At 48.8% G+C, this 40,658-nt stretch carries 44 protein-coding genes, 4 tRNA genes, 1 other RNA gene and 3 pseudogenes; 35 read left to right on the forward strand and 17 right to left on the reverse strand.

Annotation, left to right across the window (positions count from 1 at the left end):
- Positions 1-108: 108 nt before the first annotated feature.
- The 4 genes from OGV94_RS24660 to OGV94_RS24675 all read right to left on the reverse strand — a co-directional run bounded on the left by OGV94_RS24660 (position 109) and on the right by OGV94_RS24675 (position 1,877).
- Positions 109-240: non-coding RNA, RtT sRNA (locus tag OGV94_RS24660), on the reverse strand.
- Between the two features lie 43 nt (positions 241-283).
- Positions 284-368 (reverse strand) — tRNA-Tyr (locus OGV94_RS24665).
- Between the two features lie 155 nt (positions 369-523).
- Entirely contained in the window at positions 524-1,366 is an 843-nt protein-coding gene (gene purU, locus OGV94_RS24670; protein WP_006684274.1) for a formyltetrahydrofolate deformylase, read from the reverse strand.
- 55 nt (positions 1,367-1,421) lie between these two features.
- On the reverse strand, positions 1,422-1,877 hold the full coding sequence (locus tag OGV94_RS24675) for a YchJ family protein (RefSeq protein WP_047410765.1): 456 nt from the start codon (positions 1,875-1,877) through the stop codon (positions 1,422-1,424).
- Positions 1,878-1,988: 111 nt separating this feature from the next.
- Here OGV94_RS24675 and rssA point away from each other — a divergent pair, with 111 nt between their 5' ends.
- The 3 genes from rssA (at position 1,989) to galU (ending at position 5,118) form a co-directional block, all read left to right on the forward strand.
- Positions 1,989-2,900, forward strand: a complete 912-nt coding sequence (gene rssA / locus OGV94_RS24680) for a patatin-like phospholipase RssA (protein ID WP_181230472.1) — start codon at positions 1,989-1,991, stop codon at positions 2,898-2,900.
- Positions 2,901-2,991: 91 nt separating this feature from the next.
- Positions 2,992-4,005 (forward strand): two-component system response regulator RssB, encoded by a 1,014-nt coding sequence (gene rssB, locus OGV94_RS24685; protein WP_043016129.1) that lies wholly within the window; start codon positions 2,992-2,994, stop codon positions 4,003-4,005.
- Between the two features lie 204 nt (positions 4,006-4,209).
- Positions 4,210-5,118, forward strand: coding sequence for a UTP--glucose-1-phosphate uridylyltransferase GalU (gene galU, locus OGV94_RS24690; protein ID WP_016153274.1), 909 nt, complete (start codon positions 4,210-4,212; stop codon positions 5,116-5,118).
- A 137-nt stretch (positions 5,119-5,255) separates the two neighbouring features.
- Here the strand turns inward: galU and hns are convergent, their stop codons facing one another.
- Positions 5,256-5,669, reverse strand: coding sequence for a histone-like nucleoid-structuring protein H-NS (gene hns / locus OGV94_RS24695; RefSeq protein ID WP_003020723.1), 414 nt, complete (start codon positions 5,667-5,669; stop codon positions 5,256-5,258).
- 622 nt (positions 5,670-6,291) lie between these two features.
- On the opposite strand from hns, the gene tdk reads away from it, so the two are divergent.
- A complete protein-coding gene (gene tdk, locus OGV94_RS24700; RefSeq protein ID WP_043016130.1) occupies positions 6,292-6,909 on the forward strand; it encodes a thymidine kinase in 618 nt (205 codons plus the stop codon).
- Between the two features lie 225 nt (positions 6,910-7,134).
- Here the strand turns inward: tdk and adhE are convergent, their stop codons facing one another.
- Positions 7,135-9,813 (reverse strand): bifunctional acetaldehyde-CoA/alcohol dehydrogenase, encoded by a 2,679-nt coding sequence (adhE, locus tag OGV94_RS24705; RefSeq protein ID WP_043016131.1) that lies wholly within the window; start codon positions 9,811-9,813, stop codon positions 7,135-7,137.
- A 487-nt stretch (positions 9,814-10,300) separates the two neighbouring features.
- Here adhE and ychE point away from each other — a divergent pair, with 487 nt between their 5' ends.
- The 7 genes from ychE to OGV94_RS24740 all read left to right on the forward strand — a co-directional run bounded on the left by ychE (position 10,301) and on the right by OGV94_RS24740 (position 18,339).
- Positions 10,301-10,948: an NAAT family transporter YchE gene (ychE, locus tag OGV94_RS24710; RefSeq protein WP_003020714.1), complete on the forward strand. Its 648-nt coding sequence runs from the start codon at positions 10,301-10,303 to the stop codon at positions 10,946-10,948.
- Between the two features lie 772 nt (positions 10,949-11,720).
- Positions 11,721-13,352: an oligopeptide ABC transporter substrate-binding protein OppA gene (oppA, locus tag OGV94_RS24715; protein ID WP_047410770.1), complete on the forward strand. Its 1,632-nt coding sequence runs from the start codon at positions 11,721-11,723 to the stop codon at positions 13,350-13,352.
- A 233-nt stretch (positions 13,353-13,585) separates the two neighbouring features.
- Entirely contained in the window at positions 13,586-14,506 is a 921-nt protein-coding gene (gene oppB, locus OGV94_RS24720) for an oligopeptide ABC transporter permease OppB (protein WP_003020708.1), read from the forward strand.
- A gap of 14 nt (positions 14,507-14,520) precedes the next feature.
- On the forward strand, positions 14,521-15,429 hold the full coding sequence (oppC, locus tag OGV94_RS24725) for an oligopeptide ABC transporter permease OppC (protein ID WP_003020701.1): 909 nt from the start codon (positions 14,521-14,523) through the stop codon (positions 15,427-15,429).
- A gap of 11 nt (positions 15,430-15,440) precedes the next feature.
- A complete protein-coding gene (oppD, locus tag OGV94_RS24730) occupies positions 15,441-16,454 on the forward strand; it encodes a murein tripeptide/oligopeptide ABC transporter ATP-binding protein OppD (RefSeq protein WP_047410775.1) in 1,014 nt (337 codons plus the stop codon).
- Entirely contained in the window at positions 16,451-17,455 is a 1,005-nt protein-coding gene (gene oppF, locus OGV94_RS24735) for a murein tripeptide/oligopeptide ABC transporter ATP-binding protein OppF (protein ID WP_003020696.1), read from the forward strand. Before oppD ends, oppF begins: the two co-directional genes overlap by 4 nt.
- 47 nt (positions 17,456-17,502) lie before the next feature.
- Entirely contained in the window at positions 17,503-18,339 is an 837-nt protein-coding gene (locus tag OGV94_RS24740; protein WP_043016134.1) for an ion transporter, read from the forward strand.
- Positions 18,340-18,376: 37 nt separating this feature from the next.
- On the opposite strand, the gene OGV94_RS24745 is transcribed toward OGV94_RS24740, so the two are convergent.
- Complete coding sequence (locus tag OGV94_RS24745; protein ID WP_286524670.1) at positions 18,377-18,706, reverse strand: HI1450 family dsDNA-mimic protein; 330 nt, start codon at positions 18,704-18,706, stop codon at positions 18,377-18,379.
- A gap of 34 nt (positions 18,707-18,740) precedes the next feature.
- Positions 18,741-20,201: a cardiolipin synthase gene (gene cls, locus OGV94_RS24750; protein ID WP_003020687.1), complete on the reverse strand. Its 1,461-nt coding sequence runs from the start codon at positions 20,199-20,201 to the stop codon at positions 18,741-18,743.
- A gap of 142 nt (positions 20,202-20,343) precedes the next feature.
- On the opposite strand from cls, the gene OGV94_RS24755 reads away from it, so the two are divergent.
- A complete protein-coding gene (locus OGV94_RS24755; protein WP_003020684.1) occupies positions 20,344-20,517 on the forward strand; it encodes a YciY family protein in 174 nt (57 codons plus the stop codon).
- 255 nt (positions 20,518-20,772) lie between these two features.
- The gene (locus OGV94_RS24760) at positions 20,773-21,966 is read left to right on the forward strand and encodes a tyrosine-type recombinase/integrase (protein WP_159137332.1); all 1,194 of its coding nucleotides are present in this window, start codon (positions 20,773-20,775) and stop codon (positions 21,964-21,966) included.
- A gap of 238 nt (positions 21,967-22,204) precedes the next feature.
- On the opposite strand, the gene OGV94_RS24765 is transcribed toward OGV94_RS24760, so the two are convergent.
- From OGV94_RS24765 to OGV94_RS24790, 6 genes and pseudogenes are all read right to left on the reverse strand, one after another.
- A complete protein-coding gene (locus OGV94_RS24765) occupies positions 22,205-22,447 on the reverse strand; it encodes a DUF4060 family protein (RefSeq protein WP_200013015.1) in 243 nt (80 codons plus the stop codon).
- A 39-nt stretch (positions 22,448-22,486) separates the two neighbouring features.
- Entirely contained in the window at positions 22,487-23,533 is a 1,047-nt protein-coding gene (locus OGV94_RS24770; RefSeq protein ID WP_200013021.1) for a RecT family recombinase, read from the reverse strand.
- 11 nt (positions 23,534-23,544) lie between these two features.
- Positions 23,545-26,529, reverse strand: a complete 2,985-nt coding sequence (locus tag OGV94_RS24775; protein WP_200013017.1) for a RecE family exodeoxyribonuclease — start codon at positions 26,527-26,529, stop codon at positions 23,545-23,547.
- 126 nt (positions 26,530-26,655) lie between these two features.
- Positions 26,656-27,008 (reverse strand): annotated as a pseudogene (locus OGV94_RS24780) (DNA breaking-rejoining protein).
- Positions 27,009-27,029: 21 nt separating this feature from the next.
- Positions 27,030-27,191 carry a YdaE family protein gene (locus OGV94_RS24785; protein WP_200000538.1) on the reverse strand — a complete coding sequence of 54 codons (162 nt, stop codon included), beginning with the start codon at positions 27,189-27,191 and terminating at the stop codon, positions 27,030-27,032.
- A gap of 11 nt (positions 27,192-27,202) precedes the next feature.
- Positions 27,203-27,409: a hypothetical protein gene (locus OGV94_RS24790; protein ID WP_001568763.1), complete on the reverse strand. Its 207-nt coding sequence runs from the start codon at positions 27,407-27,409 to the stop codon at positions 27,203-27,205.
- Positions 27,410-27,799: 390 nt separating this feature from the next.
- On the opposite strand from OGV94_RS24790, the gene OGV94_RS24795 reads away from it, so the two are divergent.
- The gene (locus OGV94_RS24795; RefSeq protein WP_200000540.1) at positions 27,800-28,006 is read left to right on the forward strand and encodes a hypothetical protein; all 207 of its coding nucleotides are present in this window, start codon (positions 27,800-27,802) and stop codon (positions 28,004-28,006) included.
- 27 nt (positions 28,007-28,033) lie between these two features.
- On the opposite strand, the gene OGV94_RS24800 is transcribed toward OGV94_RS24795, so the two are convergent.
- From OGV94_RS24800 to OGV94_RS24810, 3 genes are all read right to left on the reverse strand, one after another.
- A complete protein-coding gene (locus tag OGV94_RS24800; RefSeq protein ID WP_200000542.1) occupies positions 28,034-28,852 on the reverse strand; it encodes a DUF3037 domain-containing protein in 819 nt (272 codons plus the stop codon).
- Positions 28,849-29,589 carry a HipA family kinase gene (locus OGV94_RS24805; RefSeq protein WP_200000544.1) on the reverse strand — a complete coding sequence of 247 codons (741 nt, stop codon included), beginning with the start codon at positions 29,587-29,589 and terminating at the stop codon, positions 28,849-28,851. Before OGV94_RS24805 ends, OGV94_RS24800 begins: the two co-directional genes overlap by 4 nt.
- Before the next feature lie 88 nt (positions 29,590-29,677).
- Positions 29,678-30,145, reverse strand: coding sequence for a helix-turn-helix domain-containing protein (locus tag OGV94_RS24810; RefSeq protein ID WP_286518679.1), 468 nt, complete (start codon positions 30,143-30,145; stop codon positions 29,678-29,680).
- A gap of 13 nt (positions 30,146-30,158) precedes the next feature.
- On the opposite strand from OGV94_RS24810, the gene OGV94_RS24815 reads away from it, so the two are divergent.
- From OGV94_RS24815 to OGV94_RS24915, 21 genes and pseudogenes are all read left to right on the forward strand, one after another.
- Positions 30,159-30,383, forward strand: a complete 225-nt coding sequence (locus OGV94_RS24815; protein ID WP_171859123.1) for a transcriptional regulator — start codon at positions 30,159-30,161, stop codon at positions 30,381-30,383.
- 2 nt (positions 30,384-30,385) lie between these two features.
- Positions 30,386-30,925 (forward strand): toxin YdaT domain-containing protein, encoded by a 540-nt coding sequence (locus tag OGV94_RS24820; RefSeq protein WP_097724860.1) that lies wholly within the window; start codon positions 30,386-30,388, stop codon positions 30,923-30,925.
- Between the two features lie 149 nt (positions 30,926-31,074).
- Positions 31,075-31,953, forward strand: coding sequence for an LvrA C-terminal domain-related protein (locus tag OGV94_RS24825; RefSeq protein ID WP_286524677.1), 879 nt, complete (start codon positions 31,075-31,077; stop codon positions 31,951-31,953).
- A 2-nt stretch (positions 31,954-31,955) separates the two neighbouring features.
- The gene (locus OGV94_RS24830; protein WP_227093158.1) at positions 31,956-32,705 is read left to right on the forward strand and encodes an ATP-binding protein; all 750 of its coding nucleotides are present in this window, start codon (positions 31,956-31,958) and stop codon (positions 32,703-32,705) included.
- An 18-nt stretch (positions 32,706-32,723) separates the two neighbouring features.
- A complete protein-coding gene (locus OGV94_RS24835; protein WP_071684485.1) occupies positions 32,724-33,035 on the forward strand; it encodes a hypothetical protein in 312 nt (103 codons plus the stop codon).
- Between the two features lie 80 nt (positions 33,036-33,115).
- Positions 33,116-33,430, forward strand: a pseudogene (locus OGV94_RS24840) (ead/Ea22-like family protein); the annotation flags it as partial.
- A gap of 1 nt (position 33,431) precedes the next feature.
- A complete protein-coding gene (locus OGV94_RS24845; protein WP_087051077.1) occupies positions 33,432-34,166 on the forward strand; it encodes a DNA-methyltransferase in 735 nt (244 codons plus the stop codon).
- Positions 34,163-34,630, forward strand: coding sequence for a DUF550 domain-containing protein (locus OGV94_RS24850; protein ID WP_200000553.1), 468 nt, complete (start codon positions 34,163-34,165; stop codon positions 34,628-34,630). Before OGV94_RS24845 ends, OGV94_RS24850 begins: the two co-directional genes overlap by 4 nt.
- A 167-nt stretch (positions 34,631-34,797) precedes the next feature.
- On the forward strand, positions 34,798-36,327 hold the full coding sequence (locus tag OGV94_RS24855; RefSeq protein ID WP_200000555.1) for a recombinase family protein: 1,530 nt from the start codon (positions 34,798-34,800) through the stop codon (positions 36,325-36,327).
- Positions 36,328-36,671: 344 nt separating this feature from the next.
- Positions 36,672-36,905, forward strand: a complete 234-nt coding sequence (locus OGV94_RS24860; protein WP_200000768.1) for a DinI family protein — start codon at positions 36,672-36,674, stop codon at positions 36,903-36,905.
- 112 nt (positions 36,906-37,017) lie between these two features.
- Positions 37,018-37,266, forward strand: a complete 249-nt coding sequence (locus OGV94_RS24865; RefSeq protein ID WP_001568777.1) for a hypothetical protein — start codon at positions 37,018-37,020, stop codon at positions 37,264-37,266.
- A 34-nt stretch (positions 37,267-37,300) separates the two neighbouring features.
- Entirely contained in the window at positions 37,301-37,900 is a 600-nt protein-coding gene (locus OGV94_RS24870) for a DUF1367 family protein (RefSeq protein WP_200012841.1), read from the forward strand.
- The gene (locus OGV94_RS24875) at positions 37,900-38,106 is read left to right on the forward strand and encodes a hypothetical protein (RefSeq protein ID WP_200012843.1); all 207 of its coding nucleotides are present in this window, start codon (positions 37,900-37,902) and stop codon (positions 38,104-38,106) included. The genes OGV94_RS24870 and OGV94_RS24875 overlap by 1 nt, the downstream gene beginning before the upstream one ends.
- A 2-nt stretch (positions 38,107-38,108) precedes the next feature.
- On the forward strand, positions 38,109-38,720 hold the full coding sequence (locus OGV94_RS24880) for a recombination protein NinG (protein ID WP_065554618.1): 612 nt from the start codon (positions 38,109-38,111) through the stop codon (positions 38,718-38,720).
- A complete protein-coding gene (locus tag OGV94_RS24885; RefSeq protein WP_016156248.1) occupies positions 38,717-38,854 on the forward strand; it encodes a YlcG family protein in 138 nt (45 codons plus the stop codon). Before OGV94_RS24880 ends, OGV94_RS24885 begins: the two co-directional genes overlap by 4 nt.
- Positions 38,851-39,540: a bacteriophage antitermination protein Q gene (locus OGV94_RS24890; protein ID WP_065554619.1), complete on the forward strand. Its 690-nt coding sequence runs from the start codon at positions 38,851-38,853 to the stop codon at positions 39,538-39,540. Before OGV94_RS24885 ends, OGV94_RS24890 begins: the two co-directional genes overlap by 4 nt.
- Before the next feature lie 157 nt (positions 39,541-39,697).
- Positions 39,698-39,774 (forward strand) — tRNA-Arg (locus OGV94_RS24895).
- 2 nt (positions 39,775-39,776) lie between these two features.
- A tRNA-Thr gene (locus tag OGV94_RS24900) sits at positions 39,777-39,852 on the forward strand.
- 77 nt (positions 39,853-39,929) lie between these two features.
- Positions 39,930-40,004, forward strand: a tRNA-Gly gene (locus OGV94_RS24905).
- Between the two features lie 288 nt (positions 40,005-40,292).
- Positions 40,293-40,571 (forward strand): phage holin, encoded by a 279-nt coding sequence (locus OGV94_RS24910; protein ID WP_016150496.1) that lies wholly within the window; start codon positions 40,293-40,295, stop codon positions 40,569-40,571.
- Positions 40,543-40,658: pseudogene (locus OGV94_RS24915) on the forward strand (lysozyme); the annotation flags it as partial. The gene OGV94_RS24910 and the pseudogene OGV94_RS24915, both read left to right, overlap by 29 nt.

Genomic DNA, 40,658 nt, shown 5'->3' on the forward strand with positions numbered 1-40,658 from the left:
AAGGATTCGAACCTTCGAAGTCGATGACGGCAGATTTACAGTCTGCTCCCTTTGGCCGCTCGGGAACCCCACCAGGGGTATACTAATTTGTGAATCTAACGTAATGAATGGTGGTGGGGGAAGGATTATTCGTCGCTTCGCTCCTCACCCTTCGGGCCGTTGCCGTTGGCAACGTTCTCTCGCTTTCGCTCGAGTCGAACCTTAATCGAAGGCTCTCACCCTTCCCAGTAAGTGCAAACTTCAGCATAGCTTATTGGGGTTACTACATCGCTGTAGTGAATAATGGTGGTGGGGGAAGGATTCGAACCTTCGAAGTCGATGACGGCAGATTTACAGTCTGCTCCCTTTGGCCGCTCGGGAACCCCACCAGGGGTAATGCTAGTTACTGGCCTGCTTCCGTTGGAAGCGGGGCGCATCATATCAAATGATGCGCCCCTGTAAAGTATTCCGTTGATAAAAAAGAACTGGTTGCCTGATTTTTACGCGTAAAGATGTAAAGGTAACCAATTAAATTATCAATCGATTACAGAATAATCGTTCGGTTGCCGTAAACAAACACGCGTTGAGCCAGCACTTGATACAGTGCGCGGCTTAATACATTTTTCTCAACGTCACGACCCGCACGCATCATGTCTTCTGCGGTGTAGGTGTGATCAACGTGAATCACGTCCTGCATAATGATTGGACCTTCATCGAGGTTATCATTCACGTAGTGAGCCGTTGCGCCGATGATCTTCACACCGCGCTCATAAGCCTGATGGTAAGGACGAGCACCAATAAACGCCGGCAGGAATGAATGGTGGATATTGATAATCTTATTCGGGAAGCGTGAAACAAACGTTGGCGTCAAAACGCGCATGTATTTTGCCAGCACGACATAGTCTGGTTGGTGCGCGTCGATAGCGTCGGCCATTTTCTGGTCGTGTTCGTCACGCGTTAAACCTTCGTGGCTGACCAGCTCAAACGGAATATCAAACCGTTCAACCAAAGGGCGCAGCGTTTCGTGGTTGCCGATAACTGCCGCGATTTCAACATCCAGACCGCCATAATTGGCCTTCATTAACAGGTCGCCCAGACAATGTGCTTCCTTGGTGACCAAAATGACGATACGGCGGCGTCCTGCTGGCGTTAATTCACGAATGGAGCCATCGGGTAAGGCGCTATCCAGATCGGCAAGCAGCGTGACGTCGTTAAAAATACCCTCCAGTTCGGTACGCATAAAAAAGCGCCCGGTACGGTGGTCCACGAACTCATTGTTTTGCACGATGTTCAGTTCATGCTTGTAACAGATATTCGTAATGCGTGCGATCAGACCTTTTTGGTCAGGGCAAATAGTACGCAGCACTTTTCGTTGTAATGAATGCATTTGCAGCGGTGATCCTGTTGAGAATGTTTGCAAAATTGATACTGTCGGGCGTTGATTAGCCGCAGCACTTTTTAAATTTTTTACCGGAGCCACAAGGGCAGGTATCGTTTCGTCCAATTTGAGGGCGTGTACCGTCTATATAGTACCACTGACCGTTTTCTTTTAAAAAACGAGAGCGCTCGATAATTGCGCCTGTTTTACCTTGTTCAGAAAACCGTGCAACAAAGCTGACATAGCCGACATTATCTGTGTCTGCCGTGTCTTGTTCAAAAACGGTCAGCCCGAGCCATTCGGTGTGGGCAAATCCTGCGATAATGTCGTCGCGAAACGCGGCGGCATGACAGTCCGGATGCCAGGTTCTGATAAGGTAATCTGCGTCTTTCATCACAAAAGCGCAGTAACGAGAACGCATGAGATGTGACGGCGTAGGTGCTACTTGCGCGCCGGACACATAACGGTAGCAACATAGGCTATACTCGACAGCGCTACCACAGGGACAAAGCTGAGACACAAAGTACTCCCTGGAATAAAAAAACGGCGTAAAAACGCCAGAGTGGCACTATGTTAACTGAGCGGTAGCGATGTTGCTACGTCTGCAAGCCAGGGGAAGTTTGTACGTACAATGAGAAAAATAAAAATTGGGCTGGCGCTAGGTTCCGGCGCGGCGCGAGGTTGGTCGCATATTGGCGTTATTAAAGCCCTAAAGCATATGGGCATTGATGTTGATATCGTGGCAGGGTGCTCCATTGGTTCGCTGGTTGGTGCAGCCTACGCATGCAATAAGTTACCTGCTCTAGAACAGTGGGTTTGTTCTTTCAGCTATTGGGACGTTTTACGTCTGATGGACCTCTCGTGGCGCAGGGGCGGTTTACTGCGTGGTGAACGGGTTTTTAATCAGTACCGTAATGTCATGCCGGTAGAAGCGATTGAGCAATGCACCCGACGTTTCGCCACAGTGGCAACTAATCTGAGTACGGGGCGGGAGCTATGGTTCACCGAAGGTGATTTGCACCTGGCTGTCCGGGCCTCCTGCAGTATTCCTGGATTGATGTCTCCCGTGGCGCATAATGGTTACTGGCTGGTCGATGGCGCGGTGGTGAATCCCGTTCCTGTGTCTCTAACCCGTGCGCTGGGCGCCGACATCGTTATTGCCGTTGATCTGCAACACGATGCGCATCTCATGCAGCAAGATTTACTCTCCTTCAACGTCAGCAGTGATACCGAAACGAGTGAGGATGCTGACGAACTCTCATGGCGTGCCCGCCTGAAAGAGCGCTTGAGCAATATAACGGCCAGGCGTACGGTGACCGCGCCGACGGCGATGGAGATCATGACGACGTCTATTCAGGTTCTGGAAAACCGTCTGAAACGTAACCGTATGGCCGGTGACCCGCCAGATATCCTGATTCAGCCGTTCTGTCCGCAAATATCCACGCTGGATTTTCACCGTGCCAGCGCAGCAATTGCTGCCGGACAACTGGCGGTCGAGAAGAAAATGGATGAGCTTCTACCCCTGGTGAAAACCAACGTCTAACGCATTTTTTTATCAACACTTAAGCAAATTCTGACAGGCGTGAGTAGCAATAGCATGCCACTATTTAGTAAAGCCAGTCAGGGGGGAGAATATGACGCAGCCATTGGTCGGAAAACAGATTCTTATCGTTGAGGATGAGCCGGTATTTCGCTCACTCATGGACTCATGGTTTTCCTCTTTGGGAGCGACAACGGCGGTAGCTGGCGACGGACTTGAAGCACTGGATTTACTCGGGCATTTTAAACCCGACCTGATGATCTGCGACCTGGCTATGCCGCGCATGAATGGTCTCAAGCTGGTGGAGTATCTGCGTAATCGTGGCGATCAGACCCCAATCCTGGTGATATCAGCGACGGAAAATATGTCCGACATAGCCAAAGCGCTACGATTGGGTGTCGATGATGTTCTGTTAAAGCCGGTGAAAGATCTTAATCGCCTGCGAGAAACGGTCTTTGCCTGCCTGTATCCCAATATGTTTAATTCACGCGTGGAAGAAGAAGAGCGGCTATTTCGCGACTGGGATGCGATGGTTGGTGATCCTGCTGCTGCAGCGAAGCTGTTGCAAGAATTACAGCCTCCGGTGTCGCAAGTGATTTCGCAATGTCGGATCAACTATCGCCAGCTGGTGGCCGCCGATCAGCCGGGGCTGGTACTGGATATTGCGCCGCTATCGGACCATGACCTTGCGTTTTATTGTCTGGATGTGACGCGGGCAGGGGATAATGGCGTTCTGGCGGCATTATTACTGCGAGCGCTATTTAACGGTTTGCTGCAGGAACAACTGGCGCATCAAAATCAACGATTGCCAGAGCTGGGTGCGTTATTGAAACAGGTAAACCATTTATTGCGTCAGGCTAATTTGCCCGGACAATTTCCTCTGCTGGTTGGCTATTACCACAGCGGATTAAAAAACCTGATTTTGGTATCAGCGGGGCTGAATGCGACATTAAATACAGGTTCCCACAATGTACAAATCAGCAATGGTGTTCCATTAGGAACCTTAGGGAATGCATATCTTAATCAACTGAGCCAACGTTGCGAGTCCTGGCAGTGCCAAATTTGGGGGGCTGGGGGTCGCCTGCGCCTGATGTTGTCTGCGGAATGAACAACCGATAGGAGTGGGAATGAAATTGGCTCACCCCCCTCATGTTGTGAGTGCTACTATCAGCGCCAGGTTTATTCGTATTTATCTTAATTATACCGATGCGCGTCCTTTTCAGACCAGAAGCTTGTCGCGGTACTGATATACTTGGATGCGATACAGATTGATGAACACGTTCAATACATGAACAGTCCAGGAGAGTTTTAAATGGCTGCCCTTAATTCAAAAGTCAAAAAGGCCGTTATCCCGGTTGCGGGATTAGGAACCAGGATGTTACCGGCTACGAAAGCAATCCCGAAAGAGATGCTACCGTTGGTTGATAAGCCATTAATTCAGTACGTCGTAAACGAATGTATTGCTGCGGGCATCACTGAAATTGTACTTGTAACTCACTCGTCTAAAAATTCTATTGAAAACCACTTCGATACCAGCTTTGAACTTGAAGCTATGCTGGAAAAACGTGTAAAACGCCAGCTTCTGGAAGAAGTGCAATCTATTTGTCCGCCGCATGTCACTATTATGCAGGTGCGTCAGGGGCTGGCCAAAGGTCTGGGCCACGCGGTATTGTGCGCGCACCCGGTTGTTGGCGATGAGCCGGTTGCCGTTATCCTGCCGGACGTGATTCTCGACGAATACGAATCTGATTTATCACGCGACAACCTTGCCGAAATGATTCATCGTTTTGATGAAACAGGCAGCAGCCAGATTATGGTTGAGCCGGTAGAAGATGTTACCGCTTATGGTGTTGTTGATTGTAAAGGCGTGGAATTAGCGCCAGGCGAAAGCGTACCGATGGTTGGCGTTGTTGAAAAACCGAAAGCGAATGTTGCGCCATCTAATCTGGCCGTGGTGGGACGCTACGTCCTTAGTGCGGATATCTGGCCTCTGCTGGCAAAAACGCCTCCAGGAGCGGGTGACGAAATTCAGCTGACCGATGCTATCGATATGCTGATTGAAAAAGAAACGGTTGAAGCTTATCACATGAAGGGCAAAAGCCATGACTGTGGTAATAAGCTGGGCTATATGCAGGCGTTCGTTGAATATGGTATTCGCCATAATACTCTCGGCGCTGAATTTAAAGCCTGGCTGGAAGATGAGATGGGTATTAAGAAGTAACCTCCTGGTATTATCAGGTCTGAACGGTGCTGCTAATCCAGCACCGTTTTTTTATACCTAATCCGGGTAGGGACTGTGTGAAGTACAGGTAAAAAAAATCCCGCCAGTGGCGGGATTTTAAGCAAACTATTTCTGAATTATTCCTTGATCAGGAAATCGTCCAGTTGTTTACCTTGTTCTTCCATCGCTTTTTTGATCACAGCCGGTGTACGACCCTGGCCAGTCCAGGTTTTAGTTTCACCGTTTTCGTCAACGTAGCTATATTTAGCCGGACGCGCAGCGCGTTTAGCTTTGGTGCCAGATTTAACAGCAGCCATGCTATTCAGCAGTTCGTTCGGATCAATGCCGTCAGCGATCAGCATTTCACGATATTGTTGCAGTTTACGAGTACGTTCTTCAACTTCAGCAGCTGCAGCGCTTTCTTCTTCACGGCGCTCGCTAACAACAACTTCTAATTTTTCCAGCATTTCTTCAAGCGTTTCCAGAGTACATTCTCTTGCCTGCGCACGAAGAGTACGGATGTTGTTCAGAATTTTAAGTGCTTCGCTCATTGTAGTAATCTCAAACTTATATTGGGGGTGGTTTGTTGAGCTAATAATAGAGCGATAAATTCAGTTGTGCAATAGCCAGGAATGTAAGGAATTCAAAATTGCGCTTTATTTAGTATCAGAATTAATTCATCTGTCTTAAATTCACCACGATGTTGGGCATAAAAAAGGCTTATTGGTGAGGGGGCTTCTCCGCGGCTGAGAGTAAAAATTCAAGATTCAGGTCACATTTTATGGTGTACAAATAGTATCTCTTTGCAGTGATTTCAACCTTTTGTATTAGTTTTGCTTACATGAATTCACTAATACATGGTGACAGTGGGTAGATTCAATAACAATAAGGAAAGGGTTTCTTTATTGCCGCAAGAAGATAAGTGGCATGGATAAATTTCATGAGCACTATTTGTGAAAGAGTGTGTATATACCCGTCCAGTTTCAGGCTGCCTGAGCTATGTCTGAGTGTACTCACGCTCCCTTGTAGCTTAAAGGGTCGGTTATTTAGGCGTCACTGAGCGAGTATGCACGTGCATTTATACGCCTTTGCGGACAACGCTACACCGACACTTTCGTGAAATATGCTACAATCCCGCCCATATTTATTTCCCCGGGTGAGGGCCTACGCTCAATGGCACAGCTATATTTTTACTATTCTGCAATGAATGCCGGTAAGTCGACTGCATTGCTGCAATCTTCGTACAATTATCAGGAACGTGGGATGCGTGCCGTTGTATATACAGCGGAAATTGATGACCGCTTTGGCGCTGGAAAAGTAAGTTCACGTATAGGTCTGTCGTCACCTGCAAAATTGTTTAACCAAAATTCATCATTGTTCGAAGAGATTCGCGCTGAGAATGAACAGCAAAGAATTCACTGCGTACTGGTGGATGAGTCGCAGTTTCTGACTCGACAGCAGGTTTATGAATTATCTGAAGTGGTCGATCGGCTGGATATTCCCGTGCTGTGCTATGGGTTGCGCACAGATTTCCGCGGTGAGTTATTTGGCGGTAGCGAATACCTGCTGGCATGGTCAGATAAACTGGTTGAATTAAAAACCATTTGTTTCTGTGGGCGTAAGGCCAGCATGGTGTTACGACTTGATCAGTCTGGAAGACCTTATAATGAGGGCGAGCAGGTGGTGATCGGTGGGAATGAACGCTATGTATCTGTATGTCGTAAGCATTATAAACAGGCACAGTCTGAGGGTTCTCTGACGGCGATACAAGAACGGCATTGCCACGACTAACTCTACGCGCTTCTGGGCGCTTATTAGCACAGGGTAGGCTTACGACCATTCGCTAATGTTCGCTACCCTGTCAGGCTCTCTCCTGACGATATTCTCATATCCTCCTGGTCACACTTCTCTACATGTCGCTGAATGGGTCATACGCCGATTCTAAAAAAGCAAGACGTAAAAAAAACGGTCCCATCAGGGACCGTTTATGGTGAAACTAAAACTTATCTGGACGAATTAAGCGGATTTCTTCGCTTTCTTCTCAGCTTTCGGTGCTGCTACTGCTTCAGTCTTAGCGGCGGCCTGGCCTTCGCTGTATTCGCGACCGTAGTAGGTATCCAGCAGGATCTGTTTCAGTTCAGCAATCAGCGGATAACGTGGGTTAGCACCAGTACACTGGTCATCAAACGCATCTTCAGACAGTTTGTCCACGTGTGCCAGGAAGTCAGCTTCCTGAACGCCAGCTTCACGGATAGACTTAGGAATACCCAGTTCAGCTTTGATTTCTTCCAGCCAGGCCAGCAGTTTCTGGATTTTTGCAGCAGTACGGTCACCCGGTGCGCTCAGACCCAGATGGTCTGCGATTTCAGCGTAGCGACGACGAGCCTGCGGACGGTCGTACTGGCTGAATGCAGTCTGTTTAGTCGGGTTGTCGTTGGCGTTATAACGAATAACGTTGCTGATCAGCAGGGCGTTCGCCAGACCGTGAGGAATGTGGAACTGAGAACCCAGCTTGTGCGCCATTGAGTGACATACACCCAGGAAGGCGTTAGCAAACGCGATACCGGCGATGGTTGCTGCACTGTGTACACGCTCACGCGCTACCGGGTTTTTAGAACCTTCATGGTAAGACGCTGGCAGGTTTTCTTTCAGCAGTTTCAGCGCTTGCAGAGCCTGACCGTCAGAGAACTCAGAAGCCAGTACGGAAACGTAAGCTTCCAGAGCGTGAGTTACTGCATCCAGACCACCGAACGCACACAGTGACTTCGGCATATCCATAACCAGGTTGGCGTCAACAATCGCCATATCCGGAGTCAGCGCATAGTCAGCCAGCGGATATTTCTGACCCGTTGCATCGTCAGTAACGACCGCAAACGGAGTTACTTCAGAGCCGGTACCGGAAGTGGTGGTGACGGCAACCATCTTCGCTTTCACGCCCATTTTCGGGAACTTGTAGATACGTTTACGGATGTCCATAAAGCGCAGCGCCAGTTCTTCGAAGTGGGTTTCTGGATGTTCGTACATAACCCACATGATTTTCGCGGCGTCCATCGGGGAACCACCACCCAGCGCGATGATCACGTCTGGTTTGAAGGAGTTAGCCAGCTCAGCACCTTTACGTACAACGCTCAGAGTTGGGTCAGCTTCAACTTCAAAGAACACTTCGGTTTCAACGCCAGCAGCTTTCAGAACAGAAGTGATCTGGTCAGCGTAGCCATTGTTAAACAGGAAGCGGTCGGTCACGATCAGCGCACGTTTGTGACCATCGGTAATCACTTCATCCAGTGCGATTGGCAGAGAGCCACGACGGAAGTAGATAGATTTCGGAAGTTTGTGCCACAACATGTTTTCAGCTCGCTTAGCAACGGTTTTCTTGTTGATCAGGTGCTTAGGACCAACGTTTTCAGAGATGGAGTTACCACCCCAGGAACCACAACCCAGAGTCAGGGAAGGCGCGAGTTTGAAGTTGTACAGGTCACCGATACCACCCTGAGATGCTGGGGTGTTAATCAGGATACGTGCGGTTTTCATCATCTGACCGAAGTAAGCAACACGTTCTGGCTGATTGTCCTGGTCGGTGTACAGGCAAGAGGTATGACCGATACCGCCCATCGCAACCAGTTTTTCAGCTTTAATAACGGCGTCTTCGAAATCTTTCGCACGGTACATTGCCAGCGTTGGAGACAGTTTCTCGTGAGCAAACGGTTCGCTTTCGTCAACAACTTTAACTTCACCAATCAGAATCTTAGTGGTTTCTGGTACGGAGAAGCCTGCCAGTTCAGCAATTTTGTATGCCGGCTGACCAACGATAGCCGCGTTCAGCGCGCCATTCTTCAGGATAACGTCCTGGACTGCTTTCAGCTCTTTGCCTTGCAGCATGTAGCCGCCGTGAGTTGCGAAACGCTCACGCACTGCGTCGTAGACGGAGTCAACAACGACAACAGACTGTTCAGAAGCACAAATTACGCCGTTATCGAAGGTTTTAGACATCAGAACAGATGCAACAGCACGTTTGATATCAGCGGTCTCATCGATAACAACCGGGGTGTTACCTGCGCCTACGCCGATTGCCGGTTTACCAGAGCTGTATGCTGCTTTAACCATGCCTGGGCCACCTGTTGCAAGGATCAGGTTGATGTCCGGGTGGTGCATCAGCGCGTTAGACAGTTCTACGGAAGGTTGATCGATCCAGCCGATCAGATCTTTCGGGGCGCCAGCAGCGATGGCTGCCTGCAGAACGATGTCAGCTGCTTTGTTGGTTGCATCTTTAGCACGTGGGTGCGGAGAGAAGATGATGGCGTTACGCGTCTTCAGGCTGATCAGAGATTTGAAGATTGCAGTAGAAGTCGGGTTGGTGGTTGGAACGATACCGCAGATGATACCGATCGGTTCAGCAATGGTAATGGTACCGAAAGTGTCGTCTTCAGACAGCACGCCACAGGTTTTTTCGTCTTTATATGCGTTATAAATGTATTCGGAAGCGAAGTGGTTTTTAATCACTTTATCTTCGACGATGCCCATGCCAGATTCGGCAACGGCCATTTTCGCGAGAGGGATTCGAGCGTCTGCGGCGGCCAGAGCGGCGGCACGGAAGATTTTGTCAACCTGTTCTTGAGTGAAACTGGCATATTCACGCTGGGCTTTTTTTACGCGCTCTACAAGTGCGTTAAGTTCAGCGACATTAGTAACAGCCATAATGCTCTCCTGATAATGTTAAACTTTTTTAGTAAATCATCTGCTCGATACGAGAGTATAGACAGACCGACGAAAATTTGTGTAACGTTTTGAAAATCAAACGGTTAATTAACGTCCACTTTACCTTGATTTACTAAAATAGCTTATGCACTAGCGCCAGTTAACTCTAACGCGTTATCTCCAGGTGGCGTAAGCAAGATTACTCACTTCTGAGTAGTAATTGCGTGATCTGGATCAAGATTTAGCAAAGCTGACACCTTTCAGCAGGCCCTTTTAGCGTTTATCGGTAAGTGTTAACAAATTGGTGGGATGAATGCTAATAACATTAGCATATTCAATACATATTAATAACACTAACTATTGGTAGCGTATTTACGTAGATATACGCAGATAGGAGGTGAAGTATGCTGACAAAAGGCGTATCTTCAGCGCGGATTTTATCAATTTTTATGACTCATTTTATCCGGCTAACGCTTCGGAGCTAACCGTGATCCAAACGCTATTTGATTTTCCTGTCTATTTTAAATTTTTCATTGGGTTATTTGCATTGGTCAACCCGGTAGGGATCATCCCTGTCTTTATCAGTATGACCAGCTATCAAACGGCTGCTGCGCGAAACAAAACCAACCTCACTGCAAACCTGTCAGTTGCTATCATCCTGTGGACTTCACTGTTCCTTGGCGACGGTATTTTGCAACTCTTCGGTATCTCGATCGATTCGTTCAGGATTGCCGGCGGCATTCTGGTAGTGACTATCGCGATGTCGATGATTAGCGGAAAACTTGGCGAAGATAAGCAAAATAAACAGGAAAAATCAGAAACAGCAATTCGTGAAAGTATTGGTGTAGTGCCACTGGCGTTGCCGCTGATGGCGGGGCCTGGGGCGATAAGCTCAACTATCGTTTGGGGTACGCGCTATCACAGTGCAATTAACCTGTTTGGCTTTTTCGTCGCGATTGCGTTGTTTGCCCTGTGCTGTTGGGGACTGTTTCGCATGGCGCCATGGCTGGTACGACTGTTAGGCCAGACCGGCATCAACGTCATTACGCGTATTATGGGGTTGTTGTTGATGGCTCTGGGGATCGAATTCATCGTGACTGGAATCAAGTCCATTTTCCCCGGTTTGCTTGCCTGATATCCCTCTGCGGGATAAACGGAGCCGCTTGCGGCTCCGTTTCTTTTCATTATTAGTAAAACTTCTCACTAAAGTTGAAAATCAGCATAGTAATAATAAAAAATGCTGATGGTTATTCATTTGTTTATTTACTGATTTTATGAATGTAACACTCATCCGTCCGCCAGAGTGAGTCTGATATCGCTGTTATTTAATTAACATCATACTCTGGGGCTTGCTGAAGGATTATCGAAATGTTATTAGTTATTTCAGCGTTTTATTCAGTTGAATGTGCTAATTAATAACCAATTGTTAAATTTATGTGCATTTTGGCATGATGTTGACTCCGGACAGGGTAGTTAACACCGTGCTTGATGTAGTGCATTGATTTTTATAGATTTATTATAACAGGCCTTCATTCGTAAGACTTTCTTAGTGAGATTTATTTCCAATAAAAGAGAATTGGTTAACAAATTTGTAAAATGTATTGGCGGTTAAGAAACGCATTTGATACTTTCCGGCCAGGTATTATGCAGAAGAATTCACGTTGATGAGAATCATTTGCAGTTAGTTTCTCTCAACAGGGTAATAGCGTGTTTCCGGCAGGGGAGGCACGTAGATAATCGACGTAAGGCGGTCATACGAATCGCCAGAATAAATAAAGTCGGTGATAGCAAGCAGTAAAACAAAAAACGACCTGACGGCAGAAAATCTCCGATGCCGTACAGTGATCCTGACAGGATTAACAGTCTGGTTAAAAAACCAGCCATAATAATGAGGGAGTACAAACACAATGACTAACATCACCAAAAAAAGTTTAGTAGCTGCGGGGATCTTAACTGCGCTAGTCGCTGGAAATGTTGCCACGGCGGCAGTTGTGCCAGCGGGAGTACAGCTTGCTGAAAAGCAGACTCTGGTGCGTAATAATGGTTCGGAAGTTCAGTCGCTCGATCCGCATAAAATCGAAGGTGTACCTGAATCCAACATTAGCCGCGATCTGTTTGAAGGTTTATTAATCAGTGATGTCGATGGCAAACCATCGCCTGGCGTGGCTGAAAAATGGGAAAATAAAGATTTTAAAGTCTGGACATTCCATCTGCGTAAAGATGCTAAGTGGTCTGACGGCACGCCTGTCACCGCGCAAGATTTCGTGTATAGCTGGCAACGACTGGCTAACCCAAATACCGCGTCACCGTACGCCAGTTATTTGCAGTACGGTCACATCGTCAATATTGATGATATTATCGCCGGCAAAAAGCCGGTCACCGATCTCGGTGTTAAAGCTCTTGATGACCATACCTTTGAAGTCACACTGAGCGAGCCTGTTCCTTATTTCTACAAACTGCTTGTGCACTCATCTGTTTCACCGGTTCCTAAAGCCGCGGTTGAAAAATACGGTGAGAAATGGACCCAGCCCGCTAATATCGTCACCAATGGCGCATACAAACTGAAAGATTGGGTGGTCAACGAGCGCATTGTACTTGAACGTAATGCCAATTACTGGGACAACGCTAAAACGGTGATTAACCAGGTGACCTACCTGCCAATTGCTTCTGAAGTGACTGACGTTAACCGCTATCGCAGCGGCGAAATCGACATGACCTATAACAACATGCCGATCGAGTTATTCCAGAAACTGAAAAAAGAAATCCCGAACGAAGTTCACGTTGACCCGTATCTGTGCACCTATTATTACGAAATCAACAACCAGAAAGCGCCGTTCAACGATGTTCGTGTCCGTACTGCCCTGAAACTGGCGATGGATCGTGACATTATCGTCAACAAAGTGAAAAATCAGGGCGACCTGCCTGCGTATAGCTTTACCCCTCCTTACACAGATGGCGCGAAACTGGTTGAGCCAGAGTGGTTCAAATGGTCTCAGGAAAAACGTAACGAAGAAGCGAAAAAACTGTTGGCTGAAGCCGGTTATACCGCTGAAAAACCGTTAACCTTTAACCTGCTGTATAACACCTCAGACCTGCATAAGAAGCTGGCTATCGCCGCGGCATCTATCTGGAAGAAAAATCTGGGCGCCAACGTGAAGCTGGAAAACCAGGAGTGGAAAACATTCCTCGATACGCGCCATCAGGGTAACTATGATGTTTCGCGTGCTGGCTGGTGTGCGGATTACAACGAACCAACCTCCTTCCTGAACATGGTGCTTTCCGACAGCTCTAACAACACCGTCCATTATAAGAGCCCGGCGTTTGATAAGCTGATTGCGGATACGCTGAAAGTGACCGACGAAGCACAGCGTAGCGAACTGTATTCAAAAGCAGAGCAGCAGTTGGATAAAGATTCTGCGATTGTACCGGTTTATTACTATGTGAACGCCCGCCTGGTGAAACCATGGGTTGGCGGATACTCCGGTAAAGACCCGATGGATAATATCCACGTTAAAGACTTGTATATTATCAAGCATTAATGGCAAGACGTGGGGCGATCAAGGTTGCCCCACAGTGTCTTTTTCTTCGAACTATAAATACCTCTTTGGACAAAGAGAGGTATACCCTAAACAATTCACGTTGCAGGAAGGCGGCAACGCAGCGAATCGCCAGGAGCTTACTTAAGTAAGTGACTGGCGTGAGCGAGTAAAGCCAACGCATCTGCAGCTTGAAGTGTGACGGGTATAAAGGCACACGCCAGAAGGTACGGGCAATGTTAAAATTCATATTACGTCGCTGTCTGGAAGCGATTCCGACGCTATTTATTCTTATTACAATTTCATTCTTTATGATGCGCCTTGCGCCGGGAAGCCCATTTACCGGAGAACGCGCGTTACCGCCAGAGGTACTGGCAAATATTGAAGCGAAATATCATCTTAACGATCCTATCTCGACGCAGTACTTCAGCTATCTGAAGCAGCTGGCACATGGCGATTTTGGGCCATCCTTTAAATATAAAGACTATACGGTAAACGACCTCGTTGCCTCGAGCTTTCCGGTTTCTGCGAAGCTTGGCGCTGCCGCCTTTATTCTGGCCGTCCTCGTGGGCGTTAGCGCCGGGGTGATAGCCGCGCTGAAGCAAAATACGCGCTGGGATTACACGGTGATGGGGGTGGCAATGACCGGGGTCGTTATCCCCAGTTTCGTGGTCGCTCCCTTATTGGTCATGATATTTGCCATAACCTTGAAATGGCTACCCGGCGGGGGCTGGAACGGCGGGGCGCTGAAATTTATGATCCTGCCGATGGTGGCCTTGTCACTGGCCTATATCGCCAGTATCGCCCGTATTACTCGCGGCTCGATGATTGAAGTACTGCACTCTAACTTTATTCGTACCGCACGCGCTAAAGGGCTGCCGATGCGGCGGATTATTTTCCGCCATGCGTTAAAACCTGCGCTGTTGCCCGTGCTGTCCTATATGGGGCCAGCATTTGTCGGCATTATCACCGGTTCGATGGTTATTGAAACCATCTATGGTTTGCCGGGCATTGGCCAACTGTTCGTCAATGGCGCGTTAAACCGCGACTATTCGCTGGTTCTGAGCCTGACCATTCTGGTGGGTACGCTGACCATCGTGTTTAACGCGATTGTCGATGTGCTGTATGCCGTTATCGACCCGAAAATTCGTTACTGATACTGGAGCTCGCTATGATGTTAAGTAAGAAAAACAGCGAAGCGCTGGAGAATTTCAGTGAAAAGCTGGAGGTCGAAGGCCGCAGCCTGTGGCAAGACGCGCGTCGACGCTTTATGCATAACCGCGCGGCGGTAGCAAGCCTGGTGGTGCTGGTGATCATTGCGTTGTTTGTGACGCTGGCGCCGATGCTGTCGCAGTTTACCTACTTCGATACCGACTGGGGCATGATGTCCAGCGCGCCGGATACGGAGTCCGGACACTATTTCGGCACCGACTCGTCGGGTCGTGACCTGCTGGTCCGTGTGGCGATTGGCGGGCGTATCTCGCTGATGGTCGGCATTGCCGCGGCGCTGGTGGCGGTAGTCGTTGGTACGCTGTACGGCTCTCTGTCGGGCTATCTCGGCGGTAAAATCGACTCGGTGATGATGCGTCTGCTGGAAATCCTCAACTCCTTCCCTTTCATGTTCTTTGTGATCCTGCTGGTTACCTTCTTTGGACAAAATATCCTGCTGATTTTTGTCGCTATCGGAATGGTCTCCTGGCTCGATATGGCGCGTATCGTGCGTGGACAAACGCTGAGTCTCAAGCGCAAAGAGTTCATTGAAGCAGCACAAGTGGGTGGAGTGTCTACCGTACGCATCGTTATCCGTCATATTGTGCCGAACGTGCTGGGCGTAGTGGTGGTATACGCTTCATTGCTGGTGCCGAGCATGATTCTGTTTGAATCCTTCCTCAGCTTTTTGGGATTAGGTACGCAAGAACCGTTAAGTAGTTGGGGCGCGCTGCTCAGTGATGGTGCCAACTCGATGGAAGTCTCACCATGGCTGCTGCTGTTCCCGGCAGGTTTCCTGGTGGTCACTTTGTTCTGTTTTAACTTTATTGGCGATGGCCTGCGTGATGCCCTCGACCCGAAAGACCGTTAAGGAGTGCAGCCATGAGCGTAATTGAAACCTCAACCGCGCCGCTCGCGCAACAACAGGCTAACGCACTGCTGAACGTAAAAGAACTGCGCGTGACGTTTGCCACCCCCGATGGCGATGTGACTGCGGTCAACGATTTAAACTTTTCTCTGCGAGCCGGAGAAACGCTGGGGATTGTCGGGGAATCCGGCTCGGGTAAATCGCAAACGGCCTTTGCTCTGATGGGCCTGCTGGCCGCAAATGGCCGTATCGGGGGTTCTGCAACCTTCAATGGGCGTGAAATTCTGAACTTACCGGAACGTGAGCTGAACAAACTGCGCGCTGAGCAAATCTCGATGATTTTCCAGGACCCGATGACCTCCCTTAATCCGTACATGCGGGTTGGCGAGCAGTTGATGGAAGTTCTGATGCTGCATAAAGGCATGAGCAAAGCGGAAGCTTTTGAAGAGTCTGTCAGAATGCTGGATGCGGTGAAAATGCCGGAAGCGCGTAAGCGCATGAAAATGTATCCGCATGAATTCTCCGGCGGCATGCGTCAGCGCGTAATGATCGCCATGGCGCTATTGTGCAGGCCTAAATTACTGATAGCCGATGAGCCGACCACCGCACTCGATGTGACGGTACAGGCGCAAATCATGACGCTGCTGAATGAACTGAAAAGTGAATTCAACACCGCGATTATCATGATCACCCACGACCTGGGGGTTGTTGCCGGTATTTGCGATAAAGTTCTGGTGATGTACGCCGGACGCACTATGGAATACGGTAGCGCGCGGGATGTCTTTTATAAACCCGTTCATCCGTATTCAATTGGTTTGCTGAATGCCGTACCTCGTCTGGATGCCGAAGGGGAAGAGATGCTGACTATCCCTGGCAACCCTCCGAACCTGCTGCGCCTGCCAAAAGGCTGTCCATTCCAACCGCGTTGCCCGCATGCGATGGACATCTGTAGCAGCGCTCCGCCACTGGAGGAATTTAGTCCGGGCCGTCTGCGCGCCTGCTTTAAACCGGTGGAGGAACTGGTATGAATGCGGTCACCGAACAACGAAAAGTGCTCCTGGAGATTGCCGATCTTAAAGTCCATTTCGACATTAAAGATGGCAAACAGTGGTTCTGGCAACCGTCTAAAACCCTGAAGGCGGTTGATGGCGTAACCCTACGGCTGTATGAAGGTGAAACCCTGGGCGTGGTAGGCGAATCAGGCTGCGGAAAATCGACCTTTGCCCGTGCGATCATTGGCCTGGTGAAAGCCACTGATGGAAAGGTCGCCTGGCTGGGTAAAGATTTACTGGGCATGAAACCCGATGAGTGGCGGGAGGTGCGCAGCGATATCCAGATGATTTTCCAGGATCCGCTGGCATCGTTAAACCCGCGTATGACCATTGGTGAAATCATTGCCGAACCGCTGCGGACTTATCATCCAAACCTGCCGGGTCAGGAAGTCCGCGACCGTGTGAAGGCGATGATGATGAAGGTTGGATTACTGCCCAACCTGATTAACCGCTACCCGCATGAGTTTTCTGGTGGTCAGTGTCAGCGTATTGGTATTGCCCGTGCGTTGATCCTCGAACCGAAGCTGATTATTTGCGATGAACCCGTTTCGGCGCTGGACGTATCCATTCAGGCCCAGGTGGTGAACCTGCTGCAACAGCTTCAACGTGAAATGGGATTATCGTTAATCTTTATTGCCCACGACCTGGCGGTGGTTAAACACATCTCCGACCGCGTGCTGGTTATGTATCTCGGCCATGCCGTGGAATTGGGGACCTATGACGAGGTGTACCATAACCCGCTGCATCCATATACCAAAGCGCTGATGTCTGCGGTGCCGATCCCCGATCCGGATCAGGAAAGGAACAAGGTTATCCAGTTGCTGGAAGGCGAATTACCGTCGCCGATAAACCCTCCTTCCGGTTGCGTGTTCCGTACGCGCTGCCCGATTGCCGGACCGGAATGCGCAAAAACGCGTCCGGTTCTCGAAGGAAGTTTCCGCCACGCCGTTTCCTGCCTGAAAGTAGACCCGCTATAATCGTGAGGGCTGACAAAGGTCAGCCCTTTTTTTTTGGTGAGGTATCTGTGCCAGGTTTAGTCTCTTCCGTCCGCCGCGCGCTCTATCGCAAGTTATTCGATTTAAACACCCGTTCCGGGCGTCGCTTTGAAGGTCTGTGCGCGCTGTTCGCCTTGCTCAGCGTTATTGTTATCTTCATTGAGTCCGGAGTAGGGACGCAATACCATTTAACTTACGATGAGTGGCATATTTTTGTCTGGCTGGAGATCTTTATCACTCTGGTCTTTACTCTCGAATATCTTCTGCGCTTATGCTGCTGGGCCAACCCTGCTAAATATGTGTTTAGCTTCTGGGGGATAATCGACCTGGCCACTATTCTGCCACTGTATGTGATGTGGCTATGGCCTGAAATAAGTCTGAGTTATGTCTTCGCCTGGCGGGCGATGCGCGTCCTGCGCGTCCTGCGCATTCTCAAGTTGCTGCGCTTTATGCCTTCCCTGCGTGTGTTCTGGAATGCGTTAAAAAGCGCCCGGCATCAGTTGATGCTGTTCTATTCTTTTATTGCCATTCTGATGGTGGTTTTTGGCGCGATGATGTATCTGATAGAAGGGCCAAAATATGGCTTTACTACGCTGAATGCGTCGGTGTATTGGGCCATTGTAACGGTCACTACCGTCGGCTATGGCGATATCACTCCTCACACGCCGTTGGGACGTATGGTCGCGTCTGTGCTTATCCTGATTGGTTACTCGGTGATTGCGATACCGACGGGATTGATTACCACACACATGAGCAGTGCTTTCCAGCATCGACAGAATGAACGTAAATGTCCCCAGTGCCAGCAGGCGCAGCACGAACATAGCGCGCAGTTTTGTAACCGCTGCGGAAGTAAACTACCGGGCTAAAAATGAAAAAAGCTGCGAGAGCAGCTTTTTTGTTTGATTATTCACGCCAGAGAATATGGCAGAATTTGTGATCTTTTTCGCGACATAATAAAACGCGCGCAAAAATATCGTTAATCTCGCCATCTTCTGTATCTGCCAGACCAATCACCACTTCGGCAAAGAAATCAGGGTTCAGGTCAAAATCAACATGCTCCTGCCAGTCTTCTGCCGGATCGAATAATTCGGCACCGCCGCGCTCTTCAAACTGCAAATTGAACAGAATGATATCTGCCGGATCGAGGTTGTCCACAGCCAGTTCGAGAAAAATATCGTAAGCCTGCTCAAGCGTTTCGTCTTCAGTCAGACGATTGTTCAAATCCATATCCATAATGACTACCTGTTTACTGTCTGATGGGCACGTTTTACAGCAACGGGCTAAAGAAGTAAAACAGTCGCTCGGCGATCCGCTGCCAGAGAGGTCGTTTTACCCACAAACGGGCATCAAGCAGGCGGGAACGCGAAATATAATCATCCTGCACGGCGGCGAGATCGCCGCCGAATCCGGCATCGTCAATGACCAGCGTGATTTCAAAATTGAGCCACAGACTGCGCATATCCAGGTTAACGGTACCGACCAGGCTCAGCTCGCCATCGACAAGTACGCTCTTGGTGTGCAGCAGACCGCCTTCGAACTGATAGATTTTGACGCCTGCCGCCAGCAGTTCAGTGAAAAAGGCCCGGCTTGCCCAGCCAACCAACAGGGAATCATTCTTACGCGGAAGAATGATACTGACGTCGACCCCACGCTGCGCCGCCGTACAAATGGCGTGCAGCAAATCGTCGCTGGGAACAAAGTAGGGCGTGGTCATAATTAAATATTCGCGAGCCGAATAAGCTGCGGTTAACAGCGCCTGATGAATCAAGTCTTCTGGGAAACCAGGACCCGAGGCGATAGTGTGAATGGTGTGGCCGCTGGCCTGCTCAAACGGCATGATATTGACGTCCGGTGGCGGGGGCAAAATGCGCTTTCCGGTCTCAATTTCCCAGTCGCAGGAATAGACGATGCCCATAGCGGTGGCTACCGGGCCTTCCATTCTTGCCATCAAATCAACCCATTGCCCAACGCCTGCATCTTGTTTGAAGAAGCGCGGATCGACCATGTTCATGCTGCCGGTATACGCAATGTAGTTGTCGATCATGATCATTTTGCGGTGCTGGCGCAGGTCCATCCGGCGTAAAAACACACGCATCAGGTTCACTTTCAGCGCTTCAACAACCTCGATCCCTGCGTTACGCATCATCGCCGCCCATGGGCTACGGAAGAACGCCACGCTGCCCGCCGAGTCCAGCATCAGGCGGCAGTGAATCCCGCGTCTGGCGGCGGCCATTAATGATTCGGCGACCTGATCGGCCATACCGCCCGGCTGCCAGATGTAGAACACCATCTCTATGTTGTGGCGCGCGAGTTGAATATCACGGATTAATGCCTGCATCACGTCATCTGAACTGGTGAGCAACTGCAGCTGATTTCCCTTAACGCCGGCAATTCCTTGACGCCGCTCGCACAGTTTAAATAAGGATGAGGCGACGCTGCTGTTTTCCTGCGCAAAAATATGCTTACAGGCTTTAAGATCGTTCAGCCACTTGGCCGTTGACGGCCACATTGCCCGGGCACGCTCCGCGCGACGTTTACCCAGGTGGAGCTCACCGAAGGACAGATAAGCAATGATCCCTACCAATGGCAGAATATAGATGATCAAAAGCCAGGCCATTGCGGAGGGCACTGCGCGTCGTTTCATTAGAATGCGTAATGTTACGCCAGCAATGAGTACCCAGTAACCCAGAATGACCAGCCAACTCACCACGGTGTAGAAGGTTGTCATAAATTTAAAAATCCTTTTGAAAGCGTATTGTTAAGAGTTTACGCATCAGGATTAATCTGGCAAATAAAAACACGGGAAAACCGCTGGTCTGCATTTGGTGTGGCGTTATAATGGCCACTCAGTGACTGAAAGAGTAGTAAACATGAAGCGTAGTAGAACGGAAGTGGGACGCTGGCGGATGCTGCGTCAGGCTAGCCGCCGTAAAGCACGTTGGCTTGAAGGACAATCGCGTCGTAATATGCGTATCCACACTATCAGAAAGTGCATTCTCAACCATCAACGCAACTCGTTGCTGTTTGCGATCCACAGTATCTGATCTAAAAGGGCACCGCTGGCGGTGCCCAATGTCTGCTTTTTGTTCTGTTTTTTAAAAAACTTTTTTGTATTGTCATTCGGCCTATTTCGAAGAATTCCGCGTAAAAACGTTCTGTTACGCTAAAGCCTTCTATTACCTGCCTTTCGGCCTTCCAATCATCACACTTTGAGTACAAGTGTTACATTGCGGGTAGCTTAGAGCAACGAGTTTTGTGTACACTTTTGCGTACTCAAAAGCCAAATGTGTACCCATTCAATGATCACTGACACAAAGCTCAGGAAGGCCCTTGGCAAGAAGCGCGATGATATCGAAACCATTTCAGATTCTCACGGACTCAACGCAAGGATCAGCCAGGCTGGAAAAGTTTCTTTCTTCTATCGATACAGATGGGCTGGTAAAGCTGTAAAACTCAATGTCGGTGATTATCCAGCAATGAGCATTGTTCAGGCAAGGGAAAGGCGTCAACAGTTCAGAACGTGGCTAACTGAAGGTTTAGATCCTCGCGAGCAAGTGAAGCTGGAAAAATTATCTCGCGAAGGTTCTATGACAGTGGCTGAAGCCTTCGATTATTGGATCGAGAAACACTGCATCGCGAATCAACTCACAAAGACGGATTATTATCAGCTGGTATTCGCCAAACATATCGCCGAACCGATGCGGAACGTCAAAGTCGATAACTCGACAAAAATGCACTGGATAGATGTATTTGATCAGATTGAAAGCAGGGTAATGGCCCACTATATGCTTTCACTGTGCAAGCGCTCATTCAGGTTCTGTATCAACAGGGGCGTTATATCGACTAACCCGCTTGAGGGGTTGCTACCCACTGATGTCGGGCAAAAGCCGAAAAAGAGAACGCGGCGTCTGGATGATAGTGAACTGGTGGCAATTTATCGCTGGCTGCAAAATCGCATGTCGATAGAGTCCGTATTTCTTGTGAAGTTTATTATGCTGACCGGCTGTAGAACGGCAGAAATTCGATTAAGCGAAAGGTCGTGGTTTAGACTGAATGAAAATGAATGGATAGTTCCGGCCGGTAGTTACAAAACGCGAGTGCATATGAGAAGGGCACTCTCTGAAGCGGCGGTAGGGTTGGTCAAAAATCATATTGAGAAGATCAACACAAAACACTTAGTCACCTCACAGCGTTTACTGGATGGCGAAATCAAAGATGTCCCAGTACATCCGCCAGTCGCTTCAAATTACGCAAGGTATATCTGGTCCGCTGCGGGAATGGAACCCTGGTCTCTTCATGATATGAGAAGAACGATCGCGACAAACCTTTCAGAACTTGGCTGTCCGCCGCATGTGATTGAAAAACTACTTGGTCATCAGATGGTCGGTGTAATGGCTCACTACAATCTGCACGACTACATCGATGACCAAAAACACTGGCTCCACGTTTGGCAGAGCCATCTTGAAAGTATCATTGGTGAGCCATTCAGTTAATTGGCTGTTTCACACCTTCCCACTCTTTGACTGACTCCGACTTCCAGCGGTTTGGGTTACCAGGAAAATCAGGAGCAGGGAACGGCTTCGCAAAACCCCGCGGCATAGTTTCTGTGCTTTGCCATGACCAAAGGGTTTTACGTGAGATTTTGTATCGACTGGTCAGGTCTGACGTCAGCAAAATATCATCCATCGTTTTTCTCCAATAGCCCGTACTGAGCCATTTATAAAAGTAATATCAACTCACCTGACCCGGCAGCGCTCGCAATCTGCGCATGCCTGTCATCGCCGTGGCCACGTAGCTCGCTTTGCGGTTCACTACCTCCACCCAGACCTTCACACCTTCAACTCTCACCGTGTACTTTTCCTTCATCTTGCTGCGTCCGTAGTCGCCGTAGCGTTCGTGATGAGTGGCCAGCGCGATGTCGCATGCCTGACGCGCTAACGGAGACTGCTGATTGGCTCGGTTAATTAGTCGCATTACATCTCCTCAGTGGGAGGGCGGACCCTCCCAACTCAGTTAGCCAACGTATTCCGGTTTCATATCCGCTAGGGTGATGCTGAACTGATCGTGCAGCTCGTCGCCCAGATGACGTTTCGCCGTTGCAAGAACTCGCTCAACTTCCCCGAAACGCATTGCGGCACCCGGTTCGTCCGGAGACGGTAGGGAGTTGATCGCTGCCTCAACCTTGTTACGTGAATCAACCAGGTAATAACGTTTCACCGCCTTGTTCTTCAGCTCAGTGAACAGGGCTGAACCCAGCGTAACCTTCGCGCTTTCGATATCAGCGCGCAGCGCTTTGGCGCTATCAACATCCTGTGCGGCATCTATACGCTCGCGGAAATCATCAGCCAGTGAGTCGATATTTACCGACGACTCCTGCGCGCTCTGCGTGGTTGTGACGGTGTCACCTGCTATTTCAGCAGCGCTCATTCGTTGTATTGGTGCAGGGTTAATTTCGCGCTCTGTTCGTTGTTCCAGATCTTCTCTGTCATAAACACCCATTGTGACTTCAGGGCAGTAAGTCCTCGCCCAATACTTGACGGCCAAATAACCTATTTGCTGTTTAGGTGCGGTTTTCCACAAAGGGGAATTTCGCGTAGTAATATCAGCAAGGTAAATTGGCTCTCCCCAGGTCACCTCTGTCTCGCCTCGAAGGACTGCTCCGACACGAACAAACAAACCTGATTCATCACGCCCGTCTTTTTTGCCAACAATTTTTTCCCACTCGCCGCCGTACTCGTATTTAAATCGCCCGTGTACAACTTTGGAGCTGGTGATTAAAGCGTTGTAAAGCTGTGCTTCATAACCCAGAGCCCCGTTAACTAGGTGTGTTTTCTGTCCTACAACAAATGGGTCCATACCCCAACGAGCGGCCTGCATTATTATTGCCAGGCAATCAGAAGGTCTTCCCTGTAGATGTTTCGGTACTGTCGCTACGCCCTGAGACATCACCTCTGCTAGCTTCATCATGCGATCCATGACGTCGATATTCAGAAGCAGGGATGTGTTATTCATCGTGTTCGGTTCGTTATGTTCAACAACTGCAACGTTGGTCTTTTCCATCATCATTCCCCTTATGCCTGAGTGCGCAGCGCTTCAAGGCGGCGCAGGTCGAAGTCGTTCAGTTCGTCGGTGTAATCAGCGGTGATCGGCGCTGGCCATTCGCCAGTGTCAAAGCCGGTAGCGATAGCGCGCATTGATTTACGGTACTCGAGCATGCCCAGCTCCAGCAGTTCGGCGGATGCCTCGATGATGGCGATCCAGTGGTAGTTCTCGTCTTTGTTGACGAAAATCCAGAAGAACTGGTCCAGTGCCGCGGTCTCGCAATACATGGCGGCGCTCAGGTGATAGTCACGGTCGATGATTTCCCGGTGCAGTTTGGCGCGAAGGCCTTCCTGCTTAACGTTCCACATGCTGATGGTTTTCAGGTCGGCACCAATGCGCACGCCGTCCAGGTCGATCTCAAGGTCTGGACGAACGCGGACTTCCAGACCGGTTTCATCGTCAAAGCCAAAATAGCTGACCTCAACGGCGCGACTCGGGTGCTGAAGCAGCATCCCGGCGGTTGGGTGCTGGAGCAGGGCTTTCTGAATGGCCAGTGCGGTGCACAGTTGCTGGCGGGTGACCAGCACTTTTCCTTGCGGATTCTCACGCCAGGCATCCAGCAGTTCGTCGGCGAAGACGGCGTCCGGATTAACAGACTTCACGGCCTGTATCAGGTCTGATTTGGTACCGGACACTTTCAGCGGTTGAGGCTTTTGCGCCTCCTGTGCAACCAGGTCAGGATTGATGATTGCCAGTTGCTCGAGTAACGCATCACGGCTACCGCTGGTTTTCACCTGAGCAGGCAGGGTGGCGTTGTATTCCTTGATGCAGGCTTTCATCGCCGCGGCGGTCTGCTTCTGGTCCGCTTCGATCCGCTGGTACTCTTCGGGCAGAGACATGTAGCTCTGGCCAGTTTCCTCGACTGAACCACCCAGTGGCACCTGAGCAGGCAGAGTGGCGTTGTATTCTTCCAGCAATGCTTTGATGTCGTCAGCGCTCAGCTGTGCTGGCAGACCTGCGTTGTACTCATCGATAAACGCGCGGATTGTTGCCGTTGTGGTGAACGCGCCTTCCGGGATCATCGGTTCAACGCTGAACTCTTCATCGAGCTGCTCTGGCTGCAACGCCAGCGCATGCACCAGGTTACCCATATCCAGAACAGGAGAACGTTCTTTGATAATGGTTTTCTCTACGTGACGCGCATTGAAGTACATCAGTGAAACACGAGCGTCTTTAACCTGTGTTGAGCTGATGCCGTTGGCAGCGTGATAAGCCTCATTCGGCAGACCTTCATAGCGGCCTGGCTCGAAGTAAGCGGGGTACGCAACAGCTGGTTCGTCAGATTGTGCTTCTGGCTCGGTTTGTGCCAAAACTGGTTCAGTTTGGTTTACAGAATCGCTATTTTGGGCGACAGAATCCGTATTTGGGTTTACATCGGCCTGCTGGCCGGTATGTGACTCTTCACCAGTTTCCAGACTGCTTTCGCCTGACTGCACTTCATCACAAGTTTGGTCTTCATCACTGACAATTTCTTCCATCTGCACATCGCTGGTGGTCTCCTTAGGCTTTTTCGTGCCATGAGTTGCAGAGTTTTGCAGCAAAGCCGTAACGTCGAATATTCCGTTGCCGACATTTTTAACCAGTTCTGTTTCTGTAGAGTGCTGGCTTGTTTCAGTTTTTACCCATTTCGGATCGTCAGGGTCGCTGATACCTTCGACGAACTCTCCACGCTGAGCAGCAAGTTGCTTACCAATTTCTTCCTTAGATTGGGTTTCGGAGTGGCGAGCCGCGCGTGGATCTTCCTCCCATTCGCTATAGCCGTTCGACTTCTTACCGTTGGAATAGATGCCGTTCTCTGCCAGCCACTTACGCGCCTGATCTCGAAGTATTACAGGACCGATATTCAGGCAGTCAGTCCAGTCAATAGCGCGAGTGACGCCGAAAATGGAGAGGGCATCGTATTCAAGGATGTCGTTAATATGAGAAATGACTTTGATGACTTTTGCCTGCACATCATCCCGAGAATCGATGAGATTTTTCGCCGCTTTTAACTGTTCGATCGTGACTGAACCAGGTTCCGCGTCGAGATACATACGGGCAATACAGGATTCAACATTCAGGTTATAAACTGTTTGAGCAACGGCGCGTTTGTAGCGTTCTGCCGTCACTGTCGGTAACTTTTCTTTTTTCTCTGGCGCTTTCTCCGGCGTGTTTGGTGGCAACACCTTGCTGATGCGGTTCCCGGCAATCCACTCTTTTACTAAGGTGCCGCGATCAATATGCGTGGTTTCAATCCAGGCTTTAGAAAAATGCAACATAAGAGAAAGCTCGTGGCGTTTTTCTGGATCAAATACGTCCTTCATTGCTTTCGTATATTTCCAGAGGAACGGCATGTCGAGTTTCTTGATACCTTCGACACTTTCGGCTGCAAGTATCAGGTTCTGGACGTATCCGTTATCGGTATCCATTTCCAGACCGACTATCTCTTTATGCTCTGTCTGAGTGAGATGATGACGAAGCGCATTGGATGTGAACTGGGACAATAGTTGCTTACGGAAGGGCATCTGAACGATCGGGTACCGGGTGTATTCATCGTCGTATTCATCGACGTCCAGGCCATTGTTGTCAGACTGGTCTAACTGAGATTGATCGACAATTTCTCCGGTGGAGGTATCAACACCGTTAACGATATGCTGTCGTGCTTCGGCGGCCGCATCAGAAGAGGGCAACGTAACACCTGGGATTTGTTCCCATGTCATATTGTCGTCGCGGAGGCGGTAGAAATCGCAAAACGTTAAGCTGAGTTCGCCTTCTGGAGGCAACTCATTAACGACAGGGAAATTAGTGGCTACAGCTTTGAAATAATTTTTCAGCTTCGCGCCAGTTTTAATCAACAAATAATCCAGCGTTGCATTTACAGCCTCAAAATCATCGCTGCACCAGAGCACCGCATCTTTATTACCGGATTGCTTTTTTGCTCTGCGGACTAAAAATACAGGATTAGTTCCACTCATTACTTTATCCTCGATTCGTGTAGAATGGAGGTGCCTTAACAGCACCCCGATATATCAGGTTGTTATGTCCGGTACGCTTTGGTCGGTTGGACCGGACAGGGCACGCCCGCTTCGGTGGGCGTTTTCTTAATGAACAGTGATGAAAACTCTTTCTGAGTAATCGAGTTTGTAGCTGCGGTAGTTACCAAACCCGGCCTTATCGCCATCGTTTACCTGAACCGCAAGCAGTGAAATAGCTGTTACTGCACAGTGAGGGCAATCGAACTGACCGAGCACATAGCCGCCATCGAGAACGACGGTTGTTGCACCGTTTTTGGTTGAGTGAATAACACCAGACACTTTCTTTTCGCAGTTGAATAAAGCGATTTCTTTATTTACTGCTTTCAGATTTAATTCGACTTTTACGATTTGCATAAATTATTCCTGTTGGTTTATTCAGGGTGTAAGAACCCACGCCAAACTAATGGCGAATTTTTTATTTCATATTTCGGGACTGCTATTTAGCCTTCGTGCGCCATCTGGTCGTAAGAAGCACAGCGCTTGGAACAATACTCTTTCTCTTTGCGCGCCAGCTGTGAGCCGTTGCGATAGAGAAGGGTGCTTTTGACTACCTCTTCCGTTTTAACCGGCTTGCCGCAATATCCGCATTTCTTGTCTAACATGACATCCTCCGCTAGTGGCTGAGTCCATGCCCCAGACCGTTCAGATAAACTTCAACCAGCAAATCCTTGGTGTAAGTCATTTCTACGCCGCGATGCAGATACAAACGTCCGCGAGCGTTAGCTGATGCCGTCCAGGTTGAGTCTTTGTGTTTGACGAGCATCCCCGGCTGAACTGCGCCGCGGTTTACTGTCTGTGTACCGTAGTGCTGATGAACCATGATGTTCTCCAGTTTTTCTGAGTGAACTTCGCTGGTGGTGCCGTGACGCTGATCTTCACGGTTGAGCGTTTTAACTCTGCAGTTCACCACCGCGAAGCTCACTCCTGTGCTTTGCCCTTTTCGCCAGGCTGGCGGAACGTTTCAAACCTACTGCGCGTTAATCTCACCACCTCATTCCGGTCTTCGTATGCCCCGGACGGCTACTTCGTGGGCGTCCTGCCTCGATGGTTGTGTTGATGAACAGAGTAAAACACCACTTTACTTTTTAGTCAAGTATTGCGGATTAATAAAGTAAAGTGATGCTGTACCTGTGCGAAATTTATGCAGATTATTGCTGCGAAAGTGGGCTTAAAATGTATATGATTAAAAAAACATCAATGAGGGTGAGTTATGGATCGTGACGAACTGGAAGAAGACCGCGCAGCGTTTATTGCGGGGGAGATTGGTGGCGCAGTTGTCAGTCTGATAGCTAACGGGATAGTGATCAGCCGTGATGCAATTGTGAATAGCCTAGAGGCTAAGCGAAGGGCAGTGGGAAATGTGATTCACAAAGGTGTATTGCGGGATGCAGCTGCTATGGTGAAAAAAGGGCAATAAAAACCCGGCACACTGACCGGGTTAACCTTAAATTGCCTGTCTGGCAAAAGAAACTATTGCACTTTCATCTCTGAAATCAACATGACTTATTTGGTTGATTGTGAAAGTTTTTCTAATTTCCTGCATAGCTTTAACTTCTAAAGCACTAGGATTTGCAGGTGGGTCTATCGTGAAAAGAACATCTGACAACTGCAAAACACGCTCGCTCGCTGCTCGGAGTATTTTTGCAGTCCAGGAGTCACAATGCTCCATCATTTTCTCAGGCTTATCCTGAGTAAATGTTATCGGCTTTATTGCACAAACCACATCACCCTCTTGTTTAGCAACAAATGGGATAGTAAACCTTGTTAACTCGCCACCAAGGGTCTCTTTTTTAAGTGCATTCTTTAAGTCATTGTAATGAGAGAATCTATTTCTAAGTTCACGGGTCAAAATTAACTCCCGCGACTCTTTAGTAACCTCGGAATGATTAACGAATTTGTTAAACAATTTGATAGTTAAAGCTTCGGGATCGTCCGCCATTACCACTCTTGAAGAGCTGAAATAAATTACAGATTCTTTTCTGGCAATCAGATAGTTAAAGAAGTTTGCCAGTCTCTCTGGTGAATGGAGAGTTGCTGCTTGTTCTTGTGCAAAACTCAGTTCTCGACCGATTGCATCCTTTGCATGAGGGAAGATGATGTCATCTTTGAAGAAATTCTTAATTCTCGCATTATTGCTTTGCGTGAGCTGATAACAAAAGATGTTCTTTTTGGGAGCGCACAGGACCACGCCCACATTAGCAAACTCTTCAGTTTCCGCATATGGTGCATACCTAATTATGCTGTATAGGCATGGGGTGGTCATATCACACTACTCCAAAATTCACGTTCATTAATCTTCGCGAGAGAGTCTCTGATTTGGTTAAAAAAAACGCTATTTTCAACATCGCTTTCAGCTAGCCAGCTTGGCGGAATTTCATCGATTATTGAATCTATGGTGTTGTATGCAGCTATAGATAAATCTTGAAGTTCCTCATAATCAACTAGATCGTATGTCCATTGTCTTCTACTTGGTGAGTAAACGTGGACATCATACTCATCGGCAGTTACAGATTGATCGAAAGCAAGGTTGTGGTCAATCAGGTAATGCCTATTATTCAACGCATCGAAGATTATGTTGACATTACCACCATGCTCGGTCAAAGACCTGTCAGTATTCAATATCCAGCGGTCAAAAAAGTAAATTTTCTTCTGGTCACTGATGTTCACTGCATTTCTGGCCTGTTGAAGATTCAGCGTAGAAGCACCTTCAATATAGGCTGTGGCAAACGCTAAACCTGGATCCAACTGTCCACGTAAATCAGGCATAAACTCAATAAGCTGTGCATCAACATCGACTATGAAATGCTGTGGAATTTGTAGTCCTATCGCTTGGGCTAAAGAAGCACATATCCATTCAGCCGCTAACTCAGACCGACGCAGTTTCGGTCGCCCTTTAACGATGTATGAATTTCCATCATCGCAACCACAAAGAAATGGTTGAGTAATCCCATCATTCATTCTTCGAGTATAGGATGTTACGTGTAAGATGTTGCCTGGCATTGGCAATACCATTCCTTATGTAAGTTTGAATCCAGACCATATGTAACATACTTGATTTCACTGCAATTACTACTAACTCTAAGTGATATCAATCTTGTTGTGACCGAATCCGCCCCTTCATGTACTTCTCATACAACTCATCCAGCTCTTTCAGGCGAATGGCGAAGATGCGGAGCATATTTTTTTGTTCTTCTTCTGGCAGTTGGCGGTAGAGCTCCAGCAGGCGCTGTTCGTCAGGCTTAAGGCCATCCTTCTCCCCGACATCCTCGCCAAGTAACCAGGGGACGGATACCCCAGCTGCATCAGCAACCGCTAATGCAGAACTTTTGCTGATTCTTCCTGTTTTGAACCAACTGGAAACAGCCTGCTTACTGACACCAGCAACCCTGGCCATCTCTGTTTTAGAGAAACCTTTCCGGTTCAGTTCTGTAAGCCTGGAGATCAGCCCAGCAGTCATTGTGTTTTCGCTCATTTCACTAGTGTAAATGATTGCTTTACCAGTAGGTAGGCATTCAACGATTGACTCATTGGTAAAATGATGCTTTACTTTTTCCATCTAAGGAGGTCCTATGACTGGTATTGAGAAAGCTATTCAAAAGTTCGGCACAGGTGCGGCACTCGGAAGAGCGCTTGGATTTTCAAAAATGACAATTTCCAACTGGAAAAAAACTGGCATTCCGCCCGATCACATTCGCTCTGTTTTTGAGCTTACGGGAGTCACCCCGCATGAGTTGCGGCCTGACTTATATCCCAATCCAACCGATGCCTTACCAGTGCAAGAAACGAGGACGTAAACGTGCAATCACTATCACTTCATCAAAATAGCGGATATCAACCGGCTGCGATGATAAATCGCAATCAACCTGTCTCGGTAGATAAACATGACCAGATCCGCGATGCCGTTCGTGCGTGGGCGGGTGTAGATGGTCAGGATGTCGTTTCTGCTCTGATCATCGAAGAGTACCAGGCTCAAGGGGGAGACGAGATCACTTTCCCTGATGACCTCAGCCGACAGCGTCAGAAGCTTTTCCGCTTTCTGGATAACCATTTCAACAGCGAACGGTACCGCGAAAACGTTCGCCAGCTGACTCCGGCAATCCTCGCTGTCCTGCCGATTGAATACCGCAATCGTCTGCTACCAGAAGACAACGTAATGGCTCGTCTGGCAAGGCTGGAGAAGGAAACCAGCGAAGCGAAGATTGCTGTCGCGATGGATGCTCCACGACATCAGAAGCTGAAAGAGCTGAGCGAGGGGATCGTGGAAATGTACCGCGTTGACCCTGGGTTAACCGGTCCACTGATGGAGATGGTGCAGATGATGCTGGGGGCTATATGACCGGTTCAAAAATGGCGAAAGCCGCGGTGCGCGAACACCAACGGCTTTCAGGTGCAATTCGTTGCGTACTTATTGCGAGGAAATTATGTCAGAAAAATCAGCCTTCAGAAAGATAGATGGGCCGCCACTTTAGCGATTAAGAGGTTTTTATGCGTGATTACGCAACCGTTGCGCCTCAGTTCTGGCTTGGAAAAACAGGCCGAGAACTGAGGAAACAAGGCGCGGAGGCGCAGGTGGTCTCGTTCTATCTGATGACCTCGCCACACGCAAACATGCTCGGGTTGTATTACTTGCCAATTCTGTACATAGCCCATGAAACGGGTCTGGGCTTGGAAGGGGCTTCGAAGGGGCTAAAAAGCTCCATTGAAGCGGGATTTTGTAGCTATGACGAGGACACTGAGATGGTTTGGGTGCATGAAATGGCCGCTTATCAGGTTGGTCGATCGCTGAAGCCAGGGGATAACCGCTGTGCTGGTGTCAGGAATGAATATATGTCATTACCTGAAAACCCTTTTTTATCATCATTTTATGAACGTTATAAAACAGATTTTCACCTCAATTTAAAACGTGAATCGCGCCAAATTTCTGAAGGGGCTTCGAAGGGGCTACGAAGCCAAGATCAGGAACAGGAACAGGATCAGGAACAAGATCAGGATAAAGATATTTTGGGGCATGGCTCGGCCATTCCCCGGGGGAGAAATACTTACCCGGATGATTTTGAACTGGCGTGGCAGGAATACCCCAAACGCGCTGGTGGTAACAGCAAGACTGATGCGTTCAAAGCCTGGACTGCACGGATTAAATCCGGCGCAACAGTGCAGGAGCTTACTGATGGTGTTCGGCGATACGCGGATTACGTAACTGCCGCTGGGAAACTTAACACCGAGTATGTGAAACAGGCATCCACGTTTTTTGGCCCCTCAAAGCACTACGAAGAGTCGTGGTCTTTCGCGGCGCCAGATGGAAAAAGGGATCCGAACAAAATTTCTCAGCCCGATAAAGCGATTCCGACCGGATTCAGGGGGTAACGATGAAAAACATGGTTGGTACAGGAAGTGCGCTTGAGCGCCTGAAAAAACTCATTCCACCAGGCGTTCAGCCGAAGTTCACCAGCGCAGCAGAGCTGCTGGCGTGGCAACGGGAAGAAGGCCTGAAGCGGTGTGAAGAACTGGACAAGCTGAATCAGAAAGCCCGGACAGAGAAAATCTTTGGCCGCTCAGGAATCCAAAGCCTACATCGCAGCTGCACGTTCGCGAATTACCAGGTATCTGGGGAAGGGCAGCGCAAAGCCTTCACGATGGCAAAGAGCTACGCACAGAATTTCGGTGCTGGGTTCGCGAGCTTCGTGTTTAGCGGTGGCCCTGGTACCGGGAAAAACCATCTCGCTGCAGCAATCGGAAATCATTTGCTTTCTGGCGGGCATAGCGTGCTGGTCGTCACTATCCCTGACCTGATGCTACGCGTTCGCGAGTGCTACGACGGTGGGCAGTCAGAGGCTTCGCTTCTGGATGACCTCTGCAAAGTCGATCTGCTGGTACTGGATGAAGTCGGTATTCAGCGCGGAAGCAACGGCGAGAAAGTCATTCTGAATCAGGTTATCGACCGTCGCCTGTCGTCGATGCGTCCGGTGGGGATCCTGACGAACCTGAACCACGAAGAACTTCTCGGAGCGTTGGGCGCGCGGGTTATCGACCGTCTCCAGATGGATGGCGGAATGTGGGTGAACTTTGACTGGGGCAGCTATCGCAAGAACGTTAGCCATCTCCGGATCGTTAAATAACTTCGAGGGCAAATCACTATGGCAAGCAAATCACTGTGGGCAATTGTCGATTTTCTTCAGGTTAACCAGACCGTAACGCCGCGTCAGGTTCAGAGACTGCTGGGATGCGATTGCAAGAAGGCACACAACCTGCTGCTTCACCTGGTACGCAAAACGGTAGTAATCCGCACTGGCGAGCCGCATCGCCCGGTCTATTCGCTTCAGCCCGGTGGCGAGCAGAATATCAAGCAACTCAAATCGAAAGTGAGAAAAAACATGGTCACATCCGTATGCCGCACAAGTCCGGCTATGCAGCGTGTACTGGCGTTTTACGGGAGAGCATCAGCATGAAACCAACATACGAACAACTTGAACAGCAGGTGCTCGAACAGGCGGTACAGCTCGCTAACGCAGAGAGCAAGTGCAGGGAGCTGGCGTTGGAGAATGAATACATCCGCAACCGGTACAAAGAACTGGACTTGTTAATCGGGAAAAACATCCTGGTCATGCAGGCAGCGATTATCGAATGGCAGGCAACTGGCGACGCTAAGAACGGGCTGTCATGGATTTATAACACCCTGTTTGGGCCTGGTGAATTGCCTGACGAATCTGAGAAAGATGCTCAGGCCTACTTTGACCGCAAATATGCACCGATTAACGAAGAGTTGATGGCACTTCACAAGTGGTTTTGGGAACAAAGTGAAGCTGAACGTGCCGCCGCTGGCTTTGGCGTGAAGGGTGAGTGAGATGGCAGAAGTAACTCTTCGCAATGCCGACTGTTTCGACGTCTTCCCACAACTTGAAGACGGTACCGTTGATCTGGTTTGCGCTGATATTCCCTACGGCACTACCCAGTGCCGCTGGGATTCGGTGCTAGACCTGCAGGTTATGTGGCAGCAACTCTACCGCATAGCCAATCCAACAGCGGCTATCGTGCTGTTTTCCGCTCAGCCTTTTACCAGCGTGTTGGTTGCCAGCAACTTACGAGACTGGCGTGCGGAATGGGTGTGGGAAAAGGGAAACGCCACGGGATTTCTGAATGCCAAAAAGCAGCCGCTTCGCGCACATGAAAATATCGAGGTTTTTTACCGCCGCCAGCCGACCTACAACCCGCAGATGACCGATGGCCACACACGCAAGACCAGTAAGAGAAAGACCGTCAATTCAGAGTGCTACGGTAAGGCTCTGTCGCTGACAGAATACGATTCAACTCAGCGGTATCCGAGAGATGTTCAGTTCTTCTCGAGCGACAAACAAACGGGAAACTATCATCCGACTCAGAAGCCACTCGCACTGGTTCAGTATCTTATCGAAACGTACAGCAATCCTGGTGATACGGTACTGGATTTCACAATGGGTAGTGGTACCGCGGGTGTTGCCTGCCAGCAGACTGGGCGAAATTTTATCGGCATTGAGAAAGACGCCACAATTTTCCAAACCGCATGCCAGCGCATGGGAATTAAACAGGAGTATGCAGCATGACAACTAACAACCACCCGGCGCACGGTCCTGTGTCACTCGATCGCCTGCGCCAGATAAGCGAAATACTCAGCAAAGCAACAGCACAAAGCGACGGCGGCAATCTCGGCTACGCAATGGCTGATGCTGTGAAGGTGATTGCTGGGGTGTTTGCCCGCGAACTGGTACGTCGTGAGCATGCGGTATGGTCACAGGCTACTTTCGGCGATGTCGGTCCAGTTGGTCCGCTGAATCACCTTTCCAAAGAAGCGCTCGAGGCTGCTGCGGAACCAGGCGACCTGAGCGAATGGGCTGACATGCAATTCCTGTTATGGGATGCGCAACGTCGTGCCGGTATCAGTGACGAGCAGATTAACCAGGCGATGGTAGAAAAGCTGGCTGTTAACAAACAGCGCCAATGGCCAGAGCCGAAAGACGGAGAACCGCGACTGCATATCAAAACTGAACAGCATCAGGGAGAGAAGTGATGGAACCCAACTGTAATACGCTATAAAACGTTTCATCTGACTGAAAATCCTGCTTTTATCAAGGTTGGTAAGAATAAGATATTTTACATCGTAAAATTCTGGAAAATTTCATCATAAATTAAAAGTTAATGGTCTTATAAAGTGTGTACATTGAAAATGAGGTATATATGAAAAAGGCCATTGCTTACATGCGCTTCTCGTCAGCAAATCAGGACAAAGGGGATTCATTAAGGAGACAGAAAAAACTAATAGATGATTGGCTTAAAAATAATCCGCAATATACTCTTGACCCAACCACATATGAAGATTTGGGATTAAGTGCTTTTAAGGGGAAACATGCAAGAGAAGGTGCATTTAGTGAGTTTATTGATGCTCTGGAGAATGGGCTCATCATTCCTGGTACAGTTTTACTCGTTGAAAGTTTGGACCGGCTTTCTCGAGAGAAAATCGGAGAGGCTACAGAAAGACTAAAATATATCTTAAAATGTGGTGTTGATGTCATCACACTTAGTGATAATACCCAATATTCTGAGGAATCTCTCGATGACCCCTATGCACTCATCAAAGCAATTCTAATTGCTCAGAGAGCTAATGAAGAGAGCGAAATAAAATCAAGCAGGGTGAGGCTCTCATGGAAAAAGAAAAGGGATGAGGCCGAGTTAAACGGTAGGATAATGACAAAAGCATGTCCTCGCTGGTTAAGAGTCAGTCCTGACTACAGCCATTTTGAAGTGATAGAATCAAAGGTGAAGGTGATTAAGAAAATTTTTTCATTACGTAAAGAAAATAAATCTCTGACAGCTATTACTAAATACCTTAATGACAGGTTGATTGAAAATATGACTGGTACCCCTGGTGAGTGGAGTCCCTCTGTTATCGAAAAAATCCTTGGTAACAAAGCACTTATTGGTATTTGCAGACCAACATATAGAGGACGTGCAAAAGGCGTTAATGAAATAATTGATTATTACCCCAAAGTCCTTACTGATGATGAATTTTATGCTGTTCAGGAGGTGCGATTGTCTCCATTCGGTTTCAACTCTCACAGCGGTAACCCATATCTTATAAACCTGCTGCGAACCGTGATGAAGTGTAAATGTTGTGGGAATACCATGATTATCACTGCAGTTAGTAAATCTGGAAAAGGTTATTATGTATGCCCTATGAGAAGGCTTCATCGGTGTAAGAGTCCATCGATTAAAAGAGAACTTGTCGATGTTAATCTGATTGAAGAGATACTTTTCAATTTTGATAAGTTACAGATTGAGTCAAATCAGGTAAGTTTGCAGGAAACATTAGAAAAAAATAGCATTGATTTGCAGTTTCAAATAAACAGTCTCGTACAGGCACTTACAATAGCTCCTGAAGTAAACGTTTTGGCTGGTAAAGTTCGTGAACTGGATCGTAAGTTAAAGAAAATCGAAACTACAATCAAAGTTCTGAAAAATAAAGCTAAGAAGGATAAAAGTCGCGGGAGTAAAGAGCTAAATTTGTCACTAAAAGAAGATAGGGAGATATGCAGGCGACTTGCTTTTAAATCATTCAGGGAAGTTTATATAGATACAGAGACGAAGCAATGTGACATTTTTTTTACAAATGGTCTTGTTTTCAAAAATTTCCCACTAAGTAAGAGATGTCGTGCGGACAGTATTATTTCAACTTTGAAGTATATGGATGAAAACACTGTTTACTTTTAGAGTCTTAATAAACACATATCTAATAACGTGTGCGCACTCTATCGATAAGCTGCATTCTTACTATTTGCAATGTAGCTGGAGAGATTCACTTACCTGAATGATTCTCCATATGGCATGACTATACCAAACCCCGTTCAGGCACTGAGGTAGCCATATAAATCAAGTTCTGGACGGGTTTTCGCTCCTTTCAGCCCCTGTGTAACTGATTTAGTAAATTCCAAATACTCGGAAAAACTCAGCGTATACAACGGCATGGCTTTGGCGAAAAGTGCTATTAACCACTTGAATATGAGGTTCAATAGGTATACTGTATGAATGTACAGTATATTGATGTAGAGGGAATTATGAAGATAGAACTTACCATCAACAAATCAAAAGACCTGCCGCGCGGCGCCATACCCGCACTTGAGAAAGAGTTGCTTAAACGACTTCATAATCAGTATGAAAATTGTTCTCTGGTTATCCGCAGAGCTGGCGGTGATAGCCTGACTGTTTTTGGTGGCGATAAGGGCGATAAAACTAAGGTGGAGGAAATCCTGCAGGAAACATGGGAAAGCGCCGACGACTGGTTTTACTGAACTTGGGTTAGCCGGCGCGCATTTATCAGAATACCAAAATGTGTATCCCTTTGATGCTGCTGCCGACATTCTTTAATCGCGTCTGTATGTCGCTCGAAGGGAGAACATAAATGTGAGTGATTCAGCTTTGCAAACGTCAGAAGACAACTGGTATGACATTGTAAGAAGGTCTGACGGCTGCGTGGTGTTTAGCTTTCCTTCATCGGGCAGGCATCTAATTTATCGCGTCAATGGCATGGTTTCTATGCGGCCTTTGCTGGATGATGAAGAGGTCTTTACTCCTAATGGTTTTATGCAGTTTATTCACCGTCTCGGCTACCGGGTAACCCCACCTTCTGATAATATGAAATCAACGGTCTGAACAACCGTAACCTACTGCGCCACGGAGAGAAACCATGGCGCACGAACTACAACTCATCAAGCAGTCTTCAGGAATCCTGATCCCCGCGACGCCGGAGACCAGCGATATTCTGCAATCAAAAATCAAACTTGGCGCCGTACTGGTAGCCGAATTTCGTCAGGTGAGGAATCCCGCATTCCATCGCCGTTTCTTTGCGCTCCTTAATCTCGGGTTTGAATACTGGGAACCTACTGGCGGGGCGATCTCTTCCAACGAAAGAAAATTGGTGACCGGGTACGCTAAATTCCTCGCAGCATTTGGTGGAAACGAAGGGGCGCTGCTTGATGCTGCAGAGCAATACCTCGATCGAATCGCTGACAGACGTGCAGGAAGTATCAGTGTCTGCAAATCTTTTGATGCTTACCGTTCATGGGTAATTGTCGAATCCGGCCACTACGATGCAATTCAGCTTCCCGACGGTACCCTTCGCAAACACCCTCGCAGTATTGCCTTTGCCAACATGGATGAAACTGAGTTCCAGCAACTGTACAAAGCCGCGCTTGATGTTCTGTGGCGCTGGGTATTGTCCCGGGCATTCAAGACTCAGCGAGAAGCGGAAAACGCCGCTGCGCAGCTTATGAGCTTTGCGGGGTGATGGCGATGAAATTTTCTTGGTTCCACCATCACGAATGCACAACCGAGCAGGCAGACGAGCTGGTGGCGAGTTATCGCCGTCGTGGTGCCATGGTAGAACGCAGCCTGAACCGCGACAATATCACCTGGACTGTTAGCGCAAAATTACCTGAATGCGAGCATCCGGCGCGTACACCACGAACCTTTCGGCAAAAGGTCTGGGGGTGAGCATGGCTAAGTTACCTCGCCGTAAGTGTGCCAATAAGGAATGTCGCCAATGGTTCCATCCGGTGCGTGAAACCCAGACCGTTTGCGGTTACGAGTGCGCCAGCGCCGTCGGCAAGGAGCAGACCAGAAAAGCCCGGGAGGCAGCACAGCGCAAGGAGTCTGCCAAAAAGCGCGCCACTGAGAAAAAAGAGCGAGCCGCCTGGCGCCAGCGTAAAGCTGCAGCTAAGCCGCTGAAGCACTGGATTGACCTGACGCAGCGCGCCGTAAATGACATTTGCCGCGAGAAGGAGTTGGCAGAGGGGCGGGGCTGCATTTCCTGCGGAACTAAAACGGCGTTCGCCTGGCATGCTGGCCATTATCGGACTACGGCAGCCGCTGGGCATCTGCGCTTCACTCGCTTCAACATCCATCTTCAGTGTGATGTCTGCAACGTCTACAAATCCGGGAACATCGAAGCATACCGAGCCGCGCTGGTGGAACGTTATGGCGAAGAGCTGGTACTAGCGCTCGAGAACAATAACGCTCCGCATCGTTGGACTATTGAAGAACTGAAGGAAATCAGACTGACCGCGCTGGCTGACCTGCGCGCGCTGAAAAAGCAGGAGGCAGCATGACATTCGAATCCTATTTTGCCGATCACCTCCGCGTTCGTTGGCAACGATTGCGCTTATACCACTTTCCGGGCTCTGTGCTGACGGATTACCGAATACTGAAGAACTACATCAAAACCATAGGCGGTGCAGTATGAATACTCAATTTCTCGAATACGTGCGCCAGCAGTTGATGGTGGCCACCGCCGATTTAAGTGGTGCGACGAAAGGGCAGTTGATGGCGTGGCTTGAAAACGCGCAGTTCGATACGGGAACGTTTAAACGTAAAAAGCCTCGAGTGCTGGATGAAGTGACCGGGAAAATGATTACGCTGGATAACCCACCAATACCGGGCAAACAATCACATGCCAAGGGTTCACATATTCCCCTGGTGCAGCCGGTTGAATATTCCACCGCATCGTGGCGCCGTGCTCTGCTGTCTCTGGACGAATATCAAAAGGCATGGCTGCTGTGGAACTACAGTGAAAACATCCGCTGGGAGCATCAGGAGACGATCACCCGGTGGGCGTGGGAACAATTCAGCGCGCAGTTGGAAGGTAAGCGAGTAGCGAAGAAGACGATAGGCCGTTTACGTCAGCTTATCTGGCTGGCGGCGCAGGATGTGAAGGCGGAGTTGGCTGGGCGGGAGACGTACGAATACCAGAAGTTGGCAGAGCTGGTGGGCGTAAACCCAAAGAACTGGTCAGAGACGTTTACGGACCGCTGGGTGGATATGAGGCGTATCTACCAGCGACTGGATTGCGACGCATTATTGCAGGTAACGCGATCACGTTCACAACAAAAGGCGACAAATTTGGATGTAAGTCTTGCAAAACTGGATTGAAACGCATATATTTCGTGTAAATCTGATATTGTGCCATTGTTGTATGCACTGGCAGTAAATGAGTTTTCGAGCCCGAGGTTAACGCCTTGGACTTTTGCGTTTCTGGTACTGACTGATAAAATAGAGGCACATGGCTACTTACCACTCATGTGCTGTGCCGCCACTAGCTCATCGTGATAGAGCATCAACCTTCTAAGTTGACGGTACGAGGTTCAAGTCCTCGGTGGCGGACCAACGCCGACTTAGCTCAGTAGGTAGAGCAACTGACTTGTAATCAGTAGGTCACCAGTTCGATTCCGGTAGTCGGCACCAGAATCCAATGGATAGTCAGTCCGAGCATGACTCTAAATAAGGCAAGCGGTGACTGTGGGGAACAGACCCGCAAAACAGCGGCTATCGTATAATGGCTATTACCTCACCCTTCCAGGCTGATGAAGCGGGTTCGATTCCCGCTGACCGCTCCATTTTTGAATGGTCGCTGCTTTTTGCAAAATTGCTGTGTAAAAATACTGACCTTTTGGTTCAGCGCTCATCCAAAAGCACTCCGTTAAAATCCTGATAACCGTGGGTGGTTTGTTGGATGGAGTGCCTCTGAACAATAAAACTCTCGTCATAAAGGCTGCGCATTGCGTGGCCTTTTTCATTTCAGGCTCACGGGAATCATCCGTGACGTGCTTTGTTGATAAATCCAGCCCGTGAAGCCTGACCCTTTCATCACACACAGCGCCATCCGAAAAATCGGAGGTGAGGCTATGACCAGAATGAGCACCATTTACAGCAGACTTTCATATGGAACAGGTACCACGCTGACCGGCTGCGGTGTATCAGCGAAGGCATATGCCGAAACAGCTAAAACAGCAAAAGAGGTGTCCTGGATGTTGGCCGACAGAATTGCAGGGTTAAGCCTGAGCGACTGGGCGATTATTGTCGGTATCGCATGCACGGTAATCACCTGTGCAGTGAACTGGTATTACAGGCAAAAGGAAAGGGAGGACCGACTTAATGGCAATGTCACCAAAGCTGAAGAATAAACTGAGCGCAGCGGTCGTTGGTTTGATTCTTGCCGGGGCTTCCGCGCCCGTGATTCTCGATCAGTTTCTGGATGAGAAAGAGGGTAA

This window comes from Citrobacter sp. Ce006, assembly GCF_030336535.1.
In the GTDB taxonomy this organism is placed as follows: Bacteria; Pseudomonadota; Gammaproteobacteria; order Enterobacterales; family Enterobacteriaceae; genus Citrobacter; species Citrobacter europaeus.

Coding starts and splice junctions, on each gene's coding strand:
- purU (WP_006684274.1), bottom strand. CDS start 1,366: ATGCATTCATTACAACGAAAAGTGCTGCGTACTATTTGCCCTGACCAA.
- rssA (WP_181230472.1), top strand. CDS start 1,989: ATGAGAAAAATAAAAATTGGGCTGGCGCTAGGTTCCGGCGCGGCGCGA.
- rssB (WP_043016129.1), top strand. CDS start 2,992: ATGACGCAGCCATTGGTCGGAAAACAGATTCTTATCGTTGAGGATGAG.
- galU (WP_016153274.1), top strand. CDS start 4,210: ATGGCTGCCCTTAATTCAAAAGTCAAAAAGGCCGTTATCCCGGTTGCG.
- hns (WP_003020723.1), bottom strand. CDS start 5,669: ATGAGCGAAGCACTTAAAATTCTGAACAACATCCGTACTCTTCGTGCG.
- tdk (WP_043016130.1), top strand. CDS start 6,292: ATGGCACAGCTATATTTTTACTATTCTGCAATGAATGCCGGTAAGTCG.
- adhE (WP_043016131.1), bottom strand. CDS start 9,813: ATGGCTGTTACTAATGTCGCTGAACTTAACGCACTTGTAGAGCGCGTA.
- oppA (WP_047410770.1), top strand. CDS start 11,721: ATGACTAACATCACCAAAAAAAGTTTAGTAGCTGCGGGGATCTTAACT.
- oppB (WP_003020708.1), top strand. CDS start 13,586: ATGTTAAAATTCATATTACGTCGCTGTCTGGAAGCGATTCCGACGCTA.
- oppC (WP_003020701.1), top strand. CDS start 14,521: ATGATGTTAAGTAAGAAAAACAGCGAAGCGCTGGAGAATTTCAGTGAA.
- oppD (WP_047410775.1), top strand. CDS start 15,441: ATGAGCGTAATTGAAACCTCAACCGCGCCGCTCGCGCAACAACAGGCT.
- oppF (WP_003020696.1), top strand. CDS start 16,451: ATGAATGCGGTCACCGAACAACGAAAAGTGCTCCTGGAGATTGCCGAT.
- OGV94_RS24745 (WP_286524670.1), bottom strand. CDS start 18,706: ATGGATATGGATTTGAACAATCGTCTGACTGAAGACGAAACGCTTGAG.
- cls (WP_003020687.1), bottom strand. CDS start 20,201: ATGACAACCTTCTACACCGTGGTGAGTTGGCTGGTCATTCTGGGTTAC.
- OGV94_RS24755 (WP_003020684.1), top strand. CDS start 20,344: ATGAAGCGTAGTAGAACGGAAGTGGGACGCTGGCGGATGCTGCGTCAG.
- OGV94_RS24760 (WP_159137332.1), top strand. CDS start 20,773: ATGATCACTGACACAAAGCTCAGGAAGGCCCTTGGCAAGAAGCGCGAT.
- OGV94_RS24765 (WP_200013015.1), bottom strand. CDS start 22,447: ATGCGACTAATTAACCGAGCCAATCAGCAGTCTCCGTTAGCGCGTCAG.
- OGV94_RS24770 (WP_200013021.1), bottom strand. CDS start 23,533: ATGGAAAAGACCAACGTTGCAGTTGTTGAACATAACGAACCGAACACG.
- OGV94_RS24775 (WP_200013017.1), bottom strand. CDS start 26,529: ATGAGTGGAACTAATCCTGTATTTTTAGTCCGCAGAGCAAAAAAGCAA.
- OGV94_RS24785 (WP_200000538.1), bottom strand. CDS start 27,191: ATGTTAGACAAGAAATGCGGATATTGCGGCAAGCCGGTTAAAACGGAA.
- OGV94_RS24790 (WP_001568763.1), bottom strand. CDS start 27,409: ATGGTTCATCAGCACTACGGTACACAGACAGTAAACCGCGGCGCAGTT.
- OGV94_RS24795 (WP_200000540.1), top strand. CDS start 27,800: ATGGATCGTGACGAACTGGAAGAAGACCGCGCAGCGTTTATTGCGGGG.
- OGV94_RS24800 (WP_200000542.1), bottom strand. CDS start 28,852: ATGACCACCCCATGCCTATACAGCATAATTAGGTATGCACCATATGCG.
- OGV94_RS24805 (WP_200000544.1), bottom strand. CDS start 29,589: ATGCCAGGCAACATCTTACACGTAACATCCTATACTCGAAGAATGAAT.
- OGV94_RS24810 (WP_286518679.1), bottom strand. CDS start 30,145: ATGGAAAAAGTAAAGCATCATTTTACCAATGAGTCAATCGTTGAATGC.
- OGV94_RS24815 (WP_171859123.1), top strand. CDS start 30,159: ATGACTGGTATTGAGAAAGCTATTCAAAAGTTCGGCACAGGTGCGGCA.
- OGV94_RS24825 (WP_286524677.1), top strand. CDS start 31,075: ATGCGTGATTACGCAACCGTTGCGCCTCAGTTCTGGCTTGGAAAAACA.
- OGV94_RS24830 (WP_227093158.1), top strand. CDS start 31,956: ATGAAAAACATGGTTGGTACAGGAAGTGCGCTTGAGCGCCTGAAAAAA.
- OGV94_RS24835 (WP_071684485.1), top strand. CDS start 32,724: ATGGCAAGCAAATCACTGTGGGCAATTGTCGATTTTCTTCAGGTTAAC.
- OGV94_RS24845 (WP_087051077.1), top strand. CDS start 33,432: ATGGCAGAAGTAACTCTTCGCAATGCCGACTGTTTCGACGTCTTCCCA.
- OGV94_RS24850 (WP_200000553.1), top strand. CDS start 34,163: ATGACAACTAACAACCACCCGGCGCACGGTCCTGTGTCACTCGATCGC.
- OGV94_RS24855 (WP_200000555.1), top strand. CDS start 34,798: ATGAAAAAGGCCATTGCTTACATGCGCTTCTCGTCAGCAAATCAGGAC.
- OGV94_RS24860 (WP_200000768.1), top strand. CDS start 36,672: ATGAAGATAGAACTTACCATCAACAAATCAAAAGACCTGCCGCGCGGC.
- OGV94_RS24870 (WP_200012841.1), top strand. CDS start 37,301: ATGGCGCACGAACTACAACTCATCAAGCAGTCTTCAGGAATCCTGATC.
- OGV94_RS24875 (WP_200012843.1), top strand. CDS start 37,900: ATGGCGATGAAATTTTCTTGGTTCCACCATCACGAATGCACAACCGAG.
- OGV94_RS24880 (WP_065554618.1), top strand. CDS start 38,109: ATGGCTAAGTTACCTCGCCGTAAGTGTGCCAATAAGGAATGTCGCCAA.
- OGV94_RS24885 (WP_016156248.1), top strand. CDS start 38,717: ATGACATTCGAATCCTATTTTGCCGATCACCTCCGCGTTCGTTGGCAA.
- OGV94_RS24890 (WP_065554619.1), top strand. CDS start 38,851: ATGAATACTCAATTTCTCGAATACGTGCGCCAGCAGTTGATGGTGGCC.
- OGV94_RS24910 (WP_016150496.1), top strand. CDS start 40,293: ATGACCAGAATGAGCACCATTTACAGCAGACTTTCATATGGAACAGGT.